Source organism: Hydrogenophaga sp. FG152 (assembly GCF_057809615.1).
Genome location: NZ_JBMDKH010000014.1, coordinates 110,321 through 164,588, shown reverse-complemented (window position 1 = coordinate 164,588; position 54,268 = coordinate 110,321). Strand labels below are relative to the sequence as shown.

Below are 54,268 nucleotides of genomic sequence, written 5' to 3'. Positions count from 1 at the left end.
GGCGGCGACAACCTGGCCGCCACCTTCAGCCCCGAACTCAGCGACCTCACGATCTACGTGATCGACGTCGCCGCAGGCGAGAAGATCCCGCGCAAGGGCGGCCCCGGCATCACCAAGAGCGACCTCTTCGTCATCAACAAGACCGACCTGGCGCCCCACGTGGGCGCCGACCTGGAGGTGATGAAGGCGGACACCGCGCGCATGCGCCCCGATGCCGCGCGCCGCCCCTGGGTGATGACCAACCTCAAGACCCTGGCGGGCGTGGACGAGGTGGTGCGATTCATCGAAACCCGGGGCATGCTGCGCAGCGAAGCCCGGGAGCCCGTGCCGGCCTGAGGCGGCGGGCAGGCTAAAATCCCGCCTTGCTCTCGCTTGCGCAGGCGTGGTCGAGCGGTTTCAGCCGACCTGAAAACCGCCGGCCTGGGGCGCCAGGGAGCGAGACAGGTCGACAAAATCAAAACCGGCAGATCCGGGAAGCGTGGCAGAGTGGTCGATTGCACCGGTCTTGAAAACCGGCAACGGGCAACCGTTCGTGAGTTCGAATCTCACCGCTTCCGCCAGTCAGGATGACTGGGATTTTCTGAATGGACAGACATTGCCCTGCTCGCCAGGGCCATGTTTTTTCTGGCTGACCGCGCCCGGGCCTGGCGCGATGCCTGAAACCAGCACCCGTTGAAGCGGCGGCCCCCTTCAGCCAGCGCGATCGACAGCCGCCACCGCGTGCCCAAGGCCGACCCCTCTTCGGCCAGGGGCTCTTCCCGATCGCTTTCCCTCACTATTCAACGAATCAAACTCTCGGTATCGTCTGGCCCACAGGAGTGTGAAATTGTCTTCCGCCATCAAGATTTTCCAGGGCCGATTCGGACGTGTGGCCCTGCTTGACATGGACGCACCCCTGGTGGCCCATGCCCATCACCATTGCCACATTCTCATCAAGGCCGGTGGAGCAGACAGCGCATTTGTCGTGAGGGGTGAACGGGCACCGATCACCGACGACCTGGCCGTGCTCGTGAATGCCTGGGAGCCCCATGCCTACGAGCACGACGCCCCCCCTGACTCGCGCACCATGATCCTGGCGCTCTACATCGAGCCCGGCTGGCTGGCTGAGCTTCAGCGCTCTCTCGCGCTGTCGGCCCATCCCCGGTTTTTCCCCCAGCGCTGCGTCCGCCTGAGCCCCGTGACCCGCAAGATGGCAGAGGAGTTTGTCCTCGAACTCTGGTGGGACGATGAAGTCTCGCCCGGCCGACTCGAGAACCTGCTTTTCAATCTCGTCATCTCGGTGGTTGAAAGCTACACAGGCTGGCGCGACCTCTCGAGCCTTCTTCGAAGCAAACCCCCGGTGGCCATCGACCCGCGCATCCGTCAGGCGATTGCGCTCATGCGGCAGGATATCGCCCACGAGTTCGACGTGGACAAGCTCGCGGCCGCCACAGGCCTGTCGAGAGCCCATTTCTTCACCCTCTTTCAGCGCGACACGCAGGTCACGCCTCTTGTCTACGCCAACGTGCTTCGCTTTGAAGAAGCCGTTCAACGGCTGACTCAGACGCAAGACGCCGTGGGCGACGTCTCCCACGATCTGGGCTTCTCCGCGCCCAGCCACTTCTCCCGGTTCTTTCGATCCCACCTGGGCATCACCCCCAGCGACTACCGCCGCAAAGTGAACCTCTTCGAGCCCCCGTCGAACCCGCGTGTCGAAGAAATCTAGCGTCGAACAGAAAGTCATCAGACTTCTGGGATAGTTTCCCGACCTTGAGATCAATGATCAGATTCGTTCGGTAACACCGAACCACCTTCTCTCCTGACACTGGCGCTGCATCACATGAAACAGCAGCCAGACGGCGCAGGAGACAAGATTGCACGCAGATCCTTCACGGACGGGGGACGCCCGACAGGCGTGGGTTGGCCAGCGCATGGAGCGCCTGGAAGACGACGCCCTGCTCAACGGCCGAGGCTCGTTTGCCGACGACCTGGGCACACGCCCCGGCACGCTCGAAGCCGCCGTTCTGCGCTCGCCCCACCCACACGCCCGCATCCTCGGCATCGACACCGAGAAGGCACTCCTGTTGCCTGGCGTGCGGGCTGTTCTGACGGGTGAAGACGTCAAAGCATGGGCTCAACCCTTCGTGGTGGGGGTCAAGCAGCCCATGCAGCACTGGGTCGTTGCCGTCGACCGCGTCCGCCATGTCGGCGAGCCCGTGGCGGTCGTGGTCGCCGAGGATCGCTACATCGCCGAAGACGCACTTGATCTGGTGCGCGTGGCGTACGAGCCACTCCCCGTCGTGGTGGACATCGAAAAGGCGCTGGCGCCGGCATCTGCCGTGTTGCACGAAGCGGTGGGCACGAACATCGTCTCGGAAAGGGCGTTTCGCTACGGCGACCCGGAATCCGCCTTCAACGACCCGGCCGCTCGCACGGTGCGCACCACCGTGCACTACCCGCGCAGCAGCTGCTCACCCATGGAGTGTGGCGTCGTGATCGCAGCGCACCTGCCCGGCGATGAAGGCTATGACGTGCTCTCCAACTTCATGGGGCCGTTCTCGCTTCATGCCGTGATGGCCATGGCATTGAAGGTCCCGGGCAACAAGTTGCGCCATCGCGTCCCCAGGGACTCCGGTGGCAGCTTCGGCGTGAAGCAAGCTGTTTTTCCCTACGTCGTCATGATGTGCCTGGCCTCACGCAAGGCGGGCGCGCCGGTGAAGTGGGTGGAGGACCGGCTTGAGCACCTGAGCGCGGCCACCTCCGCCACCGCCCGCCTGACGCACATCGAGGCCGCCGTCAGCCCGCAAGGCCGCGTGCTGGCCCTTCGCTACGACCAGACCGACGAGGTGGGCGCGTACCTCCGCGCCCCCGAGCCGGCCACCTTCTATCGCATGCACGGCGCACTCACCGGGCCCTACGCGATTGACCATCTCGCGGTTCGAAACCGCGTCGTCGTGACCAACAAGACGCCCACGGGTCTGGTTAGAGGCTTCGGTGGACCTCAGGTGTTCTTCGCGTTGGAGCGCTTGATGGACCGCATCGCGGTGGAACTCGCCATCGACCCCGTTGAACTTCGGCTGCGCAACTACGTTCCCGCCGATGCGTTTCCCTACACCGCCGCCGCCGGGGCGGTGCTCGACTCAGGCGACTACGCTCGCCTGACGAAGATGGCGATGGACGAGGCGCGGGCACAGGGACTCGTCGAGCGACAGGCATCTGCCCGGGCTGCGGGGCGCCTGTACGGGATCGGCGTGGCGGCTGTCGTCGAGCCGTCCGTGTCCAACATGGGCTACATCAGCACCGTTCTCACGGCCGACCAGCGGGCCAAAGCCGGGCCCAAGAATGGCGCCATCGCCAGCGCGACCGTCTCTGTGGATCTGCTGGGCGGTGTCAACGTCACCATCGCCTCGGCGCCCGCTGGCCAAGGCCACATGACGGTGTGCGCCCAGGTGGTGGCCGACGTCCTGGGGCTCCACCCGTCACAGGTCGTGGTCAACGTCGAGTTCGACACCGCCAAGGACGCCTGGAGTGTGGCCGCCGGAAACTACAGCAGCCGATTCGCGGGCGCGGTCGCTGGCACCGTGCACCTTGCCGCGCAGCGCATGCGCGACAAGCTGGCCCGCATCGCCGCCGCCAACTGGGGTTGCTCCAGCACGGACATCGCCTTCGAAGGCGGCCACATCCTCAACCGTCGGCAACCGGCTCAGACCCAGCCCTTCACCCGTCTCGCCGCCAGCCCGCATTGGGCGCCTGCGCTGCTGCCCGAAGACGAACCATTGGGGCTTCGCGAGACCGCATTCTGGTCTCCCGAGACGCTGCGCGCGCCGGATCCCCAGGACCGGGTCAACACGTCCGCGGCCTACGGATTCGTCTTTGACGTCTGTGGACTTGAGATTGACCCGGACACCGGTGCCGTGCGCGTGGACCGCTACATCACCGCTCACGATGCCGGGCGAATCCTCAACCCGGCACTGGCCGATGGCCAGATCCGCGGCGCCTTCACCCAAGGCCTGGGGGCGGCATTGCTGGAGGAGTTTCGCTACGGCGCCGATGGCAGCTTCCAAAGCGGGACACTGGCCGACTACCTGATGCCGACGGCTTGCGAGACGCCAGACCCCACCATCATTCACCTGGAGACCCCCAGTCCGTTCACGCCGCTGGGAGCCAAAGGGTTGGGGGAAGGCAACAACATGAGCACACCGCCGTGCATTGCCAACGCCTTCAGCGACGCCTTTCGCCCCTTGAGAGACGTGCAAGACGTCCGCCTCCCGCTCACACCCGGGCGCGTCCTCGACCACCTGCAGACACCCGACCCCGCCTCCTCCCATCCTGCCGCGCCGGGTTCTGCGGCCGCATCCGCGGGCGATGGGCTGTCGCTTTCCGCGCAAGGGAGCGTGGAGATTGCCGCCCCTGCGGAGCGCGTGTTCGCCGTCCTCATGGATCCGGTTGCATTGGCCCGCATCATCCCGGGTTGCCACGAACTGAAGACCGATGGTGAGCACCAATACCGCGCCGATGTCACCGTGGGCATTGGCCTCATCAAAGCCCGCTACGAAGCGCGGATCAGGCTGTCCGACATCCAGGCCCCTCACGGTCTGCGATTGTCAGGCAGCGGCAGTTCCAGCCTGGGCACCGGCGCCGGCGATGGCCTGGTGCGCCTTGAAACCACCCCCACCGGCACCAGGCTCCACTACGACTACCGCGCACAAGTCGGCGGCAAGGTGGCCATGGTGGGCAGTCGCATGCTGGAGAGCGCTGCCAGGGTGATCGTGGGTCAGTTGTTCGAGTCGCTGGGCCGCCAGGCGTCAGGGGCTGACACGGCACCCAGCTCCTGGTGGCGTCGGCTGCTGCAGCGTCTGGGAGTCCAGGCATGAAGCCACCCGCATTCGACTACGTTCGCGCCGACAGCGCAGAAGCGGCCGCGGAGCTCCTGGAGCGATTCGGCGAAGGGGCTCGCATCCTCGCGGGAGGCCAATCGCTGATGGCCATCCTCAACATGCGACTCGCACAGCCGTCGCTGCTGATCGACATCTCGCGCAGCACCTCCCTTGGAGCCATCGAACATGGGCCCAAAGTCGTTCGCGTGGGAGCGGCGGTCACGCAGGCGCAGTTGCAGGCCCACCCCCACGTGCCTCCGCTTCTGAAGCTGGCGTTTCCGCACATCTCGCATGTCCAGATCCGCAACCGAGGGACGGTCTGCGGATCGGTCGCTCACGCCGACCCCTCGGCCGAGCTTCCCCTGTGCCTGCTGGCGCTGAAGGGCACGGTGCATCTTCGCAGCGCCCGTGCGCGGCGCGACGTCGCGGCGGCCGAATTCTTCACGGGACTTCTGAGCACCGCACGCAAAAACAACGAACTGATCGAGGCGATCAGCTTCCCGCGGCCGCAGGCAGGACAGGGGTTCGGATTCGCCGAGCACTCGCGCCGCCACGGGGACTTCGCCCTGTGCGCCGTCGCCGTCGTGGTGGATGCCAAAGAACTTCGGGTCGCCGTTGGAGGCCTGGGTGATCGGCCACACGCAGCGGTGCTCCCTCCTCTGGAAGGACAGTCTCTGGACCAGGCGTTGAACGAACTTGCCTGGTCCCTCGACGTCCGCGACGACCCTCACACCCCCGCGTCGACACGTCGACACCTGCTGCGTCGATTGGCGCTGCAGGCCATTCAGCAAGCCAGGAGACCAGCATGAGCACCCCCCTTCTTGAGCGAGATGTGCTGCACGCAGTGCAACTCACCCTCAACGGTCGAGAACGCAAGGGCCGAGCGCAGCCGCGCACCCTGCTCAGCGACTTCTTGCGCCACGAACTCGGCGCCACCGGGACACACGTGGGCTGTGAGCACGGGGTTTGTGGCGCCTGCACCGTTCGCATCGACGGTGTGGCCAGCCGTTCCTGTCTCACGCTCGCCGTTCAGGTCGACGGCCGCTGTGTGGACACGGTGGAAGACACTGAAAACGCAGACGAATGCCTCGTTCAGCTCAAGGCCGCATTCAAACGCCATCACGCCTTGCAATGCGGCTTCTGCACCGCGGGCATCTTGATGTCCAGCGCCGACTGGCTGCAGCGGCAACGTGCAGCCGGTCACCAGCCGGACGAGTCCGACGTGAGAGACATGTTGAGCGGCCACCTCTGCCGCTGCACAGGCTACACCCCCATCGTCAACGCAGTGCTCGAGGTGTCCCGTGCTTGATCTCGGAAGAACCTTTCTGCAGAGTGTGGACCGCTCCGCAGGCAGCACCGCCTTGGTCGACGGCCCACTTCGCCTCAGGTGGGGCGATTGGGCCATGGTCATCGGGGGCGTTCAGCGAGGCCTGATGGCCATGGGGCTGCGCAAGGGGGACCACGTTCTGAGCGTGCTTCAGAACCGCAACGAAGCAGCCACCTTGCATTGGGCCTGCCAGTTCGCAGGTCTTGTGATGACCCCCATCAACTGGCGCGCCAAGCCAGAGGAGATTGACCACGCGCTGCATGACTCCGGTGCACGCCTTCTGATTTACGAGGCGGTGTCTCAGGAGGCCGTGGCTCAGTCGGTGCTTGCCCGCACGGTGCCGCGCCTGGCCGTCGGCAAAGTCGACGGAGTTGACGCCAGCTTCGACCAGGCTTTCACCGAATGGGCCGAGCCCACGCCAAGTGCACGAGCAGAAGACCTTTCTCTGATGCTCTACACCTCCGGAACCACAGGCGCCCCCAAAGGGGTGCCGCGTCGCCAGCGAGCCGAACGCGTTGCCGCGCTCGCCCACGTCGCCCAGAACCGGTATGCCTACGGCGAACGCACGCTGGGCGTGATGCCGCTGTACCACACCATGGGTGTGCGGTCTCTGCTCACGATGGCCCTCGTGGATGGCCGCTTCGTCTGCATGCCGCGCTTTGACGCCGCGGCCGCCTTGAGTTTGATCGAAGCCGAGCGCGTGAGCCACCTTTACCTGGTTCCAACGCTGTACCACGACCTGCTCGCCCACCCCGATTTCAAGCGCACCGACACGCACTCGGTTCGCAAGCTCGGTTTTGCCGGGGCGCCGATGCACGACGCGCTGCTTCTGAAACTGCAACAGGCATTCCAGCCTGAACTGTTCGTCAATCACTACGGCAGCAGTGAGATCTACACGTTCGCCATCAATCAGAACGCCGTGGGCAAGCCCGGCTCTGCCGGCCGTGCCGGCATGAACACCCGCCTGCGCGTGATCAAGCTGGACGCCAAGCATCCCAGCGAGGTTGCAGGGCCGATGGAAGAAGGCCAGATCGTGGCCGACCTGCTCAGCGACGAAGCCTTCGAGGGCTATCACAACCGCGAAGAAGCCAATGCACGCAGCTTGCGCGACGGCTGGTACTTCACGGGCGACACGGGCTATGTCGACGCCGAGGGCGACCTCTTCGTCACCGGTCGCGTCGACGACATGATCATCAGCGGTGGCGAGAACATCTCGCCGGTGGACATCGAGTCGGTTCTCTCCCTGCACCCCTCTGTGGACGAGGTGGCTGTGGCAGGCCTGAAGGACGAGCGCTGGGGGCAACGCGTGGTGGCCTTCGTGAAAGCACGCGGAACCGTGGCCGCCGAAACCCTGGACGCGCATTGCCGTGCCTCGGACCTCGTGAATTTCAAGCGTCCGCGCGAATACGTCTTCGTGCGCGAGATCCCCAAGTCTCCCGTGGGCAAGGTACTGCGCCGCAAGCTGGTCGCCGGTGACTTCGATTCAGATCCTCCCCCACTTCCGGTGATTCCTCCTGCTTAGGCAACGGGTCTCAAGCGGACTTCCTTCCACCCCCTCTCCGGATTTCTCACAAAGGCAATCATGCAACTCCATGACCTCAACCACCCCGCGCTCACCCTGAGCGCCGATCTCGACGGCTATCGCGTCGAGATCGACCCCGCGCGCGAGCGGGCGGACATCATCCTCTGCCGCCCTCCTTTCAACGTCATTTCGATGGCGCAGCGAGAGCAATTGCGCATCACCTTCGAGGCGTTGGACGCCAATGAAAGTGTGCGGGTGATCGTTCTTCGCTCCGAGGGAGAACACTTCTCCAGTGGCGGCAACATCAAGGGTTTTCTGGAGGCGTCGCCAGAGCACGTCAGCAAACTGGCCTGGAATGTGGCGGCTCCCGCGCGCTGCAGCAAACCGGTGGTCACCGCGGCCCGCGGCTACTGCTTCGGTGTCGGATTCGAGCTCTCGCTCGCCTGCGACTTCCGCCTGGTTACCCCGACCACGCTCTGCGCGCTGCCGGAACAGAAGCTCGGCCAGATTCCAGGTTCGGGCGGCTCCGCGCGCCTGCAGAAGATGGTTGGCATCACGCGCACCAAAGACATCGTGATGCGCAGTCGGCGCATCACGGGCCCTCAGGCCTACGACTGGGGCGTCGCCACCGAATGCGTGCCCGACGCCGAGCTTGAAGCCACAACCGACGCATTGGTCGATGAGTTGCGTGGCTTCTCGCCACTGGCGCAACGCACCGCCAAGAAGCTGCTCAACGACACCGAGGACTCGCCGCTGTCGATCGCCATCGAACTCGAAGGCCACTGCTACTCGCGCCTGCGCAGCTCCGACGACTTCCGTGAAGGCGTCGAGGCCTTTCACGACAAGCGCCGCGCCCGCTTCATCGGCACCTGATTCCCCCGCAACCACCACCCAACGAGGAGACAGACATGAACACGACCATCCGCAACACCGCCGCCACCATGGCCCTGGCCTGCATGGCCTGCAGCGCCATCGCCCAGAACCAGCCCATCCGCATCGGCGTCGTCACGCCGCTGTCGGGTACCTACGCCGGCATCGGCCAGCAAGTGAAATGGGGCCTGGACCTGGCGGCTCGCCAGATCAACGCCACCGGCGGCGTGGCCGGCCGCCCGCTTGAACTCATCTACGAAGATGAGGAAGCCAACCCGGCCGTTGCCGTGCAAAAGGCCGAGAAACTGTTCCAGGTCAACAAAGTGGACTTTCTGACCGGCACGGTCAACAGCGGCGCCACGCTGGCTGTGGGTCAACTGGCCGAGCGCAACAACCGCCTCATCGCGACGACCGTCTCGTTTGCCGATTCGATCACCGGTGACAAGTGTTCGCCGAACGTCTTCCGCGTGAACGCACGCGCTGGCATGCAATCGGCTGCGCTGGCGGACTGGATGGCTAACACGCGCCCGAACGCCAACGTCTTCTACCTGGGCCCGGACTATGAAATGGGCCGCAGCACCGTGGCGGCCTTCAAAGCCGCCGCCGAAGCCAAGGGCGCGAAATCCGTGGGTGAAGTGTTTGCGCCCCTGGACAACAAGGATTACTCGCCTTTCTTCGGCCAGATGCGTTCGTCGCGTCCCGCGGTGATCTACACCTCTGTCGCCGGCAACGACACCGTGCGCCTGTTCTCACAGATGGCCGAATTCGGCATCAACCGCAACGTGCAAGTCGTGGGCGCCTCGGGCACCGTCACCTCGCAGAACCTGCCAGCTATCGGCAAGACCGCTGACGGTTTCGTGACCGGCGTGGGCTACGCCACGAGCATCGACAGCCCCGAGAACCGAAAATTCGTGGCCGACTTCGAGGCGGCCAACAAGTCGGCACCCGACCTCTATGGCGCAGACAGCTACGGCGTGCTCTTCTTCTACAAGGCCGCCGTCGAGAAGGCGGGCAGCACCGAAACGGACAAGGTTCGCAATGCCATGCGCGGTCTTCAGTGGGCCACCCCTCAAGGCACCAAGACCATGAGGGCGGGCGACCACCAGGCCATGCAGGACATGTACGCCATGCGCGTGAACGGCGGCAAGTTCGAGCTGGTCGGTCAGGTCAAGGCCGACGCTGCCATCGGCGCTGACGTCTGCACCCGTTTCTGAACACGTCGGGAAGAAACACACCATGAGCAACGCTTTGGACTGGCTGCAGTTCGTGCTGGCTCCCCAGATGATCAACGGCCTGTCCATCGGCGTGGCCGTGGTGTTGATGGCCCTGGGCCTGACCATCATCTTCGGTCTTCTGGACGTCATCAACATGGCGCACGGCGAGTTCTACGCCATCGGCGCCTACCTCGCCGTCGCACTTCTCGGCCTGGGCGTCTCGTTCTGGTGGGCGCTGGTCCTGACACCGCTGTTGATGGCGGTGATGGGCTACGCCACAGAGCGCGGCCTCATACAGCGGGTCTTCCACAGCAAGGACAGACACACGCTGACTTTGCTCCTCACCTTTGGCGTGGCCGTGGTGCTGGAAGACGCTCTCAAGATCGTCTTCGGTGCCAACCCGCTGCGCCTGGAGGCACCCATCAGCGGTGCCACTGAAATGGTCGGTCTGTTCTTCCCGAACTACCGTCTTTTCGTGATGCTGTTCGGTGGCGCACTGATCGCCGCGGTCTGGCTGCTGGTGTTCCGCACTTCGTTGGGCGCCATTGTCCGAGCTGCTGCATTTGACCGCCATATGAGCGCCTCGCTCGGCGTTCCGGTGCATCGCGTGTATGCGGCCACCTTCGCCTTCGGGGTGGCACTCGCCGGTATCGCAGGCGTGTTGCTGGCGCCCATCTATTCGGTGTTCCCCACCATGGGACGCGACTTCGTGCTCATCGCATTCAGCGTGGTCATCATCGGTGGCATGGGCTCCATCAAAGGCGCACTGCTGGCGGGTTTGTTGCTCACGCAGGTGCAGTCGATCTCCAGCCTCTATATATCGCCGGTCTGGAGCGATCCGCTGCTGTTCGGGATCATGGTGTTGGTGCTGATGTGGCGTCCGCAAGGATTGTTCGGGAAACTGGGGAGCGCATGACATGAGCACACCTTCATCCTCTTCCACGCTGCCGCCGGGCGCTGAAGCGCTTGGCTTGACGAGGAGCGTCAAGCGGCGCCGGTCTGCAGCCACCTGGCTCACCGGCCTGTTCTTCGCAGGCGCCCTGCTGTTCGCAGCAGCAGCCTTGGCGCTGGGCGATGTGTTCTACCTGCGCCTGGCCACCGAGGCCCTGATTTTCGGTGGGCTTGCGCTTTCGGTCGATCTTCTGCTGGGCCGGGTCGGGCTGCTGCCTTTGGGCCAGGCACTGTTCTTTGGTCTTGGCGCGTACGTGTCTTCCCTCGTTCTGATGAACGGGGGTGGGTCGTTCTGGCTTGCATTGGGCGGGGCCCTGGCGTTCAGCGCAATGGCAGGCCTCATCGGTGGCCTGATTGCCATCCGTGCAAAAGGTGTGTACTTCGCGCTCATCAGCTTCGGCCTGGCGCAAGTGATCTCGAAGGTCGTCTACAACACCCGAGAACTGGGGGCCTCCGACGGCCTCATCGGCGTGCCGTCCGCCACCATCGCGGCTGGCTTCGACTCGTCTGCCCCTGCGGGGTTCTTCCTGGTGGTGTTGGCCTTCATCGGTGCCGTTTACCTCGGCCTGCGCTACCTGATGGACACACCGGCGGGGCGGCGGTTGGACGCCATTCGAACGAACGAGAGTCGCGTCCCCTTCCTGGGGGTGGACCCGTGGCGCTACAAGCTGGGGGCGTTCGTGGCGGCAGCCTGCATTGCCGGTGGCAGTGGTGCGCTCTATCCCATGCTGCGCGGCTTCGTCTCCCCCGAGCTGATGTTCTTTCAGGTGTCTGGCAACGCAGTCATCAACGTCATCGTGGGCGGAACGGGGACGCTGATCGGTCCGTTGTATGGCTCGGCCATTCTCACCGGGCTGCGTTCGGTTGTTGGCTCGTTCACCACGCACCACCACATCGTCATCGGCGTGCTTTTTGTGTTGGTGGTCATCGTCATGCCGCGCGGACTGATTGGCTACGCGACGCCCGCGTTGCAGCGATGGCTCGATGCCCGCAGTTCGCGCCAGGAGGGTCGAAAATGAGCGCCATTCTTTCCGTTCAAGGACTCAGCATTCAGTTCGGTGCGCTCAAGGCGGTCCAAAACGTGAGCTTCGAGGCTCAAACGGGCCGCATCACTGCCGTCATCGGTCCCAACGGGGCAGGAAAGAGCAGCCTGTTCAACCTGATCAGTGGCGCCATTCGACCCACGGCCGGCTCGGTCCGTTTCGACGGTCGGGACGTCACGGGCCAGCCGCCGCACCAGTTGCTGGGCAGCGGCCTGTCTCGCTCTTTTCAGATCACCCATCTTTTCTTCGAACTCTCGGTTCGAGAGAACTTGCGTCTGGCCGCACAGTTCCTGGAAGGCGGTCGCGGTCTCTTCAGACCACTCGCCTGCAGCACCACGGCATCGCAGCGCGTGGACGAACTGCTCGGGCAGTTCGATCTGCGGGCAAAGGCGGAGGAGCTCGCCGGCTACCTCTCTCATGGCGAGCAACGGCGGCTGGAGATAGCGGTGTCGCTGGCGTCCCGACCTCGAATGCTTCTGCTTGATGAGCCGACGCAAGGCATGAGCCACAGCGACACGCGCGAAACGGAAGCCTTGATCCGCGGCTTGTCGCGCGACCATGGTCTGTCCATCCTTCTGGTGGAGCACGACGTCGATCTGGTGATGCAGTTGTCGGACCACGTGGTGGTCATGCACCAGGGACAGAAACTCGCCGAGGGCACGCCGGCCGAAGTGCGCGCCAACCCGGCGGTGCAAACCGCCTACTTCGGGGAGAAACACTGATGCTGGAGCTCAAAGGCGTCCACACCCACTACGGTTTGAGCCACGTATTGCAGGGCATCGACTTGAAGGTGGGCAGGGGAGAGGTGGTGGGGCTGTTCGGTCGAAATGGCGTGGGCAAGACCACGGTCATCAAGACCATCGCCGGATGGGTGTCGCCCTCGGAAGGTCAGGTGCTGTTTGAAAACAAACCCCTCAATGGGGTCAGTGCCGACCAGATCTGCCGCCGAGGCATTGGACTTGTACCCGAAGATCGACGCATCTTTCCCGGTCTCACCGTAGAGGAGAACCTGCGCCTTGGTCAGATGCAATGTCCCTCACGCGGTCGGCCAGAGTCTCGCCGCCGCATGGAGGACATCTACCAGCGCTTTCCCCGGCTGGCTGAGCGCAGACGTCAGATGGGCACCACCCTGTCGGGTGGCGAACAGCAAATGCTGGCCATCGCGCGGGTGCTGGTCGGAGAACCCAAGCTGCTGCTCATCGACGAACCCACCGAAGGACTGGCGCCCATGATTGTCGATGAGCTGTTCACCCTCATTGGCGATCTGGCCAGGGAGGGAACGCCCATCGTGCTGGTCGAGCAAAACGTCCACCGCGCGGTCGCCCTCGTTCAGCGCTTCTACGTGTTGGAGCGCGGAACCGTCGTGCTCGAGGGGAAAAACTCCTACGCCGACAAATCTGCATTGATGGAACGGCTGGCAGTTTGACGTTCACCCAGCCCATCAGACCCCCACGCTCGCGACATGGAATACCGTGACCGGCCTGTCCCGCGCAAGTTGCCCGGCGGGCAGCGGGCGGGGAAGGCCACATCGCTGGCCACCATCAGCCGCACCCAGGTGCATTGCCAAACTCAGAAACAGCAACGGGCCCATGGGGCCCGTTGCTGTTTCTGGTGCGGACAACGCGGTTCGCATCGGCATCACTCCTGTTGCATGGTGAAAGACAACCCTGGCAAGGTGCTCCGGCAGGTCAGTTGGGGGCAGCCGGATCACCTCGCCACTCGGGCTGCCTTCACTGGCCCAGGCTGACGGTGGTGCCGGCGACGGCGCGCAGACCGGCCTGGCGCACTTGCTCGGCCTGTTGCGCGGTGGCGATCACGGGGTACGCGGCGTCATTCTCATTCACCAGGCCCAGGCGCTGGGCTTCTTTCAGCTCGGCCACCACTTGGGCGCGGGTCTTCTCGAAACCGGCGGGCACCTCGAACTTCACGATGTCGGTGTCGGCCAGGCGGCCGGCATCGCGGGCGGCGATGGCTTGGGCACGAACTTCATTGCGGCTCAGGCTGGAGCCCGTGGCGACTTCGAATTTGACGATGTCGGTGTCGGGCAGTTGGCCGGCATCGCGGGCGGCGATGGCTTGGGCTTGCACTTCAGCGCGGGTCAGCGGCGCGCTCTGGGCCATGGCGGCGCCGGCAACAGCCGTCAGCATGAGGGGGATGAGGACACGGGTCGAGAGTTTCATGATGCTTCCTTGAACGGTAGGTTGGATGGATGGATGGAGGTTTGGATGGAGGTTTGTGCCGCCTTGGTTTCGGCACAGGAGAGACTGTAAAAACCGGGTCTGTCATTTTCAGAACGCGAGAATGACGAATTCGTAATGCAGCAAAACGGGCAATTCCGTGACAATTCGGTGTCGTGCAAGGCCTTTTGCCGCCTTGTTGCCCCTCCACCCGGTCACTGAGCCCCACTCCCATGCGCGTGCTGGTCATTGAAGACGAATCCAAGCTGGCGGACTACGTCAAGCGGGGTCTCTCCGAGGCCGGTTACACCGTGGACGTCGCCCGAGACGGCATCGAGGGCCGCTACCTCGCGCTCGAAGGCGACTACCAGTTGCTGGTGCTGGACATCATGCTGCCCGGCATCGATGGTTTCGGCGTGCTCGCGGCGCTGCGCGAGAAACGCAACACCCCGGTGTTGATGCTCACCGCGCGCGACCGCGTGGAAGACCGGGTGCAAGGCCTGCAGGCCGGCGCGGACGACTACCTCGTCAAGCCCTTCGCCTTTTCCGAACTGCTGGCCCGCGTGGCGGCGCTGCTGCGCCGGGGCCCCGCCGCCGTTGCCGAGGCCGCCAACACCCGAATGGCGGTGTGCGACCTGGAGATGGACCTGATCAGCCGCAAGGCCTGGCGCGCCGGCCAGCGGCTGGACCTCACGGCCAAGGAGTTCTCGCTGCTGGCGCTGCTGGCGCGCCGCAAGGGGCAGATCCTCTCGCGCACCACCATCGCCGAGCAGGTGTGGGACATGAATTTCGACTCCGACACCAACGTGGTGGAAGTGGCGGTGCGCCGCCTGCGCTCCAAGATGGACGACCCCTTCAAACCCAAGCTGCTGCACAACGTGCGCGGCATGGGCTACGTGCTGGAGGAACGCACATGAACACCTCGACGACCGCGCTGGACGCAGCCCCGGCCCTGGGTGGCGACAAGCCCGCCGAGGCGCCCTGCACCTATTCCATCGGCCGGCGCCTCTCGCTGCTGCTGGCCGTGCAGACGGTGATCGGCCTGGGCGTGCTGCTGGCCTTCATCTATGGCGCCACCTCCATGCTCTTCATCGCCAAGCACGAGGAAGAACTGCGCAACACCAGCGCGGTGCTGGTGGACGTGTCGCGCGAGGCCTATGCCAAAGGGGGCGAGGCCGAGGTCAAGGCCAAAATGGCCTGGCTGGCCGAGCGCCGGCCCGGCACCTTCGTGCAGATGAACCGCGCCGACGGCAGCGAGTTCTACCGCGACGTGGCGCCCACCTTCGACGTGAACCAGCCCACCGCCAGAGGCATGGATTTCGTGGTGCCGACGGCGACCGGCGGCCTGCTGCAGGGCAAGGTGGTGCTGGATTGTTCGCAGGACGCGAAGACCGCCCGCCGCATGGCCCTGTTGCTGGTCGGTGCCGTGCTGGCCGGGGGCGCCCTGGTCGGCTGGGGCACCTTCTGGCGCGTGCGCTGCAGCCTGCGCCCCCTGCTCGACCTGGCCGCCCAGACCAAGGCCATCGACGCGCGGCGCCTGGGCCAGCGCATCTCGCTGGCCGAACCGGCCGAAGAACTGCAACCGGTGATCGACCAGTTCAACGGGCTGATGCACCGCGTGGAGCGCACCTATGTGCAGCTCGAGGGCTTCAACGCCGACGTAGCGCACGAGTTGCGCACCCCCCTGGCCAACCTGATAGGCCAGACCGAGGTGGCCCTCAGCCGCGAGCGCAGCGTGGCCGAGCTGGAGGAAACGCTGCACTCCAACCTGGAAGAACTTCAGCGCATGGCGGCCATCGTCAACGACATGCTGTTCCTCGCCCAGGCCGATCGGGGCGTGAAGGCACGGCGCAGCGCGCCGGTGAGCCTGGCCGAGCTGGTGCAGCAGGTGGTGGAGTTCCACGAAGCCCCCATGGACGAGCGTGGGCTGCGCGTGACCATCGAGGGCGATGCCCACCTGTCGGTGGATGCGCCTTTGATCAAGCGCGCGATCTCCAACCTGCTGGGCAATGCGATCCGCTACGCCGACCAGGGCTCCGCGCTGTGCGTGCGCATCGCGCCCGAGTCTGAAAGTGGCGCGCGCCTGTGGGTGGAAAACACCGGGCCGTCGATCGAAGCCTCGCACCTGCCGCGCCTCTTCGACCGCTTCTTCCGCGCCGACGCCGCGCGCTGCGAGATGGAAAAACCGCACCATGGTCTGGGCCTGTCCATCGTGGCGGCCATCGCGCGCATGCACGACGGTTTTCCGGCGGCCGAATCCAGCGGCGGCACCACGCGCGTGGGCTTCAGCCTGCAGACCACCGCGGCCAGCGCCTGAGCGCCGCGCCCGGCGGTTCAGTCCGCCAGGAACAGTTCCTGCAGGTCGCTCAGGAAATCGAAGCCGCGTTCGGTCGGCCACACCCGGGTGGCATCGCGCGCGATCAGCCCCTTCTGCTCTGCCTGCGCCAGGGCCGGCGCGATGCTGGAGAGCGGCAGGCCCGTGCGCTCCATGAACTGCAGCAGCGTGAACCCGTTCTTGAGCCGCAAGGCGTTGAGCATGAACTCGAAGGGCAAGGCCTTGCGCGAGACTTCGTCGGCGCTCACCACGGCGTTGCCCGCCAGCGCGCGCTCCATGTACAGGCGCGGCTCGCGCACACGCACCGGCCGTGCCACACGGTGCGCAAAGCTGAGCTTGCTGTGCGCGCCGGCGCCGATGCCCAGGTAGTCGCCGAACTGCCAGTAGTTGAGGTTGTGCCAGCACTGGTGCCCCTCGCGCGCATAGGCCGAGACCTCGTAGCGCTGCATGCCCGCTTCGTCGGTGAGCTCGGTGATGCGGTCCAGCATGTCCCAGGCCTCGTCCTCCGGCGGCAGCGCGGGCGGGTACTTGGCGAAGTAGGTGTTGGGTTCGAGCGTGAGGTGGTAGATCGAGATGTGCGGCGGCGCGAACGACAGCGCGGTGCGCACGTCGGCCTCGCAATCGGCCAGCGTCTGCCCTGGCAGCGCGTACATGAGGTCGAGGTTGAAGGTGTCGAAGGCCTGCGCGGCCTCTTCCACCGCGGCCAGGGCCTGATCGCGGTCGTGCACCCGGCCCAGCGCCTTGAGGTGGGCGTCGTTGAAACTCTGCACGCCGATCGACAGGCGCGTCACGCCCGCGTCGCGGAAGGCGCGGAAGCGGTCTTTCTCGAAGGTGCCGGGGTTGGCCTCCAGCGTGATCTCCGCGTCGGCCTCCAGCCGCAGCATCGCTCGCACGTCGCCCAACAGGCGGTCGATGGCGGCGGGCGAGAACAGGCTGGGGGTGCCGCCGCCGATGAACACGCTGTGCACCGTGCGGCCCCAGATCAGCGGCAGCGAGGCCGCGAGATCGGCGCGCAGGGCCTCGAGGTACGCAGCTTCGGGCAGGGCTTCACCGGGCGCGGCGGTGGCGGTCCATTCGTGCGAGTTGAAATCGCAATAAGGGCACTTCTTCAGGCACCAGGGCAGGTGGATGTAGAGCGACAGCGGGGGCAGGCTCTGCAACTGCAGCGTGCCTGGGCGCATCCAGTGGCGCACGTCGTTCCAGGCGGGGTCGGCCTGGCCCGCGGCGGCCGGCTGGCCGCCGGGCCAGGACATCGGCACACCGGTGGGCTCGCTCATGGCGTTTCGCGGGACGCCGGCGAGAACCAGCGCTCACGCATCAGTTCGAGCATCTGCCGTGCCGCACGGCCCCTGTGGCTGTTCGCGTTCTTCACCTCGGTGGGCAGCTGCGCGAAGGTCTGGCCGAATTCGGGCAGGTACATCACAGGATCGAAACCGAAACCCTTGTCGCCAATCGGTTGCTGCGTGATCAGCCCGGGCGCGCGGCCGGTGGCCACGAGCGGCTCGGGATCGTCGGCGCCGCCCCCCCCCACCAGCGTGCTGACGAGGGCCGCGCGGCGGTCGGTCACGTTCGCCATCTGCTCGAGCAGCGCGCGCACATTGTTGCCGTCGCCCTTGGCGTAGCCGAATTGCGTGGCGTAGTACGCCGTGTCCACGCCAGGCAGACCGCCGAAGGCCTCCACACACAGGCCGGCGTCGTCGGCCAGTGCGGGCAGGCCGCTCTCGCGCGCGGCATGGCGCGCCTTCGCCAGCGCGTTCTCGATGAAGGTGCGGTGCGGCTCGGGCGCTTCCGGGATGTTGAGGTCGGCCTGGCGCACCAGTTCCACGCCCAGCGGCGCGAACAGCGCCTGCAACTCGGCGAGCTTGCCGTTGTTGTTGGACGCCAGCACCAGCTTCATGCCAGCCCCAGCGCCTCGCGCTGCGCCGCCACCAGGTCGGCGATGCCTTTTTCGGCCAGGGCCAGCAGCGTGTTCATCTCGTCGCGCGTGAAGGCCGCGCCCTCGGCCGTGCCCTGCACTTCCACGAAGTGCCCGGCGCCGGTCATGACGACGTTCATGTCGGTGTCGCAGGCCGCGTCTTCCACGTACTCCAGGTCGAGCAACGGTTTGCCGCGCAGGATGCCGACCGAGATCGCGGCCACCTGGTCGCGGATCGGCGATACGGGCAGCTTGCCTTGCGCCATCAGCTTGGCCACGGCGTCGTGCGCGGCCACGTAGGCGCCGGTGATGCTCGCGGTGCGCGTGCCGCCGTCGGCCTGGATCACGTCGCAGTCCAGCGAGATGGTGCGCTCGCCCAGGGCCTTCAGGTCGAACACGGCGCGCAGCGAACGGCCGATCAGGCGCTGGATCTCCTGGGTGCGCCCGCTCTGCTTGCCCTTGGCGGCTTCGCGGTCGCTGCGGGTGTGGGTGGCGCGCGGCAACATGCCGTACTCGGCCGTCAACCAGCCTTCACCGCTGCCGCGCTTGTGCGACGGCACTTTTTCTTCCACCGAGGCGGTGCACAGCACCTTGGTGTTGCCGAACTCGATCAGCACCGAGCCCTCTGCGTGGATGGTGTAGTGGCGGGTGATGCGCACCGGGCGCAACGCATCGGCGGCCCGTTGGCCGGGTCGGGTCATATCGCTCATGGGAAACCTCGGGAGTTCAGGAATTGCGTTCGGCCGTGCGGCGGATCGCGGCATTGATCTCGGCGATCGAGCGTTCGATCGCCGCGTCGTCCATGTCTTCGATGGAAGGGTCGGGAATGCCCGACTGGATGGTGGACGCAAACACGCCGTCGTCGATGTCTTCGGTGGAGACGCGGGTGGACTGGAATTCGTCCGCCGTCTCCCACTCCATTGCCAGCACGGTCACATTGTCGCAGCGCGGGCCGCCGCGCTTGAGCGCCATCTCCACCAGCTCGGGCACGGCCTGCTCCAGCGGCCGCTTGGACAGCTCGGACGTGATTTCCTCGTCGCTGACCGTGCCCCACAGGCCGTCCGAGCACAGCAGCACGCGGTCGCCCTGCATCAGGTGGACCGGGCCGGAGAGGTCGAACACCGGCTTGGCAGGTGAACCCAGGCAGGTGAAGAGGATGTTGCGGTTGATGTGGTCGGTGGCGCGGCCCAGGTGCTGCTGCTGCTCCATGTAGGAGTGATCGCGCGTGCGCGTGAGCATCTCGCCGTGGCGCACGACGTACAGGCGCGAATCGCCGCAGTGCACCCAGTGCACGTGGTTGCGCTCCATCACGGCCGCCACCAGCGTGGTGCGCGGGGTGTCAAGCATGCCTTTTTCAGCGGCGTAACGGATGATCTGGTGGTGCGCCGCCATCAGGGCGCTGGAGAGGAACTCCGGCACTTCCCGCACCGTGGGGTTGGCGGCCTTCTGGAAATACGCCGAGAAAGTCTGCAGCGCGAGTTGCGCCGCCATCGCGCCTTCGGGGTGGCCGCCCATGCCGTCGGCCAGCACGAACAGGCCCGACTCCCGGGTGTAGGCATAGCCCATTCGGTCCTCGTTGCGCTCCCGGCCCCCTTGGCGGCTGATCTGGTAGACCGAAAACTTCATCGAAACTTGGTCGCGGCGTTGGTGGACTTGCGCAGAGACTTCTTGTTGTCCGACACGATGTTGTCGAACTGCAGCCGCATCTTCTCGGCCACGGTGAGCTTGGTGTAGCTGCGCTCGGTTTCGCGGCTCAGCTCCTTTTGCAGCGCGAACACCGATTGCGGGCGCGACAGCGGATCCAGCGACATGCACCACTCGACCACCTCGATGAGGTTGTCGGAGTACACGCCGCGCAGGCGCGAAAGCGCCAGCGAGAGGCGGTCTTTCTCCAGCCGCTGGGGCGCGTCGTTGGGCGGGTAGCCCTGCATGCTGGCGTAGATGCAGGCGCCGATCGCGTAGATGTCGGTCCACGGGCCCATGGAGGAGTCGCGCCGGTACATCTCGGGCGCGGCGAAGCCAGGCGTGTACATCGGGCGGATGAAGTTGCCTTCCTTGCTCAGCACCTCGCGGGCAGCGCCGAAGTCGATCAGCACAGAGCGGTTGTCGTCGGTCACGAAGATGTTGGCCGGCTTGATGTCCAGGTGCAGCATCTTGTGCTGGTGCACGATGCGCAGGCCGCGCAACACCTCGTCGTACAGCGAGCGGATGGTCGATTCGCGGAACACCTTCTGCTTCTTGAGCTCACGCGCCGTGATGATGAACTCCTGCAGGGACGCGCCCTCCAGGAAATTCATGACCATGTAGACGGTCTCGTTCTCGCGAAAGAAATTGAGCACGCTCACCACCGACTGGTGGGAGATCTGGGCCAGGGCCCGGCCTTCTTCGAAGAAGCTCTTGAGGCCCAGCCGGTACAGCGACAGCTTCTCCGGCTGCACCTGGGGCAGCAGCTCGCCAGGGCCGCGCGAGGCCAGCGACGAGGGCAGGTATTCCTTGACGGCGACCTGCTGGCCCTCCGTGTCCACGGCCAGGTACACCACGCCAAAACCGCCGGCCGCCAGCTTGCGGACAATGCGGTAACCACCGATCACGGTGTCCGGCGGCAGCGGTGCGGGTTTGACCTTTGACATAATTCGGATGGTTTCCGGAACGCCTCGTTTTGGACCACTCACCCTGATGGGCAAAGTTCAATGGCAGTTTACAGCATGACCGGCTACGCCTCGGCCCACTCGGGCGGGTCCGCGGCCCCGGCCAGCGCCGAGTCCAGCCGCGAGTCCCAGGCCGGTGTGGGCGTCGAAATCCGCTCCGTCAACAGCCGCTTTCTCGACCTCACTTTCAAGCTGCCGGACGACCTGCGCGCCACCGAACCCGCGCTGCGCGAACTGCTGGGCGCGCGCCTCAAACGCGGCAAGGTGGAGGTGCGGGCCTGGATCGAAGGCCGGTCCGACACCGTGCCGCGCACGCCCAGCGCGCTCGACCTGCAGAAACTCGTGGGTCTGCAGGACAACGTGCGCGCCTGGCTGCCCACGGCCTCGCCCCTGTCGGTGGCCGAGGTGCTGCAGCTCACCTCGCGGCAACAGAGCAACCCGGGCGACTTGAACGAGACCTTCGTAACCCTGGCTCAAACTGCGCTGGACGGGCTCGTGGATGCCCGGGAGCGCGAAGGCAAGCGCCTGGCCGCCATGCTGCTCGACCGCCTGAGCCAGCTGCGCCGGCTCGCCAAGGACGCACAGCCGCTGATTCCCCAGCTCGTCGCGCAGCAACGCCAGCGTTTCATCGACCGCTGGAACGAGGCTCTGGGCGCCGGCGCCTCGGCCACGGCACCGGGCAGCACCATCACTTCCGAGATGGCACAGGACCGCGCCCTGACCGAAGCCACTGCCTTCGCCATCCGAATCGACGTGGCCGAGGAGCTCACCCGGCTCGATTCCCACTTGACCGAAATCGAGCGCCTGTTGAAAAAGGGCGCCGAAATCGGCAAACGGCTGGACTTCCTCATTCAGGAGCTGCACCGCGAGGCCAACACGCTGGGATCGAAGTCGTCCAACCTCGAACTGACCCGCATCTCGGTGGACATGAAGGTGCTCATCGAACAGATGCGCGAGCAGGTCCAGAACATCGAATGACATACGGCCCCCACGCTCCACCGCTGCGCGGGTCGCTGCCCCCCGAGGGGGCGCGTTTCGCCTTGGGGCGGCCCGGCGGCGAAACCCAACTTCTTGCCTCGTAATGGAATACCCCGGAAACCTATTTGTCGTCGCAGCCCCCAGCGGGGCCGGCAAGTCCAGCCTGGTCAAGGCCTTGATGGAGCTCGATTCGCGCGTCGTGCCCTCGGTCTCGCACACCACCCGCCCGCCCAGGGGCCAGGAACTGCATGGCCGCGAGTACTACTTTGTGAGCAAGGAGACCTTCGACCAGATGGTCATCCAGGGGGCCTTCCTGGAGTGGGCCATGGTGCATGGCAACCGCTACGGCACCTCGAAAATGGCCATCGAGCAGCGCATCAACCAGGGCGCCGACGTGGTGCTGGAGATCGATTTCCAGGGCGCCATCCAGGTCAAGCGCATCTTCCCCAACGCCGTGCTGATCTTCATCCTGCCGCCGAGCTGGGAGGAATTGCGTTCGCGGCTGGAGCGCCGGGCGGAAGACACCGCCGAGGTGATCGAATTGCGCCTGCAGAACGCCGCCACGGAGATGGCCCATGCCAAGGAATTCGACTTCGTTATAATCAACGAGTTGTTCGAGCGGGCTTTGTTTGACCTCAAGGCCATCGTCCATGCCCAGCGGCTCAAGTTTTCCGCTCAGCGTATCGCCCGCGGCGATACCTTCCAAGCGCTCAACATCCTCTGATTCACCGCCCATTTCCCGGAGCCCGCACATGGCACGCATCACCGTCGAAGACTGTCTGGAAAAGATCCCCAACCGCTTTCAGCTCGTGCTGGCCGCGACCTACCGCGCTCGCATGCTGAGCCAGGGCCATGCGCCCAAGATCGAGAGCAAGAACAAGCCCGGCGTGACCGCCCTGCGTGAAATCGCCGACGGCAAGGTCGGCCTGGAAATGCTCAAGAAAGTGCCGCTCTGAGGCCTTTCAGGTCTTCGAAAGAAAACACCGCGCTGCGGTGTTTTTTTTCGCCTCTGCGCCGGGCGTATTCATGCTCCTTGCACAGACTCTGTGCATGGACTCAGCGGGATCCATCGTCTCGCGCTAAAGTATGCAGATGATCACCGAGGCCGACAACGGCACCCTTCAGTCCCCAGCCGAGCAGGCGCATCCGGCCGCGAGCGCCGCTGCGGCCAGCTTTGCCGCGCTGCTGGGCAAGTTGGATTACCTCGGTCCGACCGACATTGAAAGCATCCGCCAGGCCTACCGGTTCGCCGACGAGGCCCACCTGGGCCAGTTGCGCAAGAACGGTGACCCGTACATCACCCACCCGATCGCAGTGGCTGCCCAGTGCGCCGAATGGAAACTGGACGCCCAGGCGCTGATGGCGGCGCTGATGCACGACGCCATTGAAGACTGTGGCGTGACCAAGGAAGAACTGGTGGAGCGCTTCGGTGCGCCCGTGGCCGAACTGGTGGACGGTCTCACCAAGCTGGAGAAGCTGGAATTCGACACGCGCGAGCAGAACCAGGCGGAGTCGTTCCGCAAGATGCTGCTGGCCATGGCCAAGGACGTGCGGGTCATCCTCATCAAGCTGGCCGACCGCACCCACAACATGCGCACCATGGGCGACATGCCGCGCTCGAAGTGGCAGCGCATCAGCAGCGAAACCCTGGAAATCTACGCGCCCATCGCTCACCGGCTGGGCCTGAACTTCACCTACCGCGAACTGCAGGACCTGGCGTTCCGTTTCCTGCACCCCTGGCGCTACGAGGTGCTTTCCAAGGCCCTCAACAAATCGCGCAACCGCCGCCGCGACCTGATCGCCCGCGTCCAGCGCGAGGTGGAGGCAGATTTCGTGCGGCACGGCATGAGCGTGCGCATCATGGGTCGGGAGAAGACGCTGTATTCGGTCTACCGCAAGATGGACAGCAAGCACCTGTCGTTCTCGCAGGTGACCGACATCTATGGCTTTCGCATCATCGTCCCCGAGCTGACCGACTGTTACACCGGGCTGGGCGTGCTGCACCAGCTCTACAAGCCGCTGCCCGGCAAGTTCCGCGACTACGTGGCCATTCCCAAGGTCAACGGCTACCAGTCGCTGCATACCACGCTGATCGGCCCCTTCGGCACCAACATCGAGTTCCAGCTGCGCACCCACGCCATGGACGTGGTGGCCGAATCGGGGGTGGCCGCGCATTGGCTCTACAAGGCCAGCGAACCCAACAGCGACACTTCGCAACGGCTGGGCACGCAATGGCTGCAGTCCTTGCTGGACATCCAGCAGGAAACGCGCGACGCGGCGGAGTTCTGGGACCACATCAAGATCGACCTCTTCCCCGATGCGGTCTATGTGTTCACGCCCAAGAGCAAGATCATGGCGTTGCCGCGCGGCGCCACCGTGATGGACTTCGCCTACGCCATCCACAGCGACGTGGGCAACCACACGGTGTCGGCGCGCATCAACGGCGAGCAGCGACCGCTGCGCACCGAGTTGGCGAATGGCGACGTCGTCGAGATCGTCACGGCCGAGAAGGCCGAGCCCAACCCGACCTGGCTGTCCTTCGTCAAGACCGGCCGGGCGCGCTCGAAAATCCGGCACCACCTCAAGACGGTGGCACAGGAGAAGTCACACGAGCTGGGCGAACGCATGCTCGGCCAGGCCTTGCGCTCCGAAGGCATCGCGAGCCTGCCATCCGAAGTGGGTCCACACCACGCGACCTGGGAAAAACTGCTGCGCTTCACCGGCAACAAATCGCGTGCGGAACTGCTGTCGGACATCGGCATGGGCAAGCGCATCGCCAGCATGGTGGGCAAGAAGCTGGCCGTGCTGCTGGCCGAAACCGGCCTCAAGCCCGACGCCCTGCTCATCAGCACCGAGCGCTACGCCAGCGGCCGGGACGAATCGGTCTCGCAAGGTGTGGTCACGCTCGACGGCAGCGAAGGCCTGTCGGTGCAGTACGCCCCCTGCTGCAAGCCGATCCCGGGCGACCGCATCGTCGGTTACCTGGGTCGTGGCGAAGGCCTAGTGGTGCACGCGGACGACTGTCCCACCGGCAAACGCCTGCTCTTGCGCGATGGAGAACGCTTCCTGGAAGTCGAGTGGGCCGACGAACCCGTGCGCTCGTTCGACACCACGGTGATCGTGACCGTCACGAATGGCAAGGGGGTGCTCGCGCGCGTGGCGTCCAGCATCGCAGCGGCCGAAGCCGACATCACCCATGTGGACATGGGCGATGAACCCGCCCAGACCGCGACGGACATCCGTTTCTCGGTGGCGGTGCGCGACCGCCAGCACCTGGCCGACGTGTTGCGCAGCCTCAAACGCACCCCCTCGGTCATCAAGGCACAGCGCTACAAGCCCTGACTTCAGGCGCCCTCGCCTGGCGCCGGATACCGCACGCTCAGCACTTCGAGCTCCTGCACGCCGCCAGGCACCACCAGCTTCACCACATCGCCCACCCGCGCCTTGAGCAGGGACCGCGCCACGGGAGAGATCCAGCTGACTTGGGCCTGGGCGCTGTCGGCTTCATCCACGCCCCGAATCGTCACGGTGGTCTCCTGCCCGCTGTCGTCGACGTAGGTCACGGTGGCACCGAAGAACACCTGATCGCCGCCAAAGTGCAGCGAAGGGTCGACGACTTCGGCGATCTCGAGCCGGCGGGTCAGAAAGCGGATGCGCCGGTCGATCTCGCGCAGGCGCTTCTTGCCGTAGAGGTAGTCGCCGTTCTCCGAGCGGTCGCCATTGCTGGCCGCCCAGTGAACGATGTCCACGATCTTGGGACGTTCGTCGTCGATCAGCGAGAACAGTTCGGCGCGCAGCCGGTCGTAGCCGGCGCGGGTGATGTAGTTCTTGCCACCGGGCACAGGCGCCGCGGCCGGCAGATCGTCTTCATCGTCCGAATCGGTTTCGCGGGTGAAGGCTTTGCTCATGGTGGGCGATTCCCAGGCAAAAAATGAAAAAGCCCGCAGCTTTTGGCTGCGGGCTTCCATATGGTGCGGCTGGCAGGAATTGAACCCACGACCCCTTGGTTCGTAGCCTGCTGAAAAACGAATGGGGTCATGTAAATCAACAGGTTACGGGCGTCCACCCTACCTTTGCAGCGCAACTGCGCACGAGTGAGCATTCTACAGTCGCGCAAAAGTCGCGCACTGCCTCCCGCCAAAACACTGTATATTGAACCAGTGTTTTACGAAGTGACCCCATTGCGCCGCAACAAGCAGCGGCTGCGCCCCGAAGAGTGGCCGGAGCCCGAGTTCGGCTACATCACCATGACCACCTGGCGGCCGGGGGAAACCTCGCTGCTGCGCACCGCGCGCGTCGCGACGCTCTACACGAACGTCGGCATGATGCGCCGGCCCGCACTGGTCTTGATCGAGCCCAAGATCGCCTACCTGCCCATGGATGGAGAAGTCTGGGAAGGCACCCAGCTAGAAAGCACGGAAGAAGGGACCAAGGAGGTCGAGCAGGCCTGGCTCGTGCGCCCGACCACCAAGGACAGCCCGCCACTCCCCCCGTTCGATGTGAAGCGCTGGATGGAGATGCGCCGCGCATCCGGTGACGGGCCACAGCCGCCAGTCGGCAAGGGGTGGCTGAGGCCTGAGCGGGGCCGCGACCGGCGCTAGCGCTGCCGAGGGCCGGCGTCGAACACCTCGACGGGCGTCAGCCTCAGTAGCTCCTGGGCGTCCTGCACCGTGCCGGCCAGCCACTGGTCGACGTCGGCCAGCTCGATGGCGATGACGCTGCGCTTGTCCTGCTGTTCGAACGGCAGCGGTTGCTTGGTGGCTGGGTCCAGGTCCGGACGGTGCATCCGGCTCATGAGCGGGTGGCTGTTGGCATGCAAGGTGAGCATGGTGTAGGTCTCCACCTCTTCACCGGTTGCTGGATCTTTCCAGGGATGAAACAGGCCAGCCAGGCCCCAGGGCTCCCCATCAGCGCGGCGGAAGGTCCACCACACGTTCTTGCCGCTCTCCCAGTTCGGTTCGTCGAACCAGTCAGCCGGGATGATGCAGCGATGGCCACGCGCCCAAGCGTCCTTGAAAGTTGGCTTGGCGGCCAGCTCTTCCGACCGAGCATTGTTGGTGGACAGCTTGAACTCGCTCAACGGCTTTTTGTGCCACCACGGTACGAGGCCCCAGCGGCCTACCACCATCTCACGCTCGTAGCCCGCCTCGTCGCGCGCGCGGCGGATGAAGGGCCCGGGCTTGCGCGGCGCCACGATGCTGCCGTCCCAGTCGAGATTGTTCACCGGCCGCCAATGCTTGCGGATGCCGGCGACCTTGGTGGAGCCGTAGAGGTTGCACATGGCGCCAGCATACCCCGGGCAGTACCATGATGGCATGCAACCTGAGCACCCCACCCTGCTGCGCCGGCCATCGTTCGGAGCGTGGAAGGCCCCCGCCGAAGAGATCCTGCAGGGCATGCCGGAGGACTATGAGGTGCACCAGGTGGGCGAGGTCTGGACCGTGACGGCGAAGAAACAGGGCGTGGTGGTCTATGCCGGCCCCGGCCCAGTTGAGGTGTTCAGGTCGCCAGCGCCTTTCTAGGATGTGCCATGAACACCGACGACGAAGATGATGTTGAAGACTTCAACGACCCAGACGCATGGCTCGACACCGATTGGCCTATCGACGACGAGGAAGAGGAAGCGAGGATCGAGAAGCTGCGCAGGCTGCGAAATCCCTGGCCCACGATCTTGCGCGTGCACCCTCCTGGGGGCGGCGAGCCGGTTGAAATCCAATTGCAGATCCTGCCGAAGGCCTTGGAGGTCGTGACGGTTGGAGAAGAGCACCTGGTGCGGTTCATCAAGCACCCGGACGAGGTGCGCTGGCGAGGACGCGGGCGGGTCGAGTTGATCGACAACTCCAATGCCCCCCGCCAGTTGATCCAACCGACGTTGATCCGATATCCGAACGAAGACCCTGCGCTGCCCCCTGTCGAGGTGGTTGTCCCCGGCTCGGTCGACGACTACACCCTTGATCGCTGGGGCGACCTGTGGATCGTCACCGCCAACCCCACCAAGCATCAGATCTACAGCGGGCCCGGGCCGGTGGAGATCGTCCAATCCCCTCCGCCCTTCTGAATCGGACAATACCCCTGACCCGAAGGCCAGGGGGTGCAACCAACGGTCCAATGGCAACTGTGATCGTTGGAGGGAGACACGGGCGAATCAGGCCGGCTCGAAGTCCACGTAGAACTCTTTTCCGGGCACGAACTGCTCGGCAGCTTTGGGGTTGATGGTCCCCAGCTGGATCTGGCCGCTGGGCGTCCACTTGAAGAACTCGGCGTTTTCGGGGCTGCCGCTGGTCACGGGGTGCAGAGTGGCTGTTTTCAAACCGCCCTCCTGCTCGGTGACGCTCTGGACTTTGAACTTGGCGCGAATGGTCATGATGTGCTTTCTGGAATGCCTTGGTTCTTGGACCCCGGACCAAGGCGAACGGGGATTCAGAAAAACTCGGCCCAGATGAGGGCCGCGATGGCCAGACCCCAGATCACTGCCAGGGTGACCACCATCTCGCTCATGGCGTCAGCGCCCGGTAGGAGCCTTCGCAGGCGAGGCCGGCGATGCGGGCTTGGTCAGCGTATCGCGCGACTCGTTCCTGAGCCTCGTCAAGCCTTCGCTGCACGTCGGCAAGCATTCGCTCGGTGGCTTCGGCTGCTTGGCTTCCCCCGGGAGCGGTGGAATCGGTGCGGCAGGCGCGGGCACGGGCGGCAGCGAGTTCGTCGCGCAGGCTGCGACCAGCAGCAGCGGCACCAGCAACAGCGCCCTCCAGGGCGTTTGATTTCTTCCGGGCATCTTCGACCTCCTTCTGTACGGCCGCAGTGCGGCGGATTCCTTCATCGAGCGCGGCGCGCACGGCGCGGCCTGACTCGCGCTCCCAGTCCACGCGCTGGCTCACGACTTCCAGCTCGGCCAAGCGCAGGCGGTTAGTCTGCAGCGCCGCGAAGGCGCCCACCACCAGCACGCACGCAATGGCGGCCTTGGTGATCACGCTTCGCCCCTCGTGGCCGGCGCCGACCCGATCTGCAGGGACACGTGTGGCAATGGCCAGGACAGCGGCCAGCGGTAGCCCGACACGCGGTCTTCGGGGAAGGCCCGGATGTTCACCTCGTCGCCCTGGTTGCCGCCCAGGATGAGCAGCCGACCGTCGATGGTCAGGCCCTCCAGGAAGCCCACATGCCCGCCGCCGTCGCGCGTTAACACCACGATGCAGCCAGGCGCCGGGCCGCCGAGCTTCTGCCCCCAGGTGAGGTAGGACTTGGCCGACTCGAATCGGCTGGAGACGATCCCGACGTTCTCCAGGCAGAAGCCCACGAAGGCCGCGCACCAGGGCGTTTCATCGTCCTTGATGCCGCCGCGCTTGATCGCCTTCCACATCTGCACGATCAGCGGATGGTGGTTGACGCCCTTGATCTCGCGCACACCGATGTGCCGGCGTGCTTCCTGAATCCATGCGGGGGTGCTCATTTCATGATCTCCTTTGCATCGCGTACCAGCTCGGCCAGGTCCATGGCCTTGCGCTTGTCGGCCCAGGCGAACCCGGCCCGGACGATCACCCAGCCCGGCAGGCCGCACGCGAAGATCAGCCCGCCAAGGGCCATCAGGCCCACCACGCCACCCACCGCCAGGTGCTGCAGCTGCAGGTACTCCACCGCCATGGCACCGCCGCCGACGCTGGACACCACCGTGCAGATCAAGGCCATGGCCCACTCGCGTTTGCTCTTCGGTTGTACCCAGAGCATCACCACGATGGCGGCCAGGCCGGCCGGAACGCCGAAGGCGATGGCCGCCTTGTAGAGCAGGTATCCGCCTGCGGCAGTCGATGAGGTGGGTTCGCTCATGGCTCAAGTTCCGTAGGGCTGGGCGGCGATGGCCGCCCCGATCGCGGTGTATCCCGAGACGTTCGGGTGGATGTTGTCGGGCTGAGTCAGGCCTGCAGCCATGAAGCCGCCGCTGAGAATGGGCTGCATGATGTCCAATGACCCATAGAGCGAAGACAGCCCTGGTCGGTAGTTGTCCCACCAGTCCAGCATGTAATTCCGCAGGCCAGGGTTTGACGCGTTTGAGCTGGTGCCGTACATGGCGTTGATCAGCACCACCTCGGCGCTGGCGGCCTTCACGGCATTGATCGTGCTCTGGACGTTGCTCGTGCGGGTGGCCAGGGAGACGCCCAGCAGCGAGTCGTTCGTGGAGCCGTGCAGAATGCAAGCCCGGGGCCCGTGATTCGTCACGTCGGTTGCGATGCGCGCGAGGAAGTCGCTGCTGGTTTGCGAACCAACGCCTTTGTTGACGATCAAGTTGTTGCGCAAAGCCGGGTAGATCGGCGAGTGGCGCATCCAGGTGCTCTCGTCGTTCGTGAGCGCGCTCGCGGGATTGGGGTTGTAGCCAGTTGCCCCAGCCGCGATGCTGTCGCCAATGACGATGATGTTCGGCCGAGCAACGATGAGGTGGTCAAACTCGATCCAGGCGCCGGACGCGGACGCCGAGCCGGCGGCCACCATGATCTGAGTCGGAAGGAACCACTGGTGTTGGACGCGGCCCTTGAATTTCCAGCGGCCATCAAGCTCTCGGAACCAGGCGTTGACGTAGCCGTACTTGCTGTCGAACTGCAGCGCGAAGTCCACGATGGTGGTGCTGTAGTCAACCCCTGTGGCGAGCTGTGAGTACACAAACGAGCCGCCAGAGTTGGTGCCTCGCATGACGATGGAACCAGCCAGAGGACCGGACTCGGTAGCGTTCGCTCCCATGATCAGCGCCAAGTAGCGGCTTCCGTCCGACAGCCAGATGTAGCCGACATTGCTACCGGTGTACTGGGCACGCACCTTGCCGTACAGAATGAAGTCTCGGTTGCTGGCTGGAAGAGTGACGCTTCGCGACATCAGGGAAGAGCTGCCGCCGGTGGTCTTGGTGAGCCGCACCCACCCGGCAGACGCAGCGTTTGTGCCGTTGGTGAGCGTCCAGCCCGTAGCGTCCCCGTTGTTCTCAAACGTGGCGTTTTCATCTGCGATGGGTGGCAATACCCCCACTGCAGAAAAGCCGCCCCCGCCGGCAACAATGCCCGGGATCATAGGAGCTCCGTTGAGCCGAACACATCGGCCACGCTGCTAGAGACGAACTTGACCGACACGGTGTCCCCGGGCTCCAATACCAAGGTCCCGCCCTTCGGCGGATTCAGGGTGACGCCGGTCACGGTAAGCGTCAGATTGCCCGAAGCGCCTCGGTTGGCCACGTGGTATTCCTCGGGCGCTGCAAAGCCTTCAGCAACATCGAACTCGCACGTCTTCGCTCCTGTCGAAGTGAATCTGATGTATGAACCAGCATCCGTCGGCGTAACGTCGCGGTTGCTGGTTGCCTCGGTGATGAGTGGTGCAGGACCGCCGCCTCCACCACCCCCGCCGCTGCCTTGACCGTGCACGCCCCCAGGGCCACCTCGATAGTCCCGGATCACCGTGGGTACGCCGCCCGCCGTGGTGATGTGGAACACCCTCGCGTAGTCCGTCAGGTTGTTCCAATTGGTGGTGCCGGTGGAGACGGAAATCACGCCTGAGGCGCGCGCCACCACAAGGTAGTTTTCGGCCGAGTTGGTCAACGTGAGCGTGCCATCGACGATGTTGAAACCACCCCAACGCGCACCACCGAGATAACCCCAAGTGAGCGCTGCAGTGGTGTCCGGATCGCGCCCGTACACCTGCTGATGCGCAAGGATGTCAAGCGCCTCGTTGACGATGGGAAATGGATCTGCGGGATTGCCGCCTGGTACGCGCGGAGCGCTCATGGTGCTGATGTCTCCAAAGTGGCGGCGAATCCTTCGCCAACGGTGTCCGATAGTTGCTGCGCGGTGATCGTGATGGGGTCGCCGCTGGTGAATCCGTCAGCGGCAATCTCGGCCGCCGAATATGTCCAGTCGAGACCGGTGTCGTTGTGCGTCCGCACCATGCTCAAGCCGTCGTAGACCTTGAAGCGGAAGGCCGCCAGGCTCTCACCCAGCGGCGCGAACGTCCCGGTGGTGGTGTAGCGGGCCACTAGGCGCGATCGACGATCCGCCGACACCTCCAGGTCGCCGCCAACGTTGGCGAGAGCTCGCAGGCGCCATGGGCTGTAAGGCATCAGCGAAATGCCGCTGTCGGTGAAATCCTCCTCGGTCGCAGAGGAAAGCAACAGGTTCAACGTCACCGCCTTGACCTGCTGCTCTACGCCGATGTCGGTGGTCTCGTTGACCATTCGGCGCAACATCGAGTCGAGCAGAACGAAGCGAGTGCCAGATGGGTGCTCCACGATCTCGTGCTCTTGGCCAAGCTGACCGCGCAGGAACTGGGAAAGGTCATAGATGCGGTACAGACCATCGTTGCCGATGAAGTCGGCATGCAAGAAACGCAACGGCTCATCACCGATGACAGCTGCGTTGATGGTGCGGTCGACCGCCATGTCGAGAAGTGTCGAGCTGCTCAACTCGCCGCGGACGCGCACGCGTACCTTGCCGACGTGCTGGAGAGACCAGCTACCTCCTGCGTGGCTGGCAAGCGCCGTGGTTGTCTCGCCGATCACTGCGGAGTCACCCGTGATGAACTCCTGTTCGAAGGCTTCGGGAAGCCGTGCGCGCACGAACACGGCCCCTGGCCATTCGTCCGCCGCGCTGGATCGGCCAGGGGTGACGGCGACGTAGGGCCCAGGGGCATCGGCGTCAGCGTCACGCAGCGCAGGGATGTTGACCGTCTGCCACTCTGTCGGGGCAATGAGCACCGGTTCCGCCGGCACGTAGCCCTCGTAGGTTGGGTCGGGCGGATTGAGCACGCTGGCGTCATCAAGCGCGCAATCCCATTCGATCACCACCAGCGAATCGCGCTTGGTGACAATTCGCAACCGATACGTGCGGCCCTGTGGGTTGGTGGTCGTGATGATCTGACCTGGCTGAACCTTGGCGTACTTGCGGCCGCCCACACGCAAGGTCACACGTCCGAGGCCGGCCATGAGATCGAGCAGCATCGAGGTGACGGTGTTCTTGGCCTGCGCGGGCGTCATGCCGAAGGCCATCTCCACCACCCGCGTGCTCACCATGCTGCTGTCGATACGATCGCTGAATTCCGTGCCAACTGCATAGTCCGCATGGGCGTTGCGATAGCGCAGCGCGATCTGCGCTGGCAACTCGCTCTCGTTCCCTTGCACCAACGGGAACGGCTCACCGGGGTCTGCATCTTCGTTCGCGCCCAAGTCACTCCAATCGACCGCCATGACTGGCACGGTTGCGCGCGGCGAGATGTAGACCTTGTCGGTACAGAATGCCTCGTACTTGGCGTAAGGGCGCAAAGTTTCCAGGTGTGCGCGCGTGCCACTTACTTCTCCTGTCGCGTAACCCTCCAGCGGCACGTCGTAGAGGTCCTCGTGCACCTCATATTCGTTGGGCATGTATCCAGCGCGCGCCAGCAACGCATCCACCGTTGCTTTAATGTTGGTCTCGATAGGTGGCTGATAAACCGGATCAAAACCTTGGCCGAAAAGCACGTTGGAGTAGCTGGTGCGACTGACGTGTTTACCGGATGGAGCAGACCCTGAGACCGTGATAAGCGCAAACCCCAGCGCGCCACGCAGGTTGCCCCCTACGGCCGATGCTTCCGTGACATACACGTTGTCGAGATAGATTTCGATGGTGTTTGTTTCGCCTTCGGGCCAAACGAAGCCGATGCGACCCTCGGTCGGGAAATTCGGGATGCTCCCACCAGGGCCTGGTAGCGCGTGGGTGTTGCTCACCACCAGCTTCAGTGATCCATCCGCTTGGAACTGGGTGAGCCACTCAACGTACTGCAAGACGCCCGTAGGCATGCCAATGAATCGCTGATTGCCGCCCGGAAGGCCGCCTCCCGCGGAGGCCTCAATGACGTAGTCGAACGCCAAGTAGAGTCGCGGCGTTCCTGGAATGGCGTTGACCGCCGACTTCCCTCCCGACCACGAGACCTGGTCGTTGGCTGGCCCAATCGTTACCTTGTCCTCGGTGAAGTCCACCGTCGATCCCACCACCGTAGCGTTCATCGGGCTAGGTGCCAGATCCGTGCCTGGGAAATCTTCGTTGAGCGGCGCGTTGATGATCACGCCGCTGAGATCACGAGCATTGAGGGTGTTGGCCTGGTGCTCCAGGTTCGGAATCTGCTTTCCGTTGGTCAACTGCAGGCCGGTGATGACGATGCTCGTGCGGCCTCGATAGGCCGGCGCGTTGCCCACGCCCACGGCGGCCTCGTAGGTCGGGTCCGGCAACTGATCGTCCGCTCCCGTGTAGACGACGTAGGAAGCCCAAAAGCCTTGCTTGGTCATCACATCGCTGCGCACGAGCTCGGCATTCAGCCAATCACGCGCCACATCTGAAGTCACGTTCTCGGACAGCAGGATCATGACGTCGCACTCGTAGGTGAAAGTCGTGTACTTGCTGCCACCGCCCTTCCCCACTTTCTTTCGCTGGGCGATTTCGCGCACAGGGCTGGCCCAGACTATCTGCCCCGTCAAGCGCGGCTTGCCGGCCAGCCAAGGCACTGCCTGGCCATACGCCGTGCCGATGATGTTGCGGTCCTCCAGGCGCGGGCCCTGCTGGTTGCTGCCGCCCATGGCCGACGAAAGGAGCGAGCCCGCCATGAAGCCCCAGGATGCGTAGGAAATGCCCCAGAGTCCGCCCGTGAAGAACGAGCCGACAGCCATGCCGATGTAGGGAAGCGCCTCAGACATGGGCCACCTCCGGGAATCGGAATGCCGCAACGAACTTCATGCCGGCGGCGAGGACCAGCCGCTGCTCGACCACCTCGCCACGGCGGTTGTCCGCATGAACGATCGACAGGCCACCCAAGTGGTCTCCCAGGATGCCGACGTGGTGGGGAAACCTGTCCCATGCGATCACAAGCAGGTCGCCCGGGGCCATCTCTGTCTGCGGCACTTCGTGGGCCATCAGTGGCCGAATCTGCCGCATGAGCGTCACGCCGTCCGGAAGCCGCCGGTAGCCCGTGACGTTCCATTCCCGAGCCTTGAGCCCGAGATCCCAGGCAACGCCCACAGGCAGACCCACGCAATCAATGCCGCCCTGAGGACCCTTGACGCGCCCCTGGTGCAGATAGGGCGTGCCGATGTAGGCACGTGCTGCGGCCACGACATCGGGCCGGCTCATCCGCCCACCCCGCTCAGAATTCGGTCCGCCGTCGGGCGGTGTTCCTCTCCCTGGAAGTTGGGCACATTGCCGAACTTGTCGCGGCAGTCAGGGCCAAGGCGCTTGCGGCACCCCGCTTCTGCGATGAGTGTGTCGCCGACCTGGATGGCAAGAACAGCCGGCGCCGTCAGTACGAATGCGCCTGAGGCGAACGAACTCACCTGCATCTCAATGCCTGCGTTGTTGCCGGTGAGCCATTTGACGTTGCCGGCACCGAAGTAGTCGACGCTCTGGCCCGCACCGCTGCAAATGAACCTGCCCTGATTCGTTACACCGGTGACCGTCAGGTTGTGCCGAAAGCCCGTGGGGTTCGCGTTGCACTGCCCTGAGCCTGTGGAGAACAGCCGCGCGCGGCATGTGGGCTGGGACACAATGCCGATGGGTTGTTGCAGCCGTTGCTTGAGGCAGCGCAACTCCATCGTGATCTTGGCGCTCTCCACCTTGGGCTGACCCATGGTGCCCACCTTGAGCGTCTCGATGTCGTCCGCAATCGTCGTCGTTGCCACATCCCATCGAAACAGGAACAGACGGAAGCGTGCAGCAAACCAGCGACCAGCCAGGAGGTCGGCTTCCAGAAACGTCTGGCCATTGTTGAGCGTGACGAAGCTCGTTTCGTCGACCTCGAACCCGGCCGTGCTCTCCAAGGTGCCGAAGGTGAGCCCATGCAGCGGGGAGAACTCGAAACTGGTGAGCCCTGCAAGGTTCCACGGGAGGCTGTTCCATGGCGTGATGTCGATCTTGCGAGGCACCGAGAGCGATGTCAGACCCATCGTCGTGCCGTCGGCACGCTGCAGCAGAAGCCCAACAGCCATGCAGGTTTGGCCGGTGTCGTAGTGCGCCTGGAGCGATGCAGGGATGTTCATGCTTCCTGCCGCGTTTCCCGGATGCTGATGTCCGACCAAGAGGTGAGCATTGCCGAGCCACCGAGGACTGCAAACGCGGCTTGCGGCGACGTGAAGGCCACCGGAACATGGAACTGGCCCATGAGGGCATACGTATCGCCGCCCGCATGGCCGGCGATCACCACCCGGCCATCAGTTGTCGTGATCGTGCTGGACCCAGTGATGTCGGTGGTCGTGCCCGACCTCGTTCGAAACACCTTGACACCCGGCGCGGGCTTGTAGATGGGCCGAACGGCTGTACGGCCTGGGGACTGGTAGAGCCGGTTGATCTGCCAGGTCGTGCCGCTGATCAACGTGAGATTCGAGTTTTGAAGGGTGAGCCGATAGTCGGACCAGTCCTTAAACCGAAATCCATCGATGCCGCGGACCACCCAAAAGAACGCGCGCAAGGCCTCGAACTCTTCGCCTGTTCGCGGTGGCTGTTCAAAGGAATACTCATGAAGTGGATACGGGTCCATCAGGTTCGTGAACCGCTGACCGCCAATCGTCCCTGCCTGCATTGCCGTGAAACGTGGACCTCCCACCATGTTGGCGCTGATCTCGGGCGGAAAGAGTTGCTCGTAGAACGACATCACATGTTCCTTTGAGCGGCCTGGAGACCACGTGCTGCAGCTTTCGAGAGCTGCGCTTCTGTGCGCCGGTCCACCGGGCCCTGCACCGAAAAGTAGTTGGTGACGGAGAAGGCACGCCCGGCTCCAGCGGCGTTCTCAGCAGCGGGAATGATCCTTTCGCCCTCGTGGACCATGGCGAGCATGTCACGCGGCACATAGTCAGTACCAACGTCAAAGGACGGGACTCCGCCGAATAGACTGCCCGCGATGCTTTTCAGCGCTCCGCCAACCACACCGTCACCGCTGCCGCCACCAACCATGTCCCCAAAAAGGTAGCGAGACAACTGCGCAGCAGCGGCCTCTGCCACCATTCGGCTCAGCATCTTGGTGAAGGCCTCGCCAACGTTGTCGAACTTTCCTTCCATGAGATCGACGAAGGTGTCACCCAGTGCGTCTTGGATGTTCTCGGCTGCACGCTGGGTGAAGTCGTCCAGTTCGCTGATCTTGTCCTTCTGTTCCTCGGCGATGCCGAGGAAGGCCTGAGCGGCTTCGGTGTACTTGCGCAGGGCATCTTCGCTGCCGACCAGGCCCAGCTCGCCCTTCTCGTAGGCGGCACTGAGTTCGAGCATGACGTCGCGCTGCTGCTCAAGCTGCCGGGTGGCACCGGCGTCTACCAGGTCCTTGATCCGCTGGACGCGATCCTCTTCTGCCTCTTTTGCTTTGCGAGCGCTCTCGGCACGCAACTCCTCGGCTTCCTTCGTGGCCGCAGTGAGTTCCCGATCGAGGTCGAGCTGCTGCGCAGTCGCAAGAATCTGCTTGCGCTGCTCGTCCGTAACCTTGCCCAGGCGGCCAAGCTGCAGATCTCGGAGCGCTTGCTCGGTCTCCGTCAGTTTTTCGGTGGCCTCCAGTTGCTTCTGCAGCGCCTCCAGGTAGCGCTTGGCTTCTGCGTAGGGATCTTTCGCAGCACCGCCCTTGGGCTTCTTGGGATCCTTGGCGTCTGGTGGCACCACCAACGACGGCCGGCGCGTGAGGCGTGCCAGCTCAGCGGCGCTCTGATCATCGGCGCTGAATGTGGGCTTAAACCTGCCCTTCTGCGCCGGGTCTTCCATGCCGTAGAAGCCGCGCACGTTTTCCCAGTACCGCTGAGTGGCGATTTCAAAGAATCCCTTGCCTTCTTTCTGGCCGACCCTGAATCGATCGATGACCTCATTGATTCCGGTCACAAGGTCAATGGTCAGGGACCGACTCGCGTCTTGTGCGTTCGCCTGCAGCTGAGCGAGCTGCTTGTTGAACTTGTCGACCTCCTCGGCCTGCTCCGTGGTCACGGTCGCTTGCAGCTTTCCAGCCTCAGCGAGATCCCGGAGGTACGGTCCAACTTCCTTCACCGATTTGCCGAACAACTCCTGAACGGCCCGGGCCTTGTCCCCATCATCGGCGAATCCCTGCAACGCTACAGCCGTCACGCGCAGTGCCTCGGCGGGGTCCAGGCGCTTCAACTCCGCAACATCGAGATTGAGCGCCTTCAAGACGGCGCCTGCGCCCTTGTCCGGGTCTGCGTCCTTTAGAACCTGGTTGAACTTGACCAGGGCGCCGCTGGCAATCTCGAAGGATCCACCCGTCTCCCGTGCAATCCGGTCGAGTGCGCTGATGTTCTCAACTGTTGATCCGCTGACTTCGGCCAGGTCCTTCAAGCCATCGATCGCATCCCGTGCGTCGGTGGTGAGACTGATCAGACCCGCAGCAGTAACGGGTATCGCCAGTGCGCCCAGGGCAGCAACTGCCGTGGTCTTGAGCGTGTTGAGATTGAAGCCCAAGCCGTCGACGCGTTTGCTCACGGCCGCAAAGGCTGCCGCCGTCTTGTCTTCAGCGGTAAGCGCGATCTTGGGTTGCGTCATAACTCAAAGCTGGCGTTGATGGATGCGACCTGCCGGGCGAGTTGCTCGGCAGTAGGCTGCAGTTCGGCTTCCTCGCCCTGGTCGTCGATCTGCCAGGGATCTGTGCCCAAGAACTGCGATGCCGCCCAGCGAGTCTTGTCGGCCTTGCGCAGTTCGCCGTTGTGGATGGCGGCCAGCAACTGCGCATGCCGCAGGCGATCCGCCGCCGGGTGCAACTGCTCTTTGGTGAACATGACCTGCCATTCCCCGAACTCCTCTGCGCTCATGCGCTCGCCCAGTTCTTCCACAGTGCAGCCCAGCCGAAGGGCAAGAACGAAGGCGAAGCGCCTGTCCGGCTGGTGCGCTAGTTTTTTGCGATTTCCTGCTTGTTGCGTCCGTTGAGCGACTCGGCGACCTTGAAGAGTTCCAGCACGTCACTGGGGTTTTCCGCACCAAACACGTCCCACTCGGCTTCGCTGTAGAGTGGCTTGCCGTCGGCGAGCGTGACGGTGCGCGCCAACGTGTAGGAAACCACGTGCCCGCCGGCGCGCGCGCGGGCGCGCCCCTCGGTCTCGCCGTCGCGAGGCTTTTTTGCCTCTTCATTGACATGCTTTTTTTCAAACATTTCGGAGAGCAGGAGGCCGCGCACGACGACATCGGCGCCCAGCGCAGGGACGGTGACGGTCTGCTTGCGCAGGACCGGAGACTTGACTTGATCGCGGTTGAGCAGTGCCATGGGTTCAGTTCATCCAGAAGGACATCGGGGCACGAAGATTCATGCTGAGCGGCGTGGTCACGGCAGCGCCCGCTTCACCCTGCGGTGAGAGGTTGCAGCTCATGTAGGCCGAAAAAGCCAGCTTGACGCCGGTGGCGAACGTCAGCAGAACGCAGCCAGGCATCTTGCGGTCGTCGAAACCCTTGGCGGCGAGCAGTGCGGCATCATTGGGCACCCAGAGCGATGTCGAAGCCACGACGATGGGCGAACGGTTACCGGGGATCTGGAAGTCCTGGTCGGTGTGAATGGTCGGGATCAGGATCTGCGCGGCTTCGCCACCGCTTGGCGTGAAGTTCTGCAACGTGCTGGCCTGAGAGCCGAAGGTGATCTCCTCCGCCGTGCCACTCACGAAGTCGTCGAACAGCGTGCTGTCGATACCCTCCAGGGTGAACTCATCCGTAGTCGATGCGGAGACACGCACCACGCGGTAGTTCAGCTGGGACATGCCCACGATCTTCAGCAGCAGGTAGTCCCCATTGCTGTAGCCGTGGGCGGTGCTGTCAGCCACGGCCGGGTTGGCCTTGCTGATGTCGGTGATGGTCTTGGGTGCGGCCAGCAGGGTCTGCACGGCCACTTTCACTTTGCTCCAGACGTTGATGTCCATGCGATGCTCCTGTGGGTGTCAAAGAATTTGGTCGGGGGCCTCGGCGGCCACCATGTAGGTCATGCGCCAGTCCTGCGCGCGCGATGCAATGAGCCGGTCTTTGTCCTCGCTGACCACCGGCCGACTACCTGTGATCTGCACGCCGAGTTTGCAGAGGGAGCGCAGCGTTGCGCTGGCCGCAAGCAGTTTTTCCACCTGCAGGCCGAGATCTCGCGAGCGCGCGACTGCCTCGGTCCCGTGAGCGGCCACGCAGTTGATGGATACGCCCAGCGCGCGCTCTTCGATGCTCGAGAACGTGTTCAAGGTCACCGTTTCGCCCTCCGCCGATTCGTCCACAAGGATGGCCGGCAGCAGGTTGGGCGGGACAGCGTCCACGCGATCGAGGTAAACGTTCGAGCCCGCGGCGGTTCCGCCGGTAGCCAGGATGCTGCGCACCGCTTCGAGGATCTGTTGCTGGGCATGGGCCACGACGGCTACCCTTTGCGCAAGCGCAGCAACGTCGTTCCGGTGCCATCCGGCTCCGTCTCCACCACCTGCCAGGCTTCCACGCCGATCAGGAGCGTCTGTCCGACGACGTCCACCGGGACCTCGCTGGAGGGCAACAGGAAGACGGGGCCAGTGGCGTACACACCGCTTGCGACCTCGAAGGCTTGATAACCGTTGTCGAAGATCCCGCGCACTGCCTCCCCGGCCAAGGTCGCGTCTGACGCGAACTCGGTGGACTGGAAGAAGAGCGCGAAATCCTCAACGAACGGCATGGGTCAGGCTTCCAGGTCGGCGAACGCGGCATTGGCTGCGTCGAGAGCCGCTTGAGCAGCGGGCCTCTCTTCATCAGATGCCTTGGCGAACGCTTCTTCCGCTGCCGCAATTGCGTTCTGCGCGTCGGAGAGCGCTTGCGCGTGCCGCTTGGCATCGGCCGCCGTACGCGCCTTCGCCTTCTCCGCCGGCTCAGCAGAGCCGCACGTGATCAGGGCAAGGGCCTGTTGTTTCGCCTTGTCCGCGATTTCCATCAGGTCGCCAACGGCATAGCGCTTGCCGTCATACCGTATCGGCTGGAGTGCAACGAGTTTCATGTTCGCCTTTCGTCAGCGGGCAGGAGGGGTGACCACTCAGGCCACGGCGTTGGTGATCAGGAACCCGGCGGAAGCGGCAGCGAGCACCGGCGCTTCGCTGCGGGTGACCGGGTACAGCCAGCTTTTGGCATTGCGGTCAAAGTAGGGGTCTTCGACCTGCGGATAGCCACTGAGCTGGTAGGTGTAGCCATAGCTGGGAAGGCCACCGCTCTGGGCGCTCGCCAGGTTGGTGTATGCCACCACCACGTCCTTGCCCCAGACATCGGTGAAAGCAGTGCCGGCATCGTTCGAGTAGATGGCTGCGCCTTCAACAACACGCTCGACTCCGAAGAGGCTTGCCAGAAGTTCAGCAGTGGCAACGTCACGGCCGGTGTACTTGATGCGGTCGACAATCTTGGGGTGGTTCTTCAGCTTGTCCATCACCACCGAGCCCAGCACCACGGTGTTGGGTCGTTTGCCAGTGGCAGCACGCACAGCGCTTTTGGCGGCTTCGATGTCATCGATGGGGTCACTGGTTGCGCCGTAGTCGCTCCACTGGTCGGTGCCAGCAAGCGTGACCTTGTTCGACGCCGCGTAGCTGGCGGCGTTCCGTGCGATGTCGGCCGAGGCCTTCTCGTGGCGCAAGGACATGATCGCCTGTACCTCGTTGATGGCGCGTGCGCCCAGATCGATGCCTGGGCTGTTCTGGGCTTCCTGTTCGATCTCGACCGGCACCATGCCTTCGAGGCTGTAGTCCACCAGCGCGTAGGGTGCACCCGCATAGCCGAAGCGAACGCGCTTGGTGTTCTCGCCCGGTGCGCGCTGGCTTTGGTAGAGCATGAAGCTCTCTTTGCCGAACGTGATGATGTTGCCGCCGCGCAGATTCACGGGGACGGTGGGGAACAGAAAGCCGGCCACCATTTCGCTGTTCTGGTAGCCCTGGGCCACCGTGGTGAGGACGGGATCGATGACGCGGGCCTGTGCGGCGTTCATTGCAGACATGAAGATTTCTCCAGTTGGGTGAAGGGGTTGGGCTTCGAATCAGTTCGGAATGAGCAGCACTTCAATCTCGTCGCCATCGGCGGCAGCGGCAGTCAACGCGCGCGCAACGGTGACGCCCGCGGTCCGGGTGATCAACTTGCCGGCCGTACCGACTTCGAGTGCTGCTCCGGCAGCCACGGCTGCACCAGCGGTGGCGATGCCCGTGCCGAGCGCGGTGACCGGTACACGCGTGCCAGAGGCTGCATCGAGTTCCGCCACGCCAACGGCGTTTCCCGCGGCGGTGGCGACAGCGCCGGTCGCGGTGATGGCCCGCGCGCGGGTGATGGTGGCGGCGGCGAGAACGCCGATGGTGTGTGCGGACTTGAAGAGTGCGGCCATGGTGTGCTGCTCCTAAGGGTGTGTTGAGGGAGAGGGGTTGCTCAGGCCTGGGCGGCTTGAACTGCTTTGACCGCGGCGAGATAGTCGGTACCGGGATGGTCGGCCTGGTACTTCTTGGCTTGAGCGTCCAACTCTTTGCTTGTCATTGCCGCACTGGCGGGCTTCTGAACCGAGGAACCGGGCACCAGCGCCAGCGGTGCGGGGGCCTCGCTGCGCAAGGCCTTGCCCGCAGATTCGATCCGCTCGCGTTCGGCCTTGAGAACCACGCTGGCGGCTTCGGGGCCGGTGGTCTTTCCATCGAATGCGAGCTGTTCGACCAGTGCTTCATGGCCGGGCAACGTCTGGGCGCGCACATCGGCGATGCGCTGCCGCTCTGCTGCAGCGCCTTCAGCGCGGGCAGCCGTGATGTCGGCTTGGGTGATGGCCGCAGTTGGTGCGGGAGGTGTGGCGGACGGTTGACCGCCTTCAGTGGGGGTGCCAGACATGGGTGCTCCTTGGTTGGCGGATGAGCGGGCGGTCGGCCCGGCGGGGAATGAACGGACACGCTTGGCGGCCAGCTCGGAAAGAAGTTGATCTGTGGTGGACACGCGATCAGCGAGGCCCAGGCTTACCGCGGCCTCACCCCGGTAGGCCGAGGCCTGGGTGTTCCGCACGGCTTGCGCCTTCAACCCCCGGTTTCGGACCACCGCGTCGACAAACATCGTGTAGATGCCGTCGACCTCTTCCTGCAGGTTGGCCTGAACATCCTTGGGCAGCGGCTCGTATGGGTTGCCGTCAACCTTGTGGTCGCCGGCAAAGATGTGCGTGACACGAATGCCGTCGTTGGCGAGTGCACGTGAGAAGTCGACGTGCCGCATCACCACACCGATGGAACCTGCGTAGCCGGTGGCAGAGACGGCGAGCGAGTCGAAGGCCGAACCGCCGAGGTAGGCGGCCGAAGCCGCGAGGGTGTCGGCGATCGCCCACATGGGTTTGCGGCCTCGCTGAGAGTGAATGCGGTCGCCGTATTCGAAAGCTCCCGCCACCTCGCCACCTGGAGAGTCGAACACCTGCAGGATCGCGTGCACCTCGGGGTCTTCCATCGCTGCTTCGAGCTGCATGGCAAGCTCGTTGTAGCCCAGCAAGTAGCTGGACTCGGCCATGAGGTAGCGGCTACGGTGCACCAGCGCGCCGCTGGCGTGGATGACGGCAACCCCATCAGTGACGATGTAGCCGTTGTCGCCACGTTGACCACGGCGGGTGCTGAACATTTCGGCCGGAAGCGACGCTACTTGCGCAAGCTCAACGGGGAGGTCTACGCCGGCACCCAACAGCCGATCACCCAGACCCGCGATGATCGCGTCCAACTTCTGCGGGTGAATGAGCAGCGGCGTGTTGAAGATGCGCGCTGCGATTTGGGGATGCTTCATCGGTTCATCACTGGATCGTTTCAGTGACGCCGATTCTGAAAATATAGGCCCATAAAAAATAGGCCAAATTGCGACAAGTCCTCAACGATGCGCAGGGCCGGCGTTGTCTTCTTCTGATTGACGCTGCGTTGCATCCCGGTCATCGTCGGGCGCACTCGCAGGAGCCGGAGCGCCCGCCTTTTGCACGTAAGTGCCATCGCGCTTCTGTGCGGCCACTTCTTTTGCGCGCTGCCGGTGCTTGACCTTCCACGGCACGCCGTCATAAGCCACACTCTCGGAATCGAGCGTGCTGATCTCCATGTCCACCCGTGCCTGAGCTGCAGTGACTTCCTTTTGGGGATCCAGCGAGCCAGGCCCGTCACCGGTCCACACGCCTGCGCACCACGCAGCACGTGTGATGTCATCGCTGAAGAACCCGGGGGCCCTGATGCGACCGGCCGTCACCTCTTCGGCAAGCCACAGCTCGTGGACCGGAGAACACGTGTTGGTGATCATCCGGTCCCGGCGACGCCGCCAGAATTTCGCCGCCATCAACATCGCTCCGCGGGCGGCGGTGTAGCTGCTCTGGAAATGGAGGATAAGGACCTCAACCGGGATCTCCAACGCCATGCCAATCTGTCGCACCATGGCCATCCAGAACGGATCGAATGCGGGATTGGGGCGGGTCGGTGCCACCGACACGGGCTCTTCACCAGGGAGGAGGTTGATCGCCTTGCCGCTCTCCATCTCGCCGGACCACTTGCCGGCCTGCTCGACGATTGCGCCCTTTGCGTCGTCTTCAAAAATGTCCTGGAACGCTTCCGGGTCCATCTTGAGGAAGACGCTGAAGATGCTGCTGGTGACGGCCGCGTTTAGCTCGGCTTCGGTCCAGCGCCCCAATTGCTTTAGAGGTTCAAGGATTGGGGCAATCCACGGGACACCGCGTACCTGTCCAGGGCGGAGCGGCTGGAAACTCTGGAGCACATTCCGACGCCCACTCTTTTCGCCCCTCACGGGCACCCGCGTCCAGTCATTCTTTTTGCCGAGAGCATCGCCGGGGTGCAGCCTGGCGACGTGCACCGCAACGGGCTCTCTCGTGGTGGGATGCAACTCGACGCCTTCCACCAGGTTGTCGGTGTTCGGTTTTCCGTCCGGGTTGCACACGCGGTCCGCCTCAATCAACTGCAGCGCAAGAGATGCAGCGCGACCTGCGCGCGGCACCATCGGCGTCAACCAGAAGATGTCGCCTCGTTCAAGCTCCGAGCGAAAACTCAACTCCTGCAGACCGTAGAAGTTGAGGTTGCGTTCAAGAGCGCAGTCGATTGAGTCGCACCACGCGTGAAAACGACGGTCATGGTCTTCATTCCATGCCTCGGCCTCTTGTTCGCTCAGGCCGAGAAATCGCCCGTCAACCTGCGCGCTGAACATCAATCCAGTTCCGACAACCCCGTTAACAGTCTGCCCGATGGCACCAACCGCGATCGGTGAATTGCGCATCTGGTCGCTGCTCCGTGCGCGCAGCACCTTGAGGTCTGGATTGATGTCCGTATTGGGCGACCCCGGGGAGGTAAGCCACCTCGAAAGCTGCGCTTTGTTGATGCCTGCGCCGCTGTAGCCACCGCCCATGGCGAGCGTCGTGCGAGCCAGCATGCGTTCTGCCGCACGTTTGGGCGAGACATATGCAATGGCCTTGTCTAACAAGTTCTGGCCACCGAGTGCAGCCATGGAGGCATTCATGCGATTTGCCATGTCAGAACCCCACCACGATGGTCCGGCTTCGCCCACGACCGCTGGCTCGCGCGCTCAGTTCCGCAACTCGCCTGCTCCAGGTCTCGATACCCTGCTGGATCGTTGAGAGATCTTGGTACGTCAGCGTCCGTCCTGCGATGGTGTAGGACTTCTTGTTGAGCGCAGCAGTCTCGGCCGCTAGGTAGGCGTTCAACTGCTCCTGGGCCTGTGCGAGGGTGATTCCGGACATGATTTCGTGCTCCTAAGTCCGCGGGAGTCTAGGCAGCAGGCGGTGGCAAAACTAGGCCAAATTGCGACTTCACCCACCCGTGCCGCGCTTTACATACCGGTACAGCGTGGCTCTGTGGATGCCATGGCGCGCCGACAGCTCGTCGTCACTTGTGACAGCATTGACGGCCTCGCGTGCGATCTCGGCCCGCTGGTCGTTCGTGAGGTGTTTCCGGCGCTTCGGTATCCGCACTCGCAGCCCACCCAACTCGGCGCGCGCGGTTGCCTCGACCTGCTGGGCCTGTTCGTCCGTGATAGAAGGTACGAGCGCGCGCAGCCGCTGAATGACCACCAGCAGCAGGTCCGGTTCAGGGTCAAGGTGCCGGCTGGTTGTCACGCGCCACCTCTCCTCAACCCCCTGAGCGAAATCTTGCCGCCCACGATGGAGGGGGCGGATGCCTGTTCGGTTGGTGGTGGTGCAGCACTGGCCGCTACCGTCGCTGCGCGATCACCCAAAGGCTCAACCACCGGCACGTCTTCCGGCTCAGTTGGCTGCCGGAAAGGCTGGTCATGTTGTTCAAAGAGGTCGCCGATGGTCGGCACCAGGCGTTCTCGTAGCAACTGCCAGGCGTGTTCGCTCTTCTTATGCAGGCCCAGCATCATTGCGGCGGCCACGCTGTAGACGGTCAGATCGAGCGGTTCGTTTGGCTCGCCCTTCTTCTGTTCCCACCAACTGACCTTGCGGCCACGCTTAAAACCGCTCGTGCGGTACTCTGCCACCAGACCCTTGAACCAGCTCTCGGGCAGGTCTTGGCTGAAGTGCAATGCACCAGGTCCTTGCACGAACTTCCAGCGCGCCTGCAGGTAGTCCTTGGCGGTGTCGGTTCCGATGATCCACAGTTGCGGGCCGCGGCGCTCAGTCTTACCCCTCTTGTCCACACCCACGATGCTGGGCTTGTTGCCGATGATCGGCCGGTTCTTTTTGTTTGCGTCGCCTTTGATGGCGAAGACGTTCCGGTGGCGACGCGCCTGGGTGAAGTTGTAGACCTCTTGCGTGTGGTGGCCACCGGAGTCGACAAAGGCGGCACTTATGTTGAGGCGGCAGCCACAGGCGTGGCGGTACCGGCCCTTGAGCAGTTCGTCGGCCTTGTCCCATGTAGCCTTGCTTGCCGGGTCGCCGTGGATGACCTGGTAGTCCACCACCCAGCCTTCCATGCCCTCGCCCCAAGCGATGACCTGGAACTCCAGGCGGTAGGCCTGCACGTCGATCGCAGCGGTGAGAACGAGCCCGCCGGCCGGGACGGTGGTCAGGCGGTAGGGTTCGGCGCGAGCCATCAGCCCCTCATAGCGCGTCGACTCTTTGCTCCGCGCCCAGCACTTGGCTAGGCGCGTGTTGTAGAAGACGATCATGCTGGTGTCGTCGCCCTCCTCCAGCTTGGCCTTGGCCTTGTGGTACTGCTTAAGCAGCGCAATCCAAGGGAGCCAGCCGTAGGGGAGGAACATGGCCGAGGCCTGGAAGCTCTCGGTCTCACCGTCGCCCGGGACGCCATCGCTCCACAGACCGCGCGCGAACATGCGGGTCTTGTCCCCCTCGCCGTGCAGGCCGCCGCATTCACAGCATGGATAGAAGGCTTCCTTGCCATCGTCGCTAGCGATGAGGCGCGGTTCGCCGTCCTTGTCGAAGAAGTCCAAAGGCTGTGCGTGGCCGCAGTGAATGCACTCTGCCAAGGCCACGCGCTGGGTGCCGCGATCGTGCAGCGTTTGAATCGGACTTTCACCCTCGATGGTGGGCGAACTGGGGTAGTAGAGCTTTGCTTCGCGCTCGTGGCTGGTCATCCGTGTTTCCAGCAGTTCGTCGGGTGAACCTTCGCCGCCCACGTTGTCTTTGGACCTGTCGATCTCGTCGTACACACCGTAGGTGGCGGTGAGCTCCGAGAGGTTGGCAGCGGCGCCAGCAGTTGCGATGTACAGCGCACCGCCCGGGTAAGACTTGATGTCGTTGTTGTTGGTCGAAACCCGAGAAGCTGGCTTTGCGAAGCGATCTCGTAGTGGCGCGGTGGCAGCGACCACCTTGTCGATGCGGGCGGCGGCACGCTTGTGCAGCTTGCCGGTAGGCACTACCCAGATAAAGTTGCGCGGGCGCTGGTGCACCGTCTCGCCCATAAAGTTCAGGCCCACCTGACTCTTGAACATCTGCGATGCAACCATGGCCACTACGCGTTTGCAGGGATGATCTGCGCTGAGGCAGCGCATCGGCATGCGAGCGTGCGGCGTGCGCGAAGTCTTGTACGGGCCGGGCTCGCTGGCACCAGTCTCTTTCGGCACGATCATGTTGTCGTCGGCCCAAACGTCAACCGACTTGTTCGAGTCCGGCTCGATGCCACGCGCGAACGCATCGAGCATCAGGTAGTAGCCGTCGTGCAAGTCGTTCAAGCGACCTCAACCTTCACGCCAAGCTTTTCGCGGAGGCGCTGAGCCAGCATCTGTTGGATGGTGCGGTTGTGCTGGCGCAACACCTTGGCACAGGCGTCGGCGTTTTCCAGCACTGCCAGCTCAGCGGCCAGCGTGTTGACGGACGAGTCCATGGAGTCACGCAGTTCGCGTGCAATGTCGAAACCACCTCGATTGATATCGGCAACGTCGCGTACCTCGGCGCGCTTGCGCGCCAGCTCCAGTTCGGCAAGGGCAGCGTTGGCATTCTCGGTGCGCACACGTGCGGCGGTGTAGCCGTCAGGTGCCGTAGCAGCTACCGTCTGCATGGCCGGCGCCTGGACGCCGTCAGCGGCTGCCGCCAGCAGATCGGCACCGGTTTCGGATACGTGTCCACCGCCATCGGTCGCACCGACCCTGGCGCGGGTGTTGCGCGCCCACTGGCTGTCCGCGAGATGCAGGTCGATCAGCTTGTCGGGGCCGAACGCGCTGATGCGCTGCTCTTCCACCGCCTTGCGCACCGACTCACGCGTGGCACCAGGCAGGCCCCGACTCTTCCGGGACCGCGCGTATTCGGCCTGCGTCAACAGATTCGGGTCACTTTTCGCCATCTGTCAACCTGTGCGTCAACTTTTCCTGAGCCGAATCGCTAGCGCGGTTTCGCGATCGTTTCGCCCCGTATGAGACGGGCGCACGGAAGGACCCGAACGGGGGGTGGGGGGTCGGGAGGGTGGGGTGCATGGTCAGCGCGCGTTGAACTTCGAGACGTAGAACCGGGCTTCGCTCGCGAAGATGGCGGGGAAGCGGGCGCGGATCGCGCCGACCACCGCACGGTTGATCCGCTTCTGGTTGAACATCTGGGCTACATCGATCGTGCTCACAGCCTTGATGGGCAAGCGATCCTTGCCCGTGCGGATGAAGACGGTGCGTCCCTTGTTCCCGATGAATGCGCCGGTGATGATCTTCTTTCCACCGGTCTTGCGGACCTGGAAGCGGAGCTGATTGAGCGTGCCTTCCTTGCCACGCTTGCGCGCCTGGGCAAGGCTCACCGAGCGTTCGAGGAACGCAATCATGTTCGCGCTGCGCTTCTTCCCATTGCCACCAATCAACTCGGCAGTGAAGCTGAATTGGCCTGCCCTGAAAGCGGCGCGCTTGAGGCGCAGCCGCTCCCGGACATAGGCCGAGGTAACGCGGTACTCCGAGGTGATCTCCCGGCCCATCTGAGTCTGTGCCTGGGCCATGGTCTTGTTCATGGCTGAGACCAAGGCCCGACCGCCAATGTCGGAACGCAGCTGCCGCAAGGACCGCTGCACTTCGGGGAAGTTGGTCTTGAAGTCCAGCTTCATGGTTCGTCCCGCCCCCACGGAGACCGCAGCCCAATGGACCGTCCGCCCTCTTCCGCAAAGAACGTGCAGCGATGGCCGTGCACCAGATGCCACCGTGCCGCCGCATCCGCACCCTGCGCCTGCAACACGGCGGCATGCTCACGCCTCGCCTGTTGAGCCTTGGCCATTTGCGCATCCACCATGTCGCTGCCGTAGGCCTCCCTGCAGAGGTCGACAAACTCGGCCACCGCGGGCATGTCTTGGCGCCGCGCCGCGTTTGGCGCCCTCTGTTCGATCGACTGCTCATCCTTCATAACTCTTCCTTCTTTTGAGAGAGAACCCAGAGTGGTGTTACGCGTGCGCGCGACCGTGTTGCGCCTGGAGCCCGCGTCGTTACGTGCGTTACGCTCGTTACGGGGGGTGTGCGTCGCGCACATGCGCACGCGCCTGCACGCACATGGGTATGCGCGCACATGTACAGGGAGGTGGCGTAACACGCGTAACGCACGTAACGACGCGGGTTTGCGGCGCATCGGCGTTACGCTGAATGCGTAACAGGCTCATTTCTCTCCCCCGGCTCTCTTGCCCGAAGTGGGGGCGGGGGAGGAAGTTCCATCGTCGGTTCCTGATCCACCCTCCCTGGTACGGAGAAAGCGGCTCAAGGCGACGTCGAAGGTGTCAACAGCACTGCCAGCCCACTCGCCTTCGGAGACACCGTTGCGCGGGCCGCAGTCGCGCGGTATCCAGCACCGCACGGACTTCCTGACGCTCGTGGCATCCACCAGGTTGATCACCTTGTAGGTGAGCACGGGTTCGAGCTTTCGGCCTTCCGAGTCCTTCTCAACTCTTTCGTCGGCCCATTTCCTGACCGTCGAGGTGAATTGCGCCTGGTTCGGGGCCCAGCGCTCGCCGGTGTTCTCTCCCCAACGGCGGAAGGCGCGGTACAGCTGCTCGGCCGAGCACACGGTCCTGGGCAGGTGCAGGTACCCGCCCATCCAGTCGAGCATGAAGCGCTCGCCCGGTTCCATGCTCAGCTCGATGAGGTCCTGCTTGGCCTGCGTCATGAGCGGCTTCGTGTGCTCGTGGAAGCCATCCAGCGGATAGTTCAGCAGGTAGTGCATCCACTTGGCCGCGCCACCCGCGGCGAGGAAGGCCCTCACCGTGTCGTACAGCTTCCCGTCTTCGGGAATCGGGGTGTAGACGACGAGATGGCGCCGGTCATCCCGCTCCAGCGCAATCGGGATTTTCTCGTTCGAGAGAAACACCAGGTTCGCCCAGTTGGCTTCCCAGCGGGTGTCGGTGTGCATCGAGCGGATCGGGATTCGCTCCGCGTCGATCATCCACTTCAGGCGGTTCTTGTTGTGAAACAGCTCCTGGCGGCTGACCACCTCATTGCAGACCACGATCTGCTTTGCCGATATCCACGCGTTGTACTTTTCCTCGATCTCGGTCTGGCCGACCATCACGCCATAGCGCCCGTACATGTCGCGAACCACATCGAAGAAGAGGTTCTTGCCGGTGCCCTGAGGTCCGTGGAACACCAGCGCAGTGGCCATCTTGGCTCCTTGCTTCTGCAGGGGAAGCGCCAACCAGCACAACACCCAGTTCTTCACCTCATCGACGCTGGTCACTGCGCCGTCGCAACGGCTGCAAAGGTGATCGAGGAGCGCGAGCATGGGCTCCACGTCTTTCGCTTCACAAGCCACCGGCTCGATCGCCAGGCCATTCCACAGATTGATCGCATCCTCTCCGCACTGCTCGGTCGGATCGAACACGAGCTGCTCTTCGTCGACGCTCTTGCGGTCTGGCGAGGCCTTCCACATGCGCACGTAGTCCGCTCCGAACATGTGAGCCATGTTGGACAGCTTCACGCTCTTGCGCTTCTCACCATCCCAGGCCGTGTCAGTCGGATAGATCAGCGTGAAGTTCTCGATGAGGCGCGTGTACTTTCCCCAATCGATCTTCTTTTTCGGCTTGCCCCCATCGCCCGCGGCCTCCCCCCCTTTCCCCTTCGAAGACGCGCTAGCGCTATCAGGGGAAGGGGGTGGAGAGGCCGAATTCGCGCCATCTGACGCACTGGAGCGCCTCTTCCTGCCCGCACTGAGCGGCAAAACATTGTTCGATGGCGCGTCCGCGCCAGAGGCCAGGAAGGAGGCTTCTGGCGCTCCCAGCTCATCGCCCGCCGAGTCGTCGTCAGGCTCTACCGGTGGCAGGTGTGGGTCATCCGGTTCAGTCACTCAAGGCCTCCACGATGAGCGCCGTGACACGCTGCAGTTGGCGAGCAACGACGGAGAGGCCTTCGCGCTGGTGCAGGTCATTGAAGTCGGTGTCCTTGAGCTGCCGCGTTCGCGCGTCGAACACCGGCCAGAGGATCTCGCATGAATCCGTGTGCTTCGCCGCCAGGCGCGCACGCCTGCAGCCGGGATTCGGGCCCGCATGGTCGGTCGACTTCCAGTCGTCATCGGCGCAAATCAGAATGAACGGCTCGGGGTAGAGGCCGCGCAGCAGCTCCACTACCGCAGGCAAGTTGTAGGCATCGAGCGCCACGAACACGGGCCACTTCTTCTCCGTCGCCATGCGAATGGACAAGCCAGTGGCATAGCCTTCGCACACCAACAGGAGAGGGCTCTCCGGAGAGATTTCGCCCAATCGCACGCTGCAGCCGGTTTTTGCGAAGCCGGAGGTGAAGACCTTCTGCGGCAGCGGCTCGCCCGTCCGGCGATGCTTGCGCGGCCCGGGGTGGATACGCTGTACTGCACGCAACGCGTCCTCGCGCGGCAAGTCGTACCGCAACAATGGAATCAGGATCGATCCGTCGGGGAGATACCGGCATGCCTCGCCTTCCACCTGCTTGGACTTGAGATAGGCCGAGCTGCCGGTGCGAGATCCCGTGGCCCAGAGTTCGGCCGCGGAAAGGGCGGCCAGACGGGCCTCTTCGGCGCGCGCAGCGGCCTCGGCCCTCCGCGCTGCCTCGTGCTCCGCTTTCCTGCGCGCGCGCTCAGCCTCTGACAGCGGCGCCCAATCGACCTCGACCTTTTCGGACTTGCCGCTGCGCCAACTGCCGAACGTGCCAACCAGGTAGACCCCGCCGGCATCAGGGCGGAACTCGTACAGCTTGTACCAAGCCTTGCCCCCTTCTCCGCAGGTTGTTCGCCGATTGAGGACAGGAAAGCGACTTCGGTCTTTCGAACGTAGGGCGATGCCGAACAGCTCCATCTGATGGAGCACCTCACGGTAGTTGTCCATCAGACGTGTGACCCGGTCAAACGACAGCCCTCATGCGCGGCATATCGATCTCGGCCTGCAGCTGCTGCATGCGCTCCATCATCGAGGCCATCTGATTCGTGGCCTGGATGAACTGGCGCTGCAGTTCGGCCTGCTCCTCCTTAGGCGCGAGTGGCACGGGTTCGGCGTAGCCAAGATCAGCCATCAGCCAGGAGACGGCATCGTGGTATCCGATCTGGCGGCAGCGCCGCAGCAGCAGCGCCACCTGCTCAGGCGTGAGGCGGTTCGGGCGTTCGGGGTTGAGGCAATCCAGCAGCGCGCGCTGCGCTGCGTCGGCCATCTTTTCCGGCCAGAGCATGGGGCCAACCTGCTTACTTCCGCCGAGCGCCTTCACGCACCCGACCAGGGCATCGTTCAAACATTCCATGAAATCACCCCTTTACGAAGCGTTGCGAAAAATTCGTGGTCGTTCGTAATGACCGCGAACAGGCAAAAAAAGAGACTGGAGGCCATGCAGAACACGACCTCGACAGCCATTGAAGAAAAACCCGCCGGCCGCGCGCCTGGATGTGGTCAGGGAGGAAGAACCACCATACGCGCGGCCACCGCTGTGAGCGGCGACCTGGCGGAAAGACTGCCGGAAGAAGGGACGAAAGACCGGCAACCGCAAACTGGAACTCATTTACGCCCCCTGCTCGACCTTCAGGGAGGGTGCTCCTTTCGTTCCCATCAACTCCGGCCAGATCAGATGCCAGTCGTCCCGGCGCAGGTCCCACAAAAATGCATCGGGATCGACGGTGTTGATCTGCTTCGCCAATGCAGGACTGGCAGTTTTGAGACCACGGGTGATCTGGTAGAGGTACTGTTCGTCGATGCCAACGCGCTGCGCGATTTCCCGGCGCTTTTCGGCTGGATAGGATGGGAGAGCCATGGCACGCATTCTAGCCTCGGGCTAGCCTTAGTCAAGCCCACGGCTAGAATCACTGTGCAGGGTTCTGCTTGAATCGTGCGATGAGCGTTGATCAGGACCCCAAACAACTGTTCATGGCCTTCGTGGATCGTGAGGTTGAGCGTGGTATCTCTAAGAAGCGATCAGACGCTTACCACGCTGTGGCCCATCAACTGGGCTTGAAGTACGACATCGTGTACCAGATGTACAACGGCCAGCCAAAATCCCGTCCACGCAGCCCCAGCTGGTTCACGATCAAGGACCTCGCAAGGGCCTACCATGGCGACAGCGACTTTGCCGACCTCGCGGAGCGAGCGGCGAACGCTTTTACTTTTGCGCTGAAGCGCTCAGTCGCAGTCGACGACTCCCCTGACGCGAGCGACGATGCTCCTCGCCAGTCCTTTCAACACGGAAGTTTGCAGAGCGCGGTTACAAAGCTGGCAAGTGTGCTCGTGAGTTTGGACAGCACCGACAGGAAAGCTGCCGCAGCAATTCTCCATGACTTGGCTATTTCGCCAGAGCAGGCAGAACTCATGTTATCCAAGCTCCAGCGCTTATTGGGGGGAGACGATCCACAGGCCGACTTGACGCTGAAAACTGGTACCTGAGCAGACCCCTACGACTTTATGCAATTGTTCGGCCCCGCGCAGTTGATGAAATCCCTGCTATCAAGCCAATAACAGGCGTCTGTCCCAAAAACATCACATACTGGTGCACCAGTCGTCGCCCACAATCTACAGTCGAAGTGCTGCCAGACGTTTGTGGTTACTCATGTAGGAGATAAAAATGGTGCGATTGTTCGCTGCTGCAACTTCGGCGGCTTTCCTAGTTGGTTGCGCTGCACAAATGCAGCAACGTCCTACT

At 64.0% G+C, this 54,268-nt stretch carries 62 protein-coding genes and 1 tRNA gene (2 of these 63 cut by a window edge); 24 read left to right on the top strand and 39 right to left on the bottom strand.

The genetic code is table 11. The features are described from left to right. From ureG to ACODTB_RS17555, 13 genes are all read left to right on the top strand, one after another. Positions 1 to 336, top strand: partial view of an urease accessory protein UreG gene (gene ureG / locus ACODTB_RS17615; protein ID WP_488929586.1) — the end only. It extends 345 nt beyond the left edge of the window; the window shows 336 of its 681 coding nt (coding positions 346–681); its start codon lies off the left edge, out of view; the stop codon is at positions 334 to 336. Between the two features lie 136 nt (positions 337 to 472). Then, positions 473 to 560 (top strand) — tRNA-Ser (locus tag ACODTB_RS17610). 266 nt (positions 561 to 826) lie between these two features. Further along, the gene (locus ACODTB_RS17605; RefSeq protein WP_488929585.1) at positions 827 to 1,705 is read left to right on the top strand and encodes a helix-turn-helix domain-containing protein; all 879 of its coding nucleotides are present in this window, start codon (positions 827 to 829) and stop codon (positions 1,703 to 1,705) included. Between the two features lie 205 nt (positions 1,706 to 1,910). Beyond that, positions 1,911 to 4,853: a xanthine dehydrogenase family protein molybdopterin-binding subunit gene (locus ACODTB_RS17600; protein WP_291113908.1), complete on the top strand. Its 2,943-nt coding sequence runs from the start codon at positions 1,911 to 1,913 to the stop codon at positions 4,851 to 4,853. Continuing rightward, positions 4,850 to 5,665 carry an FAD binding domain-containing protein gene (locus ACODTB_RS17595; protein ID WP_291113911.1) on the top strand — a complete coding sequence of 272 codons (816 nt, stop codon included), beginning with the start codon at positions 4,850 to 4,852 and terminating at the stop codon, positions 5,663 to 5,665. The genes ACODTB_RS17600 and ACODTB_RS17595 overlap by 4 nt, the downstream gene beginning before the upstream one ends. Further along, the gene (locus ACODTB_RS17590; RefSeq protein ID WP_291113914.1) at positions 5,662 to 6,165 is read left to right on the top strand and encodes a (2Fe-2S)-binding protein; all 504 of its coding nucleotides are present in this window, start codon (positions 5,662 to 5,664) and stop codon (positions 6,163 to 6,165) included. Before ACODTB_RS17595 ends, ACODTB_RS17590 begins: the two co-directional genes overlap by 4 nt. Next, complete coding sequence (locus ACODTB_RS17585) at positions 6,158 to 7,705, top strand: AMP-binding protein (protein WP_291113916.1); 1,548 nt, start codon at positions 6,158 to 6,160, stop codon at positions 7,703 to 7,705. The genes ACODTB_RS17590 and ACODTB_RS17585 overlap by 8 nt, the downstream gene beginning before the upstream one ends. 60 nt (positions 7,706 to 7,765) lie before the next feature. Next, positions 7,766 to 8,578 (top strand): enoyl-CoA hydratase/isomerase family protein, encoded by an 813-nt coding sequence (locus tag ACODTB_RS17580; RefSeq protein ID WP_488929584.1) that lies wholly within the window; start codon positions 7,766 to 7,768, stop codon positions 8,576 to 8,578. Between the two features lie 35 nt (positions 8,579 to 8,613). After that, positions 8,614 to 9,789: an ABC transporter substrate-binding protein gene (locus ACODTB_RS17575; protein WP_291113922.1), complete on the top strand. Its 1,176-nt coding sequence runs from the start codon at positions 8,614 to 8,616 to the stop codon at positions 9,787 to 9,789. A gap of 22 nt (positions 9,790 to 9,811) precedes the next feature. Then, positions 9,812 to 10,705 (top strand): branched-chain amino acid ABC transporter permease, encoded by an 894-nt coding sequence (locus ACODTB_RS17570; protein WP_488929583.1) that lies wholly within the window; start codon positions 9,812 to 9,814, stop codon positions 10,703 to 10,705. 1 nt (position 10,706) lies between these two features. Next, positions 10,707 to 11,759, top strand: a complete 1,053-nt coding sequence (locus ACODTB_RS17565; RefSeq protein ID WP_291113928.1) for a branched-chain amino acid ABC transporter permease — start codon at positions 10,707 to 10,709, stop codon at positions 11,757 to 11,759. Beyond that, a complete protein-coding gene (locus ACODTB_RS17560; RefSeq protein WP_291113931.1) occupies positions 11,756 to 12,505 on the top strand; it encodes an ABC transporter ATP-binding protein in 750 nt (249 codons plus the stop codon). The genes ACODTB_RS17565 and ACODTB_RS17560 overlap by 4 nt, the downstream gene beginning before the upstream one ends. Then, a complete protein-coding gene (locus ACODTB_RS17555; RefSeq protein ID WP_291114041.1) occupies positions 12,502 to 13,209 on the top strand; it encodes an ABC transporter ATP-binding protein in 708 nt (235 codons plus the stop codon). Before ACODTB_RS17560 ends, ACODTB_RS17555 begins: the two co-directional genes overlap by 4 nt. 304 nt (positions 13,210 to 13,513) lie before the next feature. Here the strand turns inward: ACODTB_RS17555 and ACODTB_RS17550 are convergent, their stop codons facing one another. Then, on the bottom strand, positions 13,514 to 13,963 hold the full coding sequence (locus ACODTB_RS17550; protein ID WP_291113934.1) for a DUF4148 domain-containing protein: 450 nt from the start codon (positions 13,961 to 13,963) through the stop codon (positions 13,514 to 13,516). A 230-nt stretch (positions 13,964 to 14,193) separates the two neighbouring features. On the opposite strand from ACODTB_RS17550, the gene ACODTB_RS17545 reads away from it, so the two are divergent. Continuing rightward, positions 14,194 to 14,877 carry a heavy metal response regulator transcription factor gene (locus ACODTB_RS17545; RefSeq protein WP_291113937.1) on the top strand — a complete coding sequence of 228 codons (684 nt, stop codon included), beginning with the start codon at positions 14,194 to 14,196 and terminating at the stop codon, positions 14,875 to 14,877. Continuing rightward, a complete protein-coding gene (locus ACODTB_RS17540) occupies positions 14,874 to 16,277 on the top strand; it encodes a heavy metal sensor histidine kinase (RefSeq protein WP_291113940.1) in 1,404 nt (467 codons plus the stop codon). The genes ACODTB_RS17545 and ACODTB_RS17540 overlap by 4 nt, the downstream gene beginning before the upstream one ends. Before the next feature lie 17 nt (positions 16,278 to 16,294). Here the strand turns inward: ACODTB_RS17540 and hemW are convergent, their stop codons facing one another. The 5 genes from hemW to ACODTB_RS17515 all read right to left on the bottom strand — a co-directional run bounded on the left by hemW (position 16,295) and on the right by ACODTB_RS17515 (position 20,840). Continuing rightward, positions 16,295 to 17,548, bottom strand: coding sequence for a radical SAM family heme chaperone HemW (gene hemW / locus ACODTB_RS17535; RefSeq protein WP_291114044.1), 1,254 nt, complete (start codon positions 17,546 to 17,548; stop codon positions 16,295 to 16,297). 20 nt (positions 17,549 to 17,568) lie between these two features. Further along, complete coding sequence (locus ACODTB_RS17530; RefSeq protein ID WP_488929582.1) at positions 17,569 to 18,192, bottom strand: non-canonical purine NTP pyrophosphatase; 624 nt, start codon at positions 18,190 to 18,192, stop codon at positions 17,569 to 17,571. Beyond that, entirely contained in the window at positions 18,189 to 18,869 is a 681-nt protein-coding gene (gene rph / locus ACODTB_RS17525) for a ribonuclease PH (RefSeq protein WP_382325701.1), read from the bottom strand. The genes ACODTB_RS17530 and rph overlap by 4 nt, the downstream gene beginning before the upstream one ends. Before the next feature lie 67 nt (positions 18,870 to 18,936). After that, complete coding sequence (locus tag ACODTB_RS17520) at positions 18,937 to 19,836, bottom strand: PP2C family protein-serine/threonine phosphatase (protein ID WP_204733641.1); 900 nt, start codon at positions 19,834 to 19,836, stop codon at positions 18,937 to 18,939. Beyond that, the gene (locus ACODTB_RS17515) at positions 19,833 to 20,840 is read right to left on the bottom strand and encodes a serine/threonine protein kinase (RefSeq protein WP_066268004.1); all 1,008 of its coding nucleotides are present in this window, start codon (positions 20,838 to 20,840) and stop codon (positions 19,833 to 19,835) included. The genes ACODTB_RS17520 and ACODTB_RS17515 overlap by 4 nt, the downstream gene beginning before the upstream one ends. 60 nt (positions 20,841 to 20,900) lie before the next feature. Between ACODTB_RS17515 and ACODTB_RS17510 the strand changes: the two genes are divergently transcribed. The 4 genes from ACODTB_RS17510 (at position 20,901) to ACODTB_RS17495 (ending at position 25,178) form a co-directional block, all read left to right on the top strand. Continuing rightward, positions 20,901 to 21,836: a YicC/YloC family endoribonuclease gene (locus ACODTB_RS17510; RefSeq protein WP_291113951.1), complete on the top strand. Its 936-nt coding sequence runs from the start codon at positions 20,901 to 20,903 to the stop codon at positions 21,834 to 21,836. A gap of 103 nt (positions 21,837 to 21,939) precedes the next feature. Continuing rightward, complete coding sequence (gmk, locus tag ACODTB_RS17505; protein ID WP_291113953.1) at positions 21,940 to 22,560, top strand: guanylate kinase; 621 nt, start codon at positions 21,940 to 21,942, stop codon at positions 22,558 to 22,560. Between the two features lie 28 nt (positions 22,561 to 22,588). Continuing rightward, the gene (gene rpoZ / locus ACODTB_RS17500) at positions 22,589 to 22,792 is read left to right on the top strand and encodes a DNA-directed RNA polymerase subunit omega (protein WP_066268010.1); all 204 of its coding nucleotides are present in this window, start codon (positions 22,589 to 22,591) and stop codon (positions 22,790 to 22,792) included. A gap of 136 nt (positions 22,793 to 22,928) precedes the next feature. Beyond that, on the top strand, positions 22,929 to 25,178 hold the full coding sequence (locus ACODTB_RS17495; RefSeq protein WP_291114047.1) for a RelA/SpoT family protein: 2,250 nt from the start codon (positions 22,929 to 22,931) through the stop codon (positions 25,176 to 25,178). A 2-nt stretch (positions 25,179 to 25,180) separates the two neighbouring features. Here ACODTB_RS17495 and greB read toward each other — a convergent pair whose 3' ends face one another. Further along, the gene (greB, locus tag ACODTB_RS17490; protein ID WP_291113958.1) at positions 25,181 to 25,744 is read right to left on the bottom strand and encodes a transcription elongation factor GreB; all 564 of its coding nucleotides are present in this window, start codon (positions 25,742 to 25,744) and stop codon (positions 25,181 to 25,183) included. A gap of 252 nt (positions 25,745 to 25,996) precedes the next feature. Here greB and ACODTB_RS17485 point away from each other — a divergent pair, with 252 nt between their 5' ends. After that, the gene (locus tag ACODTB_RS17485; protein WP_488929581.1) at positions 25,997 to 26,437 is read left to right on the top strand and encodes a hypothetical protein; all 441 of its coding nucleotides are present in this window, start codon (positions 25,997 to 25,999) and stop codon (positions 26,435 to 26,437) included. Here ACODTB_RS17485 and ACODTB_RS17480 read toward each other — a convergent pair. Then, complete coding sequence (locus tag ACODTB_RS17480) at positions 26,434 to 27,117, bottom strand: SOS response-associated peptidase (RefSeq protein WP_488929580.1); 684 nt, start codon at positions 27,115 to 27,117, stop codon at positions 26,434 to 26,436. The genes ACODTB_RS17485 and ACODTB_RS17480 overlap by 4 nt on opposite strands. Before the next feature lie 34 nt (positions 27,118 to 27,151). Here ACODTB_RS17480 and ACODTB_RS17475 point away from each other — a divergent pair, with 34 nt between their 5' ends. Beyond that, positions 27,152 to 27,358 carry a hypothetical protein gene (locus ACODTB_RS17475; protein WP_488929579.1) on the top strand — a complete coding sequence of 69 codons (207 nt, stop codon included), beginning with the start codon at positions 27,152 to 27,154 and terminating at the stop codon, positions 27,356 to 27,358. Positions 27,359 to 27,366: 8 nt separating this feature from the next. Beyond that, positions 27,367 to 27,894, top strand: a complete 528-nt coding sequence (locus ACODTB_RS17470) for a hypothetical protein (protein ID WP_488929578.1) — start codon at positions 27,367 to 27,369, stop codon at positions 27,892 to 27,894. Between the two features lie 87 nt (positions 27,895 to 27,981). On the opposite strand, the gene ACODTB_RS17465 is transcribed toward ACODTB_RS17470, so the two are convergent. The 31 genes from ACODTB_RS17465 to ACODTB_RS17315 all read right to left on the bottom strand — a co-directional run bounded on the left by ACODTB_RS17465 (position 27,982) and on the right by ACODTB_RS17315 (position 53,386). Continuing rightward, positions 27,982 to 28,200 (bottom strand): hypothetical protein, encoded by a 219-nt coding sequence (locus tag ACODTB_RS17465; protein ID WP_488929577.1) that lies wholly within the window; start codon positions 28,198 to 28,200, stop codon positions 27,982 to 27,984. 130 nt (positions 28,201 to 28,330) lie between these two features. Then, a complete protein-coding gene (locus ACODTB_RS17460) occupies positions 28,331 to 28,804 on the bottom strand; it encodes a DUF2514 family protein (protein WP_488929576.1) in 474 nt (157 codons plus the stop codon). Beyond that, positions 28,801 to 29,280: an NlpC/P60 family protein gene (locus tag ACODTB_RS17455; RefSeq protein ID WP_488929575.1), complete on the bottom strand. Its 480-nt coding sequence runs from the start codon at positions 29,278 to 29,280 to the stop codon at positions 28,801 to 28,803. Before ACODTB_RS17455 ends, ACODTB_RS17460 begins: the two co-directional genes overlap by 4 nt. Further along, the gene (locus ACODTB_RS17450; RefSeq protein WP_488929574.1) at positions 29,277 to 29,654 is read right to left on the bottom strand and encodes a hypothetical protein; all 378 of its coding nucleotides are present in this window, start codon (positions 29,652 to 29,654) and stop codon (positions 29,277 to 29,279) included. Before ACODTB_RS17450 ends, ACODTB_RS17455 begins: the two co-directional genes overlap by 4 nt. Before the next feature lie 3 nt (positions 29,655 to 29,657). Next, complete coding sequence (locus ACODTB_RS17445) at positions 29,658 to 30,881, bottom strand: SGNH/GDSL hydrolase family protein (RefSeq protein ID WP_488929573.1); 1,224 nt, start codon at positions 30,879 to 30,881, stop codon at positions 29,658 to 29,660. Further along, positions 30,878 to 31,588: a hypothetical protein gene (locus ACODTB_RS17440; RefSeq protein WP_488929572.1), complete on the bottom strand. Its 711-nt coding sequence runs from the start codon at positions 31,586 to 31,588 to the stop codon at positions 30,878 to 30,880. Before ACODTB_RS17440 ends, ACODTB_RS17445 begins: the two co-directional genes overlap by 4 nt. Further along, positions 31,585 to 34,521 carry a phage tail protein gene (locus tag ACODTB_RS17435; protein ID WP_488929571.1) on the bottom strand — a complete coding sequence of 979 codons (2,937 nt, stop codon included), beginning with the start codon at positions 34,519 to 34,521 and terminating at the stop codon, positions 31,585 to 31,587. Before ACODTB_RS17435 ends, ACODTB_RS17440 begins: the two co-directional genes overlap by 4 nt. Further along, entirely contained in the window at positions 34,514 to 34,954 is a 441-nt protein-coding gene (locus ACODTB_RS17430; protein WP_488929570.1) for a C40 family peptidase, read from the bottom strand. The genes ACODTB_RS17435 and ACODTB_RS17430 overlap by 8 nt, the downstream gene beginning before the upstream one ends. After that, complete coding sequence (locus ACODTB_RS17425; protein ID WP_488929569.1) at positions 34,951 to 35,856, bottom strand: DUF2163 domain-containing protein; 906 nt, start codon at positions 35,854 to 35,856, stop codon at positions 34,951 to 34,953. Before ACODTB_RS17425 ends, ACODTB_RS17430 begins: the two co-directional genes overlap by 4 nt. Further along, positions 35,853 to 36,467, bottom strand: coding sequence for a DUF2460 domain-containing protein (locus ACODTB_RS17420; protein WP_488929568.1), 615 nt, complete (start codon positions 36,465 to 36,467; stop codon positions 35,853 to 35,855). The genes ACODTB_RS17425 and ACODTB_RS17420 overlap by 4 nt, the downstream gene beginning before the upstream one ends. Next, the gene (locus ACODTB_RS17415; RefSeq protein WP_488929567.1) at positions 36,467 to 38,341 is read right to left on the bottom strand and encodes a hypothetical protein; all 1,875 of its coding nucleotides are present in this window, start codon (positions 38,339 to 38,341) and stop codon (positions 36,467 to 36,469) included. Before ACODTB_RS17415 ends, ACODTB_RS17420 begins: the two co-directional genes overlap by 1 nt. After that, complete coding sequence (locus ACODTB_RS17410) at positions 38,338 to 38,607, bottom strand: phage tail assembly protein T (RefSeq protein ID WP_488929566.1); 270 nt, start codon at positions 38,605 to 38,607, stop codon at positions 38,338 to 38,340. Before ACODTB_RS17410 ends, ACODTB_RS17415 begins: the two co-directional genes overlap by 4 nt. A gap of 77 nt (positions 38,608 to 38,684) precedes the next feature. Next, positions 38,685 to 39,056: a hypothetical protein gene (locus ACODTB_RS17405; protein WP_488929565.1), complete on the bottom strand. Its 372-nt coding sequence runs from the start codon at positions 39,054 to 39,056 to the stop codon at positions 38,685 to 38,687. A 4-nt stretch (positions 39,057 to 39,060) separates the two neighbouring features. Then, positions 39,061 to 39,699, bottom strand: coding sequence for a phage tail tube protein (locus tag ACODTB_RS17400; protein WP_488929564.1), 639 nt, complete (start codon positions 39,697 to 39,699; stop codon positions 39,061 to 39,063). A gap of 18 nt (positions 39,700 to 39,717) precedes the next feature. Further along, positions 39,718 to 40,167 (bottom strand): hypothetical protein, encoded by a 450-nt coding sequence (locus ACODTB_RS17395; RefSeq protein ID WP_488929563.1) that lies wholly within the window; start codon positions 40,165 to 40,167, stop codon positions 39,718 to 39,720. Between the two features lie 5 nt (positions 40,168 to 40,172). Continuing rightward, positions 40,173 to 40,457, bottom strand: coding sequence for a head-tail joining protein (locus ACODTB_RS17390; protein ID WP_488929562.1), 285 nt, complete (start codon positions 40,455 to 40,457; stop codon positions 40,173 to 40,175). A gap of 3 nt (positions 40,458 to 40,460) precedes the next feature. Next, positions 40,461 to 40,772: a DUF7210 family protein gene (locus tag ACODTB_RS17385; RefSeq protein ID WP_488929561.1), complete on the bottom strand. Its 312-nt coding sequence runs from the start codon at positions 40,770 to 40,772 to the stop codon at positions 40,461 to 40,463. A 36-nt stretch (positions 40,773 to 40,808) separates the two neighbouring features. Next, positions 40,809 to 41,753 (bottom strand): major capsid protein, encoded by a 945-nt coding sequence (locus ACODTB_RS17380; protein ID WP_488929560.1) that lies wholly within the window; start codon positions 41,751 to 41,753, stop codon positions 40,809 to 40,811. 39 nt (positions 41,754 to 41,792) lie between these two features. Then, the gene (locus tag ACODTB_RS17375; protein WP_488929559.1) at positions 41,793 to 42,131 is read right to left on the bottom strand and encodes a capsid cement protein; all 339 of its coding nucleotides are present in this window, start codon (positions 42,129 to 42,131) and stop codon (positions 41,793 to 41,795) included. A gap of 41 nt (positions 42,132 to 42,172) precedes the next feature. Next, positions 42,173 to 43,540: a S49 family peptidase gene (locus ACODTB_RS17370; RefSeq protein ID WP_488929558.1), complete on the bottom strand. Its 1,368-nt coding sequence runs from the start codon at positions 43,538 to 43,540 to the stop codon at positions 42,173 to 42,175. 81 nt (positions 43,541 to 43,621) lie between these two features. After that, the gene (locus ACODTB_RS17365; RefSeq protein ID WP_488929557.1) at positions 43,622 to 45,256 is read right to left on the bottom strand and encodes a phage portal protein; all 1,635 of its coding nucleotides are present in this window, start codon (positions 45,254 to 45,256) and stop codon (positions 43,622 to 43,624) included. A gap of 13 nt (positions 45,257 to 45,269) precedes the next feature. Continuing rightward, a complete protein-coding gene (locus ACODTB_RS17360; RefSeq protein WP_382155409.1) occupies positions 45,270 to 45,497 on the bottom strand; it encodes a DUF6148 family protein in 228 nt (75 codons plus the stop codon). Between the two features lie 69 nt (positions 45,498 to 45,566). Beyond that, a complete protein-coding gene (locus tag ACODTB_RS17355) occupies positions 45,567 to 45,872 on the bottom strand; it encodes a hypothetical protein (protein ID WP_488929556.1) in 306 nt (101 codons plus the stop codon). Continuing rightward, positions 45,869 to 47,908, bottom strand: a complete 2,040-nt coding sequence (locus tag ACODTB_RS17350; RefSeq protein ID WP_488929555.1) for a phage terminase large subunit family protein — start codon at positions 47,906 to 47,908, stop codon at positions 45,869 to 45,871. Before ACODTB_RS17350 ends, ACODTB_RS17355 begins: the two co-directional genes overlap by 4 nt. Then, entirely contained in the window at positions 47,905 to 48,516 is a 612-nt protein-coding gene (locus ACODTB_RS17345) for a hypothetical protein (RefSeq protein ID WP_488929554.1), read from the bottom strand. The genes ACODTB_RS17350 and ACODTB_RS17345 overlap by 4 nt, the downstream gene beginning before the upstream one ends. 132 nt (positions 48,517 to 48,648) lie before the next feature. After that, positions 48,649 to 49,251 carry a phage tail protein gene (locus ACODTB_RS17340; protein ID WP_488929553.1) on the bottom strand — a complete coding sequence of 201 codons (603 nt, stop codon included), beginning with the start codon at positions 49,249 to 49,251 and terminating at the stop codon, positions 48,649 to 48,651. Beyond that, on the bottom strand, positions 49,248 to 49,544 hold the full coding sequence (locus tag ACODTB_RS17335) for a hypothetical protein (RefSeq protein ID WP_488929552.1): 297 nt from the start codon (positions 49,542 to 49,544) through the stop codon (positions 49,248 to 49,250). The genes ACODTB_RS17340 and ACODTB_RS17335 overlap by 4 nt, the downstream gene beginning before the upstream one ends. A gap of 246 nt (positions 49,545 to 49,790) precedes the next feature. Next, positions 49,791 to 51,467: a DUF5906 domain-containing protein gene (locus ACODTB_RS17330; protein ID WP_488929551.1), complete on the bottom strand. Its 1,677-nt coding sequence runs from the start codon at positions 51,465 to 51,467 to the stop codon at positions 49,791 to 49,793. Continuing rightward, entirely contained in the window at positions 51,460 to 52,476 is a 1,017-nt protein-coding gene (locus ACODTB_RS17325; protein WP_488929550.1) for a toprim domain-containing protein, read from the bottom strand. The genes ACODTB_RS17330 and ACODTB_RS17325 overlap by 8 nt, the downstream gene beginning before the upstream one ends. Positions 52,477 to 52,492: 16 nt before the next feature. After that, positions 52,493 to 52,873: a hypothetical protein gene (locus tag ACODTB_RS17320; protein WP_488929549.1), complete on the bottom strand. Its 381-nt coding sequence runs from the start codon at positions 52,871 to 52,873 to the stop codon at positions 52,493 to 52,495. Between the two features lie 264 nt (positions 52,874 to 53,137). After that, positions 53,138 to 53,386, bottom strand: coding sequence for a hypothetical protein (locus tag ACODTB_RS17315; RefSeq protein WP_488929548.1), 249 nt, complete (start codon positions 53,384 to 53,386; stop codon positions 53,138 to 53,140). Between the two features lie 80 nt (positions 53,387 to 53,466). Between ACODTB_RS17315 and ACODTB_RS17310 the strand changes: the two genes are divergently transcribed. Together ACODTB_RS17310 and ACODTB_RS17305 are read left to right on the top strand one after the other, a co-directional pair. Then, on the top strand, positions 53,467 to 54,012 hold the full coding sequence (locus ACODTB_RS17310; protein ID WP_488929547.1) for a hypothetical protein: 546 nt from the start codon (positions 53,467 to 53,469) through the stop codon (positions 54,010 to 54,012). A gap of 178 nt (positions 54,013 to 54,190) precedes the next feature. Next, positions 54,191 to 54,268, top strand: the 5' portion of a protein-coding gene (locus tag ACODTB_RS17305) for a hypothetical protein (RefSeq protein ID WP_488929546.1). Its footprint extends 444 nt past the window's final position; the window shows 78 of its 522 coding nt (coding positions 1–78); the start codon lies at positions 54,191 to 54,193; the stop codon falls past the right edge of the window.

Excerpts from the sequence above, each read along its gene's own strand:
- ACODTB_RS17335 (WP_488929552.1), bottom strand. The coding sequence starts at position 49,544 with ATGAAGGATGAGCAGTCGATCGAACAGAGGGCGCCAAACGCGGCGCGG.
- ACODTB_RS17420 (WP_488929568.1), bottom strand. The coding sequence starts at position 36,467 with ATGTCGTTCTACGAGCAACTCTTTCCGCCCGAGATCAGCGCCAACATG.
- ACODTB_RS17325 (WP_488929550.1), bottom strand. The coding sequence starts at position 52,476 with ATGGACAACTACCGTGAGGTGCTCCATCAGATGGAGCTGTTCGGCATC.
- ACODTB_RS17530 (WP_488929582.1), bottom strand. The coding sequence starts at position 18,192 with ATGAAGCTGGTGCTGGCGTCCAACAACAACGGCAAGCTCGCCGAGTTG.
- ACODTB_RS17435 (WP_488929571.1), bottom strand. The coding sequence starts at position 34,521 with ATGTCTGAGGCGCTTCCCTACATCGGCATGGCTGTCGGCTCGTTCTTC.
- ACODTB_RS17430 (WP_488929570.1), bottom strand. The coding sequence starts at position 34,954 with ATGAGCCGGCCCGATGTCGTGGCCGCAGCACGTGCCTACATCGGCACG.
- ACODTB_RS17550 (WP_291113934.1), bottom strand. The coding sequence starts at position 13,963 with ATGAAACTCTCGACCCGTGTCCTCATCCCCCTCATGCTGACGGCTGTT.
- ACODTB_RS17480 (WP_488929580.1), bottom strand. The coding sequence starts at position 27,117 with ATGTGCAACCTCTACGGCTCCACCAAGGTCGCCGGCATCCGCAAGCAT.
- ACODTB_RS17425 (WP_488929569.1), bottom strand. The coding sequence starts at position 35,856 with ATGAACATCCCTGCATCGCTCCAGGCGCACTACGACACCGGCCAAACC.
- gmk (WP_291113953.1), top strand. The coding sequence starts at position 21,940 with ATGGAATACCCCGGAAACCTATTTGTCGTCGCAGCCCCCAGCGGGGCC.
- ACODTB_RS17380 (WP_488929560.1), bottom strand. The coding sequence starts at position 41,753 with ATGTCTGCAATGAACGCCGCACAGGCCCGCGTCATCGATCCCGTCCTC.
- ACODTB_RS17510 (WP_291113951.1), top strand. The coding sequence starts at position 20,901 with ATGGCAGTTTACAGCATGACCGGCTACGCCTCGGCCCACTCGGGCGGG.
- ACODTB_RS17545 (WP_291113937.1), top strand. The coding sequence starts at position 14,194 with ATGCGCGTGCTGGTCATTGAAGACGAATCCAAGCTGGCGGACTACGTC.
- ACODTB_RS17455 (WP_488929575.1), bottom strand. The coding sequence starts at position 29,280 with ATGAGCACCCCCGCATGGATTCAGGAAGCACGCCGGCACATCGGTGTG.
- ACODTB_RS17475 (WP_488929579.1), top strand. The coding sequence starts at position 27,152 with ATGCAACCTGAGCACCCCACCCTGCTGCGCCGGCCATCGTTCGGAGCG.
- ACODTB_RS17540 (WP_291113940.1), top strand. The coding sequence starts at position 14,874 with ATGAACACCTCGACGACCGCGCTGGACGCAGCCCCGGCCCTGGGTGGC.
- ACODTB_RS17400 (WP_488929564.1), bottom strand. The coding sequence starts at position 39,699 with ATGGACATCAACGTCTGGAGCAAAGTGAAAGTGGCCGTGCAGACCCTG.
- ACODTB_RS17575 (WP_291113922.1), top strand. The coding sequence starts at position 8,614 with ATGAACACGACCATCCGCAACACCGCCGCCACCATGGCCCTGGCCTGC.
- ACODTB_RS17560 (WP_291113931.1), top strand. The coding sequence starts at position 11,756 with ATGAGCGCCATTCTTTCCGTTCAAGGACTCAGCATTCAGTTCGGTGCG.
- ACODTB_RS17450 (WP_488929574.1), bottom strand. The coding sequence starts at position 29,654 with ATGAGCGAACCCACCTCATCGACTGCCGCAGGCGGATACCTGCTCTAC.
- ACODTB_RS17570 (WP_488929583.1), top strand. The coding sequence starts at position 9,812 with ATGAGCAACGCTTTGGACTGGCTGCAGTTCGTGCTGGCTCCCCAGATG.
- rpoZ (WP_066268010.1), top strand. The coding sequence starts at position 22,589 with ATGGCACGCATCACCGTCGAAGACTGTCTGGAAAAGATCCCCAACCGC.
- ACODTB_RS17340 (WP_488929553.1), bottom strand. The coding sequence starts at position 49,251 with ATGAAGCTGGACTTCAAGACCAACTTCCCCGAAGTGCAGCGGTCCTTG.
- ACODTB_RS17365 (WP_488929557.1), bottom strand. The coding sequence starts at position 45,256 with ATGAATGCCTCCATGGCTGCACTCGGTGGCCAGAACTTGTTAGACAAG.
- greB (WP_291113958.1), bottom strand. The coding sequence starts at position 25,744 with ATGAGCAAAGCCTTCACCCGCGAAACCGATTCGGACGATGAAGACGAT.
- ACODTB_RS17580 (WP_488929584.1), top strand. The coding sequence starts at position 7,766 with ATGCAACTCCATGACCTCAACCACCCCGCGCTCACCCTGAGCGCCGAT.
- ACODTB_RS17415 (WP_488929567.1), bottom strand. The coding sequence starts at position 38,341 with ATGACGCAACCCAAGATCGCGCTTACCGCTGAAGACAAGACGGCGGCA.
- ACODTB_RS17390 (WP_488929562.1), bottom strand. The coding sequence starts at position 40,457 with ATGCCGTTCGTTGAGGATTTCGCGCTCTTCTTCCAGTCCACCGAGTTC.
- ACODTB_RS17440 (WP_488929572.1), bottom strand. The coding sequence starts at position 31,588 with ATGAGCGCTCCGCGCGTACCAGGCGGCAATCCCGCAGATCCATTTCCC.
- ACODTB_RS17315 (WP_488929548.1), bottom strand. The coding sequence starts at position 53,386 with ATGGCTCTCCCATCCTATCCAGCCGAAAAGCGCCGGGAAATCGCGCAG.
- ACODTB_RS17405 (WP_488929565.1), bottom strand. The coding sequence starts at position 39,056 with ATGGCACTGCTCAACCGCGATCAAGTCAAGTCTCCGGTCCTGCGCAAG.
- ACODTB_RS17445 (WP_488929573.1), bottom strand. The coding sequence starts at position 30,881 with ATGATCCCGGGCATTGTTGCCGGCGGGGGCGGCTTTTCTGCAGTGGGG.
- ACODTB_RS17495 (WP_291114047.1), top strand. The coding sequence starts at position 22,929 with ATGATCACCGAGGCCGACAACGGCACCCTTCAGTCCCCAGCCGAGCAG.
- ACODTB_RS17465 (WP_488929577.1), bottom strand. The coding sequence starts at position 28,200 with ATGACCATTCGCGCCAAGTTCAAAGTCCAGAGCGTCACCGAGCAGGAG.
- ACODTB_RS17410 (WP_488929566.1), bottom strand. The coding sequence starts at position 38,607 with ATGAGCGCAGAGGAGTTCGGGGAATGGCAGGTCATGTTCACCAAAGAG.
- ACODTB_RS17520 (WP_204733641.1), bottom strand. The coding sequence starts at position 19,836 with ATGAAGTTTTCGGTCTACCAGATCAGCCGCCAAGGGGGCCGGGAGCGC.
- ACODTB_RS17375 (WP_488929559.1), bottom strand. The coding sequence starts at position 42,131 with ATGGCCGCACTCTTCAAGTCCGCACACACCATCGGCGTTCTCGCCGCC.
- ACODTB_RS17310 (WP_488929547.1), top strand. The coding sequence starts at position 53,467 with ATGAGCGTTGATCAGGACCCCAAACAACTGTTCATGGCCTTCGTGGAT.
- hemW (WP_291114044.1), bottom strand. The coding sequence starts at position 17,548 with ATGTCCTGGCCCGGCGGCCAGCCGGCCGCCGCGGGCCAGGCCGACCCC.
- ACODTB_RS17515 (WP_066268004.1), bottom strand. The coding sequence starts at position 20,840 with ATGTCAAAGGTCAAACCCGCACCGCTGCCGCCGGACACCGTGATCGGT.
- ACODTB_RS17595 (WP_291113911.1), top strand. The coding sequence starts at position 4,850 with ATGAAGCCACCCGCATTCGACTACGTTCGCGCCGACAGCGCAGAAGCG.
- ACODTB_RS17565 (WP_291113928.1), top strand. The coding sequence starts at position 10,707 with ATGAGCACACCTTCATCCTCTTCCACGCTGCCGCCGGGCGCTGAAGCG.
- ACODTB_RS17360 (WP_382155409.1), bottom strand. The coding sequence starts at position 45,497 with ATGTCCGGAATCACCCTCGCACAGGCCCAGGAGCAGTTGAACGCCTAC.
- ACODTB_RS17385 (WP_488929561.1), bottom strand. The coding sequence starts at position 40,772 with ATGAAACTCGTTGCACTCCAGCCGATACGGTATGACGGCAAGCGCTAT.
- ACODTB_RS17345 (WP_488929554.1), bottom strand. The coding sequence starts at position 48,516 with ATGGCGAAAAGTGACCCGAATCTGTTGACGCAGGCCGAATACGCGCGG.
- ACODTB_RS17370 (WP_488929558.1), bottom strand. The coding sequence starts at position 43,540 with ATGAAGCATCCCCAAATCGCAGCGCGCATCTTCAACACGCCGCTGCTC.
- ACODTB_RS17470 (WP_488929578.1), top strand. The coding sequence starts at position 27,367 with ATGAACACCGACGACGAAGATGATGTTGAAGACTTCAACGACCCAGAC.
- ACODTB_RS17590 (WP_291113914.1), top strand. The coding sequence starts at position 5,662 with ATGAGCACCCCCCTTCTTGAGCGAGATGTGCTGCACGCAGTGCAACTC.
- ACODTB_RS17600 (WP_291113908.1), top strand. The coding sequence starts at position 1,911 with ATGGAGCGCCTGGAAGACGACGCCCTGCTCAACGGCCGAGGCTCGTTT.